Source organism: Gordonia sp. DT30, from assembly GCF_049844915.1.
Taxonomy (GTDB): domain Bacteria; phylum Actinomycetota; class Actinomycetes; order Mycobacteriales; family Mycobacteriaceae; genus Gordonia.
In genome coordinates, this window is the sequence record NZ_JBNCLY010000029.1 from 1 (window position 1) to 44,021 (window position 44,021).

At 68.1% G+C, this 44,021-nt stretch carries 39 protein-coding genes and 1 pseudogene; 12 read left to right on the forward strand and 28 right to left on the reverse strand.

What is annotated here, in order from left to right; translation table 11 throughout:
- Positions 1-99 (forward strand): HNH endonuclease (locus ACLQ3C_RS19590; RefSeq protein WP_425706804.1); only part of this gene is annotated, 99 nt, incomplete at its 5' end.
- A 189-nt stretch (positions 100-288) separates the two neighbouring features.
- On the opposite strand, the gene ACLQ3C_RS19595 is transcribed toward ACLQ3C_RS19590, so the two are convergent.
- From ACLQ3C_RS19595 to ACLQ3C_RS19635, 9 genes are all read right to left on the reverse strand, one after another.
- Complete coding sequence (locus tag ACLQ3C_RS19595) at positions 289-1,023, reverse strand: DNA alkylation repair protein (protein WP_425706768.1); 735 nt, start codon at positions 1,021-1,023, stop codon at positions 289-291.
- On the reverse strand, positions 1,020-2,243 hold the full coding sequence (locus tag ACLQ3C_RS19600) for an NAD(P)/FAD-dependent oxidoreductase (protein WP_425706769.1): 1,224 nt from the start codon (positions 2,241-2,243) through the stop codon (positions 1,020-1,022). Before ACLQ3C_RS19600 ends, ACLQ3C_RS19595 begins: the two co-directional genes overlap by 4 nt.
- Before the next feature lie 42 nt (positions 2,244-2,285).
- Positions 2,286-2,903: a hypothetical protein gene (locus tag ACLQ3C_RS19605; RefSeq protein WP_425706770.1), complete on the reverse strand. Its 618-nt coding sequence runs from the start codon at positions 2,901-2,903 to the stop codon at positions 2,286-2,288.
- Positions 2,900-3,562 carry a hypothetical protein gene (locus ACLQ3C_RS19610; protein WP_425706771.1) on the reverse strand — a complete coding sequence of 221 codons (663 nt, stop codon included), beginning with the start codon at positions 3,560-3,562 and terminating at the stop codon, positions 2,900-2,902. Before ACLQ3C_RS19610 ends, ACLQ3C_RS19605 begins: the two co-directional genes overlap by 4 nt.
- Entirely contained in the window at positions 3,559-4,062 is a 504-nt protein-coding gene (locus ACLQ3C_RS19615; protein WP_425706772.1) for a hypothetical protein, read from the reverse strand. The genes ACLQ3C_RS19610 and ACLQ3C_RS19615 overlap by 4 nt, the downstream gene beginning before the upstream one ends.
- Entirely contained in the window at positions 4,059-4,655 is a 597-nt protein-coding gene (locus ACLQ3C_RS19620) for a hypothetical protein (protein WP_425706773.1), read from the reverse strand. The genes ACLQ3C_RS19615 and ACLQ3C_RS19620 overlap by 4 nt, the downstream gene beginning before the upstream one ends.
- A complete protein-coding gene (locus tag ACLQ3C_RS19625; RefSeq protein WP_425706774.1) occupies positions 4,652-5,521 on the reverse strand; it encodes an SDR family oxidoreductase in 870 nt (289 codons plus the stop codon). Before ACLQ3C_RS19625 ends, ACLQ3C_RS19620 begins: the two co-directional genes overlap by 4 nt.
- A gap of 55 nt (positions 5,522-5,576) precedes the next feature.
- Positions 5,577-6,203, reverse strand: coding sequence for a TetR/AcrR family transcriptional regulator (locus ACLQ3C_RS19630; RefSeq protein WP_425706775.1), 627 nt, complete (start codon positions 6,201-6,203; stop codon positions 5,577-5,579).
- Between the two features lie 146 nt (positions 6,204-6,349).
- Positions 6,350-7,324, reverse strand: a complete 975-nt coding sequence (locus tag ACLQ3C_RS19635; RefSeq protein WP_425706805.1) for an o-succinylbenzoate synthase — start codon at positions 7,322-7,324, stop codon at positions 6,350-6,352.
- A gap of 96 nt (positions 7,325-7,420) precedes the next feature.
- Here ACLQ3C_RS19635 and ACLQ3C_RS19640 point away from each other — a divergent pair, with 96 nt between their 5' ends.
- Positions 7,421-8,368, forward strand: a complete 948-nt coding sequence (locus tag ACLQ3C_RS19640) for an oxygenase MpaB family protein (RefSeq protein ID WP_425706776.1) — start codon at positions 7,421-7,423, stop codon at positions 8,366-8,368.
- A gap of 14 nt (positions 8,369-8,382) precedes the next feature.
- On the opposite strand, the gene ACLQ3C_RS19645 is transcribed toward ACLQ3C_RS19640, so the two are convergent.
- Together ACLQ3C_RS19645 and ACLQ3C_RS19650 are read right to left on the reverse strand one after the other, a co-directional pair.
- Positions 8,383-9,147, reverse strand: coding sequence for an alpha/beta fold hydrolase (locus ACLQ3C_RS19645; protein ID WP_425706777.1), 765 nt, complete (start codon positions 9,145-9,147; stop codon positions 8,383-8,385).
- 44 nt (positions 9,148-9,191) lie between these two features.
- Positions 9,192-12,611 (reverse strand): hypothetical protein, encoded by a 3,420-nt coding sequence (locus ACLQ3C_RS19650; RefSeq protein ID WP_425706778.1) that lies wholly within the window; start codon positions 12,609-12,611, stop codon positions 9,192-9,194.
- 422 nt (positions 12,612-13,033) lie between these two features.
- On the opposite strand from ACLQ3C_RS19650, the gene ACLQ3C_RS19655 reads away from it, so the two are divergent.
- Positions 13,034-13,549, forward strand: a complete 516-nt coding sequence (locus ACLQ3C_RS19655) for a response regulator transcription factor (protein ID WP_425706779.1) — start codon at positions 13,034-13,036, stop codon at positions 13,547-13,549.
- A gap of 179 nt (positions 13,550-13,728) precedes the next feature.
- Here ACLQ3C_RS19655 and ACLQ3C_RS19660 read toward each other — a convergent pair whose 3' ends face one another.
- The 7 genes from ACLQ3C_RS19660 to ACLQ3C_RS19690 all read right to left on the reverse strand — a co-directional run bounded on the left by ACLQ3C_RS19660 (position 13,729) and on the right by ACLQ3C_RS19690 (position 21,334).
- Positions 13,729-14,700, reverse strand: coding sequence for an alpha/beta hydrolase (locus ACLQ3C_RS19660; protein WP_425706780.1), 972 nt, complete (start codon positions 14,698-14,700; stop codon positions 13,729-13,731).
- A 271-nt stretch (positions 14,701-14,971) separates the two neighbouring features.
- On the reverse strand, positions 14,972-16,162 hold the full coding sequence (tuf, locus tag ACLQ3C_RS19665) for an elongation factor Tu (protein WP_425706781.1): 1,191 nt from the start codon (positions 16,160-16,162) through the stop codon (positions 14,972-14,974).
- A gap of 132 nt (positions 16,163-16,294) precedes the next feature.
- On the reverse strand, positions 16,295-18,400 hold the full coding sequence (fusA, locus tag ACLQ3C_RS19670) for an elongation factor G (RefSeq protein ID WP_425706782.1): 2,106 nt from the start codon (positions 18,398-18,400) through the stop codon (positions 16,295-16,297).
- Between the two features lie 86 nt (positions 18,401-18,486).
- On the reverse strand, positions 18,487-18,957 hold the full coding sequence (rpsG, locus tag ACLQ3C_RS19675; RefSeq protein WP_425706783.1) for a 30S ribosomal protein S7: 471 nt from the start codon (positions 18,955-18,957) through the stop codon (positions 18,487-18,489).
- Positions 18,958-18,963: 6 nt separating this feature from the next.
- Positions 18,964-19,335, reverse strand: a complete 372-nt coding sequence (gene rpsL / locus ACLQ3C_RS19680) for a 30S ribosomal protein S12 (RefSeq protein WP_425706784.1) — start codon at positions 19,333-19,335, stop codon at positions 18,964-18,966.
- 509 nt (positions 19,336-19,844) lie between these two features.
- Positions 19,845-20,408, reverse strand: coding sequence for a hypothetical protein (locus ACLQ3C_RS19685; protein ID WP_425706785.1), 564 nt, complete (start codon positions 20,406-20,408; stop codon positions 19,845-19,847).
- A gap of 35 nt (positions 20,409-20,443) precedes the next feature.
- The gene (locus ACLQ3C_RS19690) at positions 20,444-21,334 is read right to left on the reverse strand and encodes an exodeoxyribonuclease III (RefSeq protein WP_425706786.1); all 891 of its coding nucleotides are present in this window, start codon (positions 21,332-21,334) and stop codon (positions 20,444-20,446) included.
- Positions 21,335-21,430: 96 nt separating this feature from the next.
- On the opposite strand from ACLQ3C_RS19690, the gene ACLQ3C_RS19695 reads away from it, so the two are divergent.
- The 6 genes from ACLQ3C_RS19695 (at position 21,431) to ACLQ3C_RS19720 (ending at position 28,726) form a co-directional block, all read left to right on the forward strand.
- Positions 21,431-21,976 (forward strand): hypothetical protein, encoded by a 546-nt coding sequence (locus tag ACLQ3C_RS19695; RefSeq protein WP_425706787.1) that lies wholly within the window; start codon positions 21,431-21,433, stop codon positions 21,974-21,976.
- A gap of 146 nt (positions 21,977-22,122) precedes the next feature.
- Positions 22,123-22,425, forward strand: coding sequence for a HigA family addiction module antitoxin (locus ACLQ3C_RS19700; protein ID WP_425706788.1), 303 nt, complete (start codon positions 22,123-22,125; stop codon positions 22,423-22,425).
- A 285-nt stretch (positions 22,426-22,710) separates the two neighbouring features.
- Positions 22,711-24,186, forward strand: a complete 1,476-nt coding sequence (locus tag ACLQ3C_RS19705; RefSeq protein ID WP_425706789.1) for a serine/threonine-protein kinase — start codon at positions 22,711-22,713, stop codon at positions 24,184-24,186.
- 63 nt (positions 24,187-24,249) lie between these two features.
- Positions 24,250-25,896 carry a sigma-54-dependent Fis family transcriptional regulator gene (locus tag ACLQ3C_RS19710; protein ID WP_425706790.1) on the forward strand — a complete coding sequence of 549 codons (1,647 nt, stop codon included), beginning with the start codon at positions 24,250-24,252 and terminating at the stop codon, positions 25,894-25,896.
- 165 nt (positions 25,897-26,061) lie between these two features.
- Positions 26,062-27,558 (forward strand): aldehyde dehydrogenase family protein, encoded by a 1,497-nt coding sequence (locus ACLQ3C_RS19715; RefSeq protein ID WP_425706791.1) that lies wholly within the window; start codon positions 26,062-26,064, stop codon positions 27,556-27,558.
- 49 nt (positions 27,559-27,607) lie between these two features.
- Positions 27,608-28,726: an NDMA-dependent alcohol dehydrogenase gene (locus ACLQ3C_RS19720; RefSeq protein ID WP_425706792.1), complete on the forward strand. Its 1,119-nt coding sequence runs from the start codon at positions 27,608-27,610 to the stop codon at positions 28,724-28,726.
- A 106-nt stretch (positions 28,727-28,832) separates the two neighbouring features.
- On the opposite strand, the gene ACLQ3C_RS19725 is transcribed toward ACLQ3C_RS19720, so the two are convergent.
- From ACLQ3C_RS19725 to ACLQ3C_RS19760, 8 genes are read right to left on the reverse strand one after another with little or no spacing between them, the layout of a single operon-like run.
- A complete protein-coding gene (locus ACLQ3C_RS19725; RefSeq protein WP_425706793.1) occupies positions 28,833-29,450 on the reverse strand; it encodes a TetR family transcriptional regulator in 618 nt (205 codons plus the stop codon).
- On the reverse strand, positions 29,447-30,259 hold the full coding sequence (locus tag ACLQ3C_RS19730) for an enoyl-CoA hydratase family protein (protein WP_425706794.1): 813 nt from the start codon (positions 30,257-30,259) through the stop codon (positions 29,447-29,449). The genes ACLQ3C_RS19725 and ACLQ3C_RS19730 overlap by 4 nt, the downstream gene beginning before the upstream one ends.
- A gap of 55 nt (positions 30,260-30,314) precedes the next feature.
- Positions 30,315-31,472 (reverse strand): acyl-CoA dehydrogenase family protein, encoded by a 1,158-nt coding sequence (locus ACLQ3C_RS19735; RefSeq protein WP_425706795.1) that lies wholly within the window; start codon positions 31,470-31,472, stop codon positions 30,315-30,317.
- The gene (locus ACLQ3C_RS19740; RefSeq protein WP_425706796.1) at positions 31,469-33,508 is read right to left on the reverse strand and encodes an acetyl/propionyl/methylcrotonyl-CoA carboxylase subunit alpha; all 2,040 of its coding nucleotides are present in this window, start codon (positions 33,506-33,508) and stop codon (positions 31,469-31,471) included. Before ACLQ3C_RS19740 ends, ACLQ3C_RS19735 begins: the two co-directional genes overlap by 4 nt.
- A 7-nt stretch (positions 33,509-33,515) precedes the next feature.
- The gene (locus ACLQ3C_RS19745) at positions 33,516-35,114 is read right to left on the reverse strand and encodes an acyl-CoA carboxylase subunit beta (protein WP_425706797.1); all 1,599 of its coding nucleotides are present in this window, start codon (positions 35,112-35,114) and stop codon (positions 33,516-33,518) included.
- A 13-nt stretch (positions 35,115-35,127) separates the two neighbouring features.
- A complete protein-coding gene (locus ACLQ3C_RS19750; protein WP_425706798.1) occupies positions 35,128-36,288 on the reverse strand; it encodes an acyl-CoA dehydrogenase family protein in 1,161 nt (386 codons plus the stop codon).
- A 4-nt stretch (positions 36,289-36,292) separates the two neighbouring features.
- On the reverse strand, positions 36,293-38,032 hold the full coding sequence (locus ACLQ3C_RS19755; RefSeq protein WP_425706799.1) for an acyclic terpene utilization AtuA family protein: 1,740 nt from the start codon (positions 38,030-38,032) through the stop codon (positions 36,293-36,295).
- Positions 38,029-38,868 (reverse strand): TIGR03084 family metal-binding protein, encoded by an 840-nt coding sequence (locus tag ACLQ3C_RS19760; RefSeq protein ID WP_425706800.1) that lies wholly within the window; start codon positions 38,866-38,868, stop codon positions 38,029-38,031. Before ACLQ3C_RS19760 ends, ACLQ3C_RS19755 begins: the two co-directional genes overlap by 4 nt.
- A 187-nt stretch (positions 38,869-39,055) precedes the next feature.
- Between ACLQ3C_RS19760 and ACLQ3C_RS19765 the strand changes: the two genes are divergently transcribed.
- The 3 genes from ACLQ3C_RS19765 to fadD1 all read left to right on the forward strand — a co-directional run bounded on the left by ACLQ3C_RS19765 (position 39,056) and on the right by fadD1 (position 42,259).
- A complete protein-coding gene (locus tag ACLQ3C_RS19765) occupies positions 39,056-39,994 on the forward strand; it encodes a PaaI family thioesterase (protein WP_425706806.1) in 939 nt (312 codons plus the stop codon).
- A gap of 60 nt (positions 39,995-40,054) precedes the next feature.
- Positions 40,055-40,564, forward strand: coding sequence for a hypothetical protein (locus ACLQ3C_RS19770; protein WP_425706801.1), 510 nt, complete (start codon positions 40,055-40,057; stop codon positions 40,562-40,564).
- Positions 40,565-40,663: 99 nt separating this feature from the next.
- Positions 40,664-42,259, forward strand: a complete 1,596-nt coding sequence (gene fadD1, locus ACLQ3C_RS19775; RefSeq protein WP_425706802.1) for a fatty-acid--CoA ligase FadD1 — start codon at positions 40,664-40,666, stop codon at positions 42,257-42,259.
- Positions 42,260-42,271: 12 nt separating this feature from the next.
- Here fadD1 and ACLQ3C_RS19780 read toward each other — a convergent pair whose 3' ends face one another.
- Both ACLQ3C_RS19780 and ACLQ3C_RS19785 read right to left on the reverse strand, forming a co-directional pair.
- A complete protein-coding gene (locus ACLQ3C_RS19780) occupies positions 42,272-43,495 on the reverse strand; it encodes an oxygenase MpaB family protein (protein WP_425706803.1) in 1,224 nt (407 codons plus the stop codon).
- 112 nt (positions 43,496-43,607) lie between these two features.
- Positions 43,608-44,021: pseudogene (locus ACLQ3C_RS19785) on the reverse strand (HNH endonuclease); the annotation flags it as partial.

Sequence of the window (44,021 nt, forward strand, 5' to 3'; positions counted from 1 at the left end):
CGGCATCCGTGGCTGATCCCACCCGCCACGGTCGATCCCCGACGACGACCGCTGCCGGCCTACAACCGGCGCACCCTCCACCTCGACAGCGCTGCCTGAAACCGGCCGCCTGACACCAGCCGCCTGAACTCAGCTGCTTGAAACCGCCCTACCCACAATGACTTTCTGACCCGCACCCGGCCTTCCGGGACCTCGACCGTTCGTTGAGAACTTCATAGGGCTCGGCCCCACGACTTCCGGGCCCACGACTGCCGGGCCGGCGCGACGTGGCGGAAGCCGCCGAACATGTCACCGCAGCGCGCGGTACTCGCTGCGTGCCGACGCGTCGAGGTGCTCGATCGCATAGCGCAGCGCGGTGCGTCCCATCTGCGCTGCGTTGACGTCGAGATATTCGGTGAGCGTGCGGGTTTCGACGCGCTTACCCATTTCGCGCAGCATCCACCCGAACGCCTTTTGGATGAGGTCGCGGCGGTCACCGATCACGATCGGCGCGACCGCCAGAGTGGCCGACGGGTCACCCGCCCGCAGGTGGGCGTGGGTGCCGACGATTCCGGTCCGTCGGTGCCACAGCCGCTCGTCGGCCACGAGCTCGAGCAGCAGCCCGAAGTCACCGCGGCGCAGGCACCACCGTCCGACGATCGGTGCGGCCGAGCAGTCGACGAGATCCCAATTGTTCACTCGCCCTTGATCGAGGGCAACTCGATAGTCGGCGACCCAGTCACCGGCCGCGGCGTCGTCGGCGCGTGCGCACTCGCCGTCCATCAGCAGCAGCGCCAGGAATCGGATTTCGTGGAATCGCGAGGTCAGCAGCTCGTTGACCGGTTCGCGGTCGATGCCGCGCCATCGTCGGGCGAGGGTCCGCAACTGTGGAACCGACACCCCGAGGAACTCATCACCCTCGCCGTAGCCGCCGGGTACGGCCTGCAGATAGCGGGCCACCCGGTCGGCCCGCACCGGATCGGCAAGGTCGGTGACCGACGCGACAACCTGTGCCGCAAGCGGATTCCGGGCCGGCCAGGTCACGACTGGTGGGGCGGGAGGACTTCGTCGATGGGCGTGGGGGTCTGCAGCTTGGCCCGGGACTTCATCACCGCGCCCGCCTTGCCCGCGCCGGCCACTGCGGTCAGGATTCCGTCCCGGGAGTAATAGGCCAGGAACCTGGCACCGTCGTCGCTGACGACGTGCACGTCGTCGTCGGGGCGGGGACGCCCGAGGACCTGGATCTTCACTCCGAACTGATCGCTCCAGAAGTACGGCACCGCGGCCTTGATGGGCGCGCGCGGTCCGCCGGCGATCGCGGCAGCGACCACTGCAGCCTGATCAACCGTGTGGTTCCAATGCTCGACGCGCCGGGCTGCGCCGCTCTCGTCCCGCCAGTTCGCGACGTCACCGAGCGCGTAGACATCGGCGGCACCGGTGCTTCCATCGGGGCCGCAGGCGATCCCGCCACCCGCCTCGCGTGCGGCGAGCTCGATTCCGGAGCCGGTCAGGTAGTCGGTGACCGGAATCGAACCGATGCCGACGACGACGATGTCGGCGGGTACGTCGGTGCCATCGGACAATCGCACCGCGCGCACCGCACCCGAGGGATCACCGACGATCTCGTCGACCCCGATAGCCGCACGGACGTCCACCCCGTTCGCGGTGTGCATACGGGTCACCAGGGCGCCGATCTGCGCGCCCAGCGCCAGGGCCAACGGGGTCGGCGCGGGCTCGACGAGCGTCACCTGCACGCCACGCGCGGTCAGGCTCGCCGCCACCTCACATCCGATGAAACCGGCGCCGATGACGACGGCCGTCCGCGCGGCGTCGATCTCGGCGCGCAAGACGACCGCGTCATCGAAGGTGCGCAGGGTGTGTACGCCGGTCAGTTTCTCGGCGCCGGGGAACTTGCGCGACGTGAGGCCCGTGGCCAGAACCAGCTGATCGTAGGCGATCTGCACGGCGTCGCCGCCACCGGTGCTCTGCACGGTGACGGCCTTGGCCTTCGGGTCGACCGCGGTGACCCGCCGGCCCAGACGCAGCGTGATCGACGAATCGCCGTAGAACTCGGCGGGTTTCAGATCGACGCGCTCGTCTTTGCCGAGCAGCACCGTCTTCGACAGCGGCGGCCGGTCGTAGGGTGCATACGGCTCGGCGCCGATCAACGTGATGGGCGACTCGTAGCCGTTGGCGCGCAGGTTCTCGGCGAGCCGGACGGCCCCGAGGCCGGCCCCGACCACAACCACTCCTGCTGCACTCATCGTCGTCCTACGCCCTCTCATGTCAGCGACTGATGACCCGCGTCAGCGAGTGACATCACCGACCTGTTGCATGTCGGCCAGAAGCCAGGTTCCGTTCACCTTACTCATGACCAACCACTTTTCATAAGGTGTATGTTCAGCGTTCCCCGATGCCGCGCCCGCACCGGCGGGGTCGGGTGCTGCGGGATCTGGCACGGTGACGGACTGGTCGCCGAAGGCCAGCACCCGCGCGCGGTCGGGATGGAACTCGCCGACCGCCACCCCGATCACGGTGACCGTCATCCGCGCCGATGCGGCGAGGGCTCCGGGCAGCACGACGTCGGCGCGGTCGGCGTCATAGCGCGCGAGCAGCGGGTCACTCAGATGTGTGCGGACCGTCGCGGGCGATGGCGCATGCTCGCCGCCGAAGGTCATCAGTGCGGTGATCGCGCTCGTCGCAGCCCGCTCGACGGCGGACCGCTCGGCGTCGGTGGGTCGTGGGGTCTGCCGATGTGCCTGGGTCCACGCGATGGCCGCGACCACGAGGGCCGCGACGATCAGCACGGCAGCACCGGCCATCGCCCGGCGGCCCCGCCGCGAGAACCGGCGTGACACCCGGTGTGGCCGGACGAGTGGGCGCACCCGGTTGCGCTGGGTCCAGGTGACTCCGAACCGCGTCATGCCGGCACCGCCGAGTCGACGAGCCAGCCACTGCCGGTGCGGGTCATACCGAACCGGAGGGTGAGGCGATCGGCTTGCGGATCCCCGCCCACGAGAACCGGATTCGATGCCTGCACCACCAGCAGCGCCTCGGCATGGGCGCCCGGGTCCGAGCCGCCTGGATCGCTGATGAGTCCGGCCGAGAGGACCCGGCCGGCGCTCGGTGCGGGTTGCGCGGCGATCGCCTCCGTCAGTGCGGGGCGCGCCCGTTCGAGCCGATCGTGCTGCGCGCCGGTGCTCCCGGCGAGCACCTTCTCGACGTAGGCGTCAGCGTGCGCCGGGTCGGAGGTGAGCATCGTGGTGGCCGCCGTCCGGGCGGCGGCGAGAACGTCGTCCTGGGTGTCGGTGCGCTCCTGTGCTCGGGCGCCGAGCACGGCGAGCACGATCGCGGCCGCCGCGAGCGCTACGGAGACGGCGGCACCGACGGCCAGACCCCCGCGTAGCCATCGCGAACGCGCGCGAGCGCGTGTGCGGAGGTCGGGGGCGGCGGCGATCCGGGCTGTCCGGGCCTCTCGAGTGGCCACTGCCACTCGCTCCTGGGCGCGTCGCAGCCGGGCCGAGGCACCAGAATCGGAGGTGCCGCGATCCTGTGCGGGAGTCCTCTTGTCACCGGCCGTCATTGCAGCACCTCGGCACTACGCAGTAACCAATGTCCTTCGGCCAGAACGAATCCGGCGCGCAACGTGAGATGGTCGGTGGTCTCCTGACCGCCGTCGGCGCGGGTCACCACGCTCGCGCGGACGAGGACGTCACCGTCGTCGGTGCCCGCGTCGATGACGGCCACCGAGTCGGGGCGCCAGCGGATGGCGGCGGTGCCGGTGGCGGGCGCGCGCCGCAGTTGCGCCGCGAACGAGCCCGCGAAGTCCGCGGCCACCAGCGATCGCGACCGCGCCCGGTCGGCCTGCCAGTCGGCTGCATCGACCGAGAAGACGGTGGCGACGATGCCGGCGGCCTGCGCCCGCAGCGTGTCCCGGTTGTCGGCGACGGTGCGATGATCGGCCAACGCCGACGCGGCCATCACCACCGCAGCGGTCAGTGCGGCCAGTACGAGCACCATCAGCGCCGACACGGCCAATGCCGCGCCGGGGGCGATGATACGTCTGGAAGTCCGGAATTTCATGGAAGGTATTGCACCGCCGCGACTTTGAGTACACCGGAGTCGTCGGTGACGGCCACCCGCAACCGGAATCTGCGGTCGGGAATCCGATGATCGGTCTGCTGATATCCGACGGTCGCGGCCACCAGAACGGTCGCCGACGTCGTGCTACGTGCGGTGACCCCGGTGCCGTCGACGGTTGCGGTGGCCGTGGTTCCGCTGCGGCGCACGAAAGCGGTGTAGGCGTCGGCAGATTGGGCGAACTCGTCATAGAAGGCGCCGGTCGCGTCGTCGAGAACCTGACGCACCCGATCCGGGGCGGTCGGGTTCGGACTCAGCAACAGCTCGACCACGTCGGTGGCCCGCGCCTCGAAGTCGGTGTCGGTGTAGGCATTCGCAGCGCGAACCCACATCACCACGCCCGTGGCGGCGGCGGCCACGGCGGCGACGAGCAGCAGCACCGGCATCGCCCACCACCAGCGGGGCACCGTCGGGAACGCGCCGGTGGCGCAGCGCACATCGTCGAGATCGTCGGCGGCGCGCCGCAATTCGCGGCGTGCCCGACGCTCATGCCGAACCGGGGGCGTTGCCCGCAGCGCAGGCCACCGCCCGGTCATCGCCGCATGCGCGCGTCGTAGTCGGCACGGGCGGCGCCGTCGTAGTCGAGGAAGATCCGGTCGAGGCCGGTCCGCCGGCGCGTCAGGCGCTTGAGTGCTTGCGGCAGCGCCGGATTGGTGTCGACCCACCGCATCGTGCGGGGCGCGGCGACGCGGGTACGCGGGGCGGCGATCACGCCGACCACGGCGGCGGCGACCACCTCCGGCTCGACCGTCTGGACGTAGCGGTTGGTCGTCAGTCCCGAGATCAGTCCGGTGCGGGTGAACGTCGGCATCACTGTGCTCACGCGCACCCCCTGCCCGGACAGCTCGGCGTCGAGCGCCTCGGAGAACTCGATGACCCCCGCCTTGACCGCGTTGTAGACCGCGAGGCCCGGCATCGGCAGCCGCCCGGCCACCGATGCAATGTTCACGATCTGCCCCGACCGGCGGGCCGTCATACGTTGTGCCGCAAGCTGACTGCCGGTGATCACGCCGAATAGGTCGATGTCGAGTGCGCGGCGGATCAGCGTCTCGTCGAACGAGAGAAAGGCACCGACCGGCATGATGCCTGCGTTGTTGACGAGGACGTCGATCGGCCCGACGCGCCGCTCGGTCTCGTCGAGGAACGACGCGAACACCGTCCGGTCGGTGACGTCGACCTCGACGCCCTCGACCCCGAGGTCGGCGGCGGACTTGGCGAGCACCTCGGCGTCGACGTCGCCGATCACGACGCGGGCACCGGCGGCGAGCAGTTGGCGTGCCGTCTCGAAGCCGATACCGCGTGCACCACCGGTGATCGCCACCACCTTGTCGCCCAAAACCTTGTCGCCCAAAACCCTGTTGCCCAAAACCCTGTTGCCCGTACCCCTGTTGCGAAGATTCATCTCATACTTCCCTCGGTGTGGTGCTGCGTGATGCTCGGCGCCGCGGTACCAGCAGTCACCAGATCATCGGCGCGAGGAACTTCTCGGCGAACTCGCGTACCCGCTCCGGCGCCTGCCGTGACTCGTCGGAACTCGGTGTCTCCAGGAAGGAGATGACCAGGCGCACATGGATTTCCACTGCCTCGAAAAGGTCCTGTTCGGGCATCTGCGCCCCGGCTGTGCGCAGTGTCGCGGCAACCCGGCCGGTGGCGACGTCGATGAAGAGTGCGGTGACCGACGCGGTGATCGGTGCCATGTCGTGGTCGGTGAGCACGAGCCGCCGCATCAGTGGTTCGTCGGCGATCATCACCGCGCCGGCGGCGAACGCCTCGACCACGGCGGCGCGCGGACCGAGACCGCGCACCGCCTCGTCGAGGCGGACCATGCCCCGCTCGTAGAGCTCCGCGGCAACACCGAGCAGCAAGGTCTCCTTGTTGGGGAAGCGGCGGTAGAGCGTCGAGCGCGACACCCCGGCCCGTCGGGCCACCTCGTCGACGTTGGCGCGTCGCACGCCGACCTCGGAGAACTCGGCTTCCGCAGCCGCGATGATCGCCGAATTCTGGTCGGCGGGGCTGTTGGTGTTGCGAACCTTGCGACTGCCTCGCCTGGTGATGCTGCCTGCGGGGTCGGCGCTGGCGGTCATGGCCCCTCCATTCGGTCGGTGCGATCTGGAACAGACCCTACGATATGTCTCTAGCGGCGTCGAGTTCCCGCTCAACGATTTCCTTCCCGCTCAACGAGATCGTCGAGCGGAAACGAAATGAGTGAGCGGCAATGCCGTGCACGCGGTCAGCCGATCCGATGACCGCGCTCGGCGAGGACGTGATGACAGCGTTCCAGCCGCTCGAACCACCATCGCCGACGCACCTCGTCGGCCAGGATCGCCGGGCCCTCGGGCGCAAGATCGTCGGGCGCGATCCAGCGCGGGGTGAGGTGGCCGTCGACGGGCCGGAACGGCTCGGTGACGTCACGCTCGAACAGCGTTCCGGTGCCGAGCCCGCAGGCGAGGTCGAGCTCGGGCAGCGCGGCGGCCGCAGCGACCCCCGCCGCGATGCCGACCGCAGAGTCGAGTGCACTCGAGACCACCACCGGCATACCGATTTCGGCGGCCAAGGCGAGCACCGCTCGCATACCACCGAGCGGCGCCACCTTGAGCACCGCGACGTCGGCGGCCCCGGCGGCGACCACCCGCATGGGGTCGGCGGCCTTGCGGATCGACTCGTCCGCGGCGATCGGGACGTCGACCGCCCGACGCACCTCCGCCAGTTCTTCGACCGTGGCGCAAGGCTGCTCGGCATATTCGAGGTCACCGATGGCCCGCAGCGCCGTGATCGCCTGTGGGACAGACCATTTGCCGTTGGCATCCACCCGCACCCGCCCGAGGACCGCGCGGGTGGCGGCAACCCGGGCGACGTCGTCGTCGAGCGTCTGTCCGGGTTCGGCCACCTTCACCTTGGCCGTCTGCGCGCCGGGATAGCGCGCCAGGATGCCTGCGACCTCCGACGCCGGCACCGCCGGGACCGTCGCGTTGACCGGCACCCGGTCACGAAGCGCAGGCGGTGGCCCGAGATAGGCGGCCTCGATACCGGCGGCCAGCCAGGGTGCCGACTCCTCGTCGTCGTATTCGACGAAGGGACCGAACTCGCCCCACCCAGCCGGCCCGCGGAAGACCATCAGCTCACGCGTCGTGATGCCCCGGAAGCGCGTACGCATCGGCAGGCTCAGCACCGCCGCGTTCTCGAGCAGATCCGCCGCCGACGGCATGTCCTCGCCTGCCACATCCATCCTCCGTCCCGACCGCCCGGGGTCGTCATTGGAACAATTATGGTCGATCGTTCCTTCATGCGCTAGAGTCTCGCCATGACAGTGAACCAGGGTTTCGATTCCGCGATCCGGGAGGCGGAGCCGGTCCTCGTGGAGGCCGTGACCGACGGGTCCGAACCCGACGACACGACGCCGCGCCCTCGCCTCGGCGCGGACTCACTCATCTGGAAGTTCTACGGCGACGTCCGCGGAGTTCTCGGCTTCCAGCGACTCGCAGGTACCGAGAACTGCATCGAACAGCTCGGCGAGGCCGTACTCGAGCACTCGGTGATCTTCGACGACTTCCTCGGACGCGCCCGCCGCACCGGCCCGCCGGTCATGCGGACCGTCTACAGCACCGAGCCGGCCAAGTGGGGCCGCACGGTCCGCGACTTCCACCGCGACATCAAGGGCACGATCAGCGACGGCTCCCGGTATCACGCACTCAATCCGGAGCTGTTCTATTGGGCGCACGCCACTTTCGTCGATCAGGTGCTCTACATCACCGACACTTTCATCCGCCGGTTGTCCGACGCCGAGAAGGAGCAGATCTTCGCCGAGAGCAAGATCTGGTACGAGCTCTACGGGGTCAGCCCCCGTAGCCAGCCCCAGACGTACGCCGAGTTCCGTGCGTACTGGGATGACATGCTCGAGCGGTTCGTGCCGCACCGAACCGTCGTCTACGCCACCGGCTACATCCGCAAGGGACTCCCGCGGCCCCCGCGCATTCCGGCGCCGGTGTGGCGTGTTGCGGCGGCACCGCTGAACGCCGCCATCGGCACCGTCGTCGTCGGAACGCTCCCGCCGCAGATGCGCGCGGTCTGCGGCCTACCCTGGGATACCAAGCACGAAAAGAACTTCCAGCGCTTTGCCGCACTCATGCGCGCACTCAACCCGGTGTTCAACCGGCTACCGCTGCGCCGGCTGTACCTGCCGTGGGCCGCCGAGGCCTGGGAGCAGGTCGGGGTCGACCCGCGCCGGCTGCACAACAGCCCAACGAAGTAGCACCGGGCCATGCGTCATCGACCGGCCAGGAAACTCCCTGCGGCGGCAGTGAATTCGCGGCGACGGTCCCGGTGCACCGAGTGTCCGGCATCGATCATCTGGAAGCGGGCATCGGGGACGTCGGCGGCCAGCGTCTGCAGATGCTCCGACGGCAGGAAGCTGCGGGGTCCGCCGGAGATGACCAGCGTGCGTGCCGACACGTCCGGCAACCGGTCCCACCACTGCGGTTCGGGACGTTCGAACGCCGCACCGACCTGCTCGCCGACCGCGCGATCGAACCGCACCACCGGCATCGGATTGAGCATCAGCCATCCCAGCCCGCGCAGTCGATCTCCGAAACCCGCTGAGGGAGCGATCTCTTCGTCGAGATCGGCCTGCCCGCGGGGCATCGGCGGCACCTCTTCGAGGACCAGCGAACGAACCCGTTCCGGATCATTCATCGCCAGCCGCAGCGCAGTGTGGGCGCCGAGTGAGTGGCCGACGACGTCGGCCCGGCCGATATCGAGGTCATCGAGCACGAAACGCAGATCGGCGGCAAAGGAATCCAGCGCATAATCGCCGGGTCGCCCGCTGCGCCCGTGTCCACGCAGATCCACCGCGAGCACCGAACGTCCGTCGCGGCGCAACGCCGAGGCGAACGACCGCCACGTGCTGTGATCACTTCCCATGCCATGCACCAGCAGCACCGGCGGCGCGGTATCGGCACCGTCTGGCGACGGGTCGACCCGGACCGCGAGTGCCAGGTCACCGACGTCGGTCGGTCGCTGCAACAACCGCATTCGCCCCAAGTTACCAGCGCCGGCGGCGGCGTCCGCGGTGGGCATCACCGTCGGCACGGTGGCCGATAGGCCATGCCGTGGACGTAGGTGTGCCATTCTTCGGTGGTGATCTGGTCGCCGGGCCGGTCGCATTGAGCGCCGATGATCGCATCGGGGCTCAGCTGCCAGGTCTCGATCGCCCCCGTCTCGCCGGCCGCGATGATCCGGTCACCCGGGGCGAACCGGACGTCGTACACGCGCCCCGGGAAGGAGCGCAACACCACCTCGGCATGCCCGCCGTCGGCCAGGTTCCACACCCACACCTCGGAGTTGCCACCGCCGGCGACGATGTGGGAGCCGTCCGCGGAGAAGCCGGCGCTGTAGAGCTGCCCCGCCGGCCCCGACAGCGACACCACCGTGTGCGGCGAATTCGGGTGCGACACATCGGCGACGACGACCCGACGTTCCTCCGACGTCGCCACGATCTGCTTGCCCGACGCGTCGAACCGCACGGCCAGAGCAGCGCCGTGGAAACGGATCGGATTCCGATATGCCTTCGGCGCAGCGGGATTGCTCACATCGATCAGCCGCACGGCCCCAGTGGACGTGGCCGCCGCGAGTGTGTGGCCGTCCGGACTCAACGACGTCCACCACACCCCACCGCCGGCATCGAAGGTCGACACCACCTTGGGTGCCGTCAGGTTCGCCGCGTCGATCACCGTGATCGTGTTGCTGTCGGTGGCGCCGGTCACCGCCACATGTGACCGTTCGCTGTAGTCGACGGTCTCGTTGAGGGTCCGCTGCGCATCCACCGAACCGACCAGATGCGGATTCGCCGGATCCGACATGTCGGCGAATTGCACCGCGCCGGTGACCGTTCCGATCGCCGCGGTACGCCCCGACGCGGTGAGCGTCACCGCTCCCGAGTAGACGATGCCGGCCGGCGGCACCAGATCCGGTCCGGCCCGGTGCAACCCGTCGGGCGCGACATTCCAGTCCGTGATCCGGCCATCGGTACTGGAGTCGGCCGCCAGCAGCCGCGTCGTCGTGCCGTTGGCCGGGATCTGATAGACATTGTTGGGGCCGACCACGGTCATATTCGACACCGGCGGCCAATCCTGTACGCGCCCATCGTCACTCGACGCGATCACATGATCTCCGGCGAACACCGCCGCTACCGGATTCGATGATCCCGTCAGCACCCGCGGTGACGCCGACGGGTTCGTCGTATCGAAGATGCGCAGGGTGTTGTCGGCGCCGGCACCGGCGATCTCGGTGCCGTCGGCATTGACGGCCACTGCGGTCACATAGCTCTCGAAACCGCCGAAACCAGCGGACTTTCGGGGCTGCGCGGGGTCGGTGACGTCGAAGACGTCGATGACCCGACTGCGCAGCGCCGCGACCAGCCGGGTGCCGTCGGGCGTGTACACCAGGCCCTGGGCCAGTTCGTTGTCGCGCCACGCGTCGAGCGGGATCTCGCCGGCCGGCACGATCGCGTCACCCTCGATATGCCATAGATCGATGCGGCGATTGGCGCTACTCGTCGCCAGCGAGCGGCCGTCCGGACTGAATGCGGCAGCGCCGGCGACTCCGGACACCTTGTCCGGCAAGGCAACCGGACGCCACGTTCCACCCGAGTCCACCCACGCCTGCACGCCGGTGTCTGGCACGTCGGCGACCACGAACCGTCCGTCGGGGCTGACCGCGATCGCGTTGACGTCACCGCGCACATCCGGGAAGTCGAAGGCACGGACCGGATGTGCCGGATCGGCGACGTTCCATGCGGTCAGCGTGTTTCGGCCACCGAGCAGAACCGTTCGGGTTCCGGGCAGGATTCCCACCCCACCGAGCCGGCCGCCACCACCGGGCGCCCAGAATGTCGCGATGAGCCGGTCGATCCCGTGGTCGGACACGTCGAACAACCGGACCTGCCCACCGCCGCCGGCGGCCACGAGCAGCCGGCCCGAGCGCGCCAGCAGCACCGAGCCACCCTCGCCGACATATCGGTCGGGCACGCCATGACCGGTCGCGTCGATCAGCCGGGACCGAGCCTCCAGCGTCGGTGAGGTCTGGAAGGCGACCATCGCCACCTGTGCGGCGAGGAAGGGATCGCGTGCCTCGAGTTCGGTCGACTGGATCGCCAACTGCCGGCTCAGTGCCGCGTTCTTGGCGTCCTCGGCCTCTTCCCGATCGGAGACGGCGTGTAGGCCGGTGATCACCGCGGCCACCGCGGCGATCACCGCGACGAGCCCGAAGATCCCGGCGACCAGGGCGATCCGGCGGAGTTGGCCGGTGCGCCGACGTTCCTGCTCGTCCTGCGCGCGGACCCGGGCCTCGCCGGCGGCCAGGAACTGCCGGCTCGCCGGATCCAGCGCGACATCGTCGGCGGCGACAAGGGGCCGGAACATCTCCAGTCGCGCCCGCATGGGCAGCAGATCGTCGGGACGCGCGTTGGCCTCCCACTGTTCGCACAGCGCTCGCAGCCGCCGTCGGAGCAGGAGTCGCTCGCGGTCGGCGTCGATCCACTGGTCCAGTCGCGGCCACGCCGTCAGCAACGCCTCGTGGGCGACCTGGGCGGCCGACGACGTCAGCGTGACCAATCGCGCCGCGGCGAAGGTGTCGAGCACCTGCCGGTTCATGCCCGACGGATCGTCGGCCGCCAGATCGGCCAGCCGGACGGTGCGCCGGGTCACGGTCTCCTCGTCGACGTTGACCATCTCCAGGAGGATGCGCCGGGCCGCCGCCTGGTGCGCGGGATCGAGCGAGCCGAAGACCGACTCGGCCGTCTGCTCGACCGCACCCGAGATCCGGCCGGTCGACACATAGTCACGCACCGTGAGGCGCCGGCCGTCGGACTTCTCCCACGTCGCCCGCAGCGCATGCGACAGCAGGGGCAGCACCCCGGCGCCGACGGTCGCGCGCGTGGACGGCGCCACGTCGTCGAGCAACATGGTGACGAGGTCGTCGTCGACGCTGAGTCCGGCGGCCTCCGCGGGTGCCACGATGACCTCGCGCAGTTGCTCCGGCGACATCGGGGCGACGAGTAGCTGCGAGTCGGCGAGCACCGACGCGAGCCCCGGACCGGCGGCCGCGCGCTCGTAGAAGTCGGCGCGCAGCACGCCGAGGACCACTGTGCGACGTCGCGACAGAAAGTCCGCCAACCCCGCCGACAGCTCGAGCCGGGCCGCCCGGTCGCCCTGCGTCCACAACTCCTCGAGTTGGTCGATCACCAGCAGCACCGGCTCGTCGGCCCGTGTCTCGTCCTGCGCCCCCGCCTTGTCCAGTTCCCCTGACTCGTCCAACTCCGCGACCGCCTCGGCGAGGGCGCCGGCCGGGTCGTCGCCGGGCACCATGACCGTCGCGTGCCACTGCGCGAACGGCTCCTGCGCACCGATGCGCGGTAGCAGGCCCGCCCGCACCAGTGAGGACTTGCCGGCTCCCGATGCCCCGACCACGGCCACTTGCGGAGTGCGCCCACGACTCACCGGCGATGCTCGCCTCGGTCCCCGGGGTTTCAGGAAGCCGGCGGTGCACCATCTGTGCCAGGCGATCGACCATCTCGTCGCGGCCGAAGAACCATGCGCCGTCGTCGGCGGAGAACGGGGCGAACCCTCGATACGGCGACACGGCCGCGGCCTTCTTGCGGGCCCGTCGGGACGACCGTTCGGCAGCCGCCCACCACCGGTCGACGTCCGTCGGATCGACGACGCCGCACGCGTGCAGCACCCGCTCGAACATCTCGCGACTAGCGCCGGTGGGAGCATGCTGCCCGGCGAACCAGCCGGCGACCGTGCCGAGCAATGCGTCGGCGTCGCCGGCGACCTCGCGGACGCTCAGCCCGGAGCGCTCCCGGAGGCCGGTCAGCGCCCGCCCCAGATCGTCGCGGCTGTGAACGGCATCGGGTCCCATGGCGAGAGCGGTCCTGTCGTCGGGCCAGGTTCGCCCTGGTCAGCGTATCGAGAAATGTATCGACTTCCGATTCTGGACCGATCAGACGCGCCTGCGCACGACAACCTATCCACTATTGGTCCACGCGGACGACACCGCGTGCATCTGCGCATCGCCGGATCGGGCCGCGGCGCGCCATCCCCAGGAGGTTGTCATCATCCCCGGTACGCAGGATCCGCCCTCGATGCGGCGGCCGGTCTCCGACCATCGCTTGTGTCAGCTACATCCGGCGAGTCGCCCGATGGTGCGGCACCCGCGACTGTCCCGCCGCGAGATCGAAGTTCTCGTCGCGTGGTTGCGGGCCGAGTCCAAGCAGGAAGCCGCCATGTCGTTGTTCATCAGCGTGTCGACGGTCAGTACCCACGTCGCCCGCATCCGCACGAAATACGAGTCCGTCGGTCGCGCCGCGACCACCAAGTCGGCGCTCTTCGCGCGCGCCATCCAGGACGGGTACGTCACGCTCGACGACTGGTGAACACCTGCCGCCCCGATCCGGTGGGCAGAGCTCCCGACACGGATACGAGCACCGTCGACGACGTGGTACCCGACGCCCTCGTGAGGGTCGGGGTGCCACGTCGTCGACGGTGATCGGCAACGCAACCGCCGATCAACACCGGCAAGACGCCGCATCCCCTGTCGGCGCCTGTCCGGTGATCAGCGGTCTCGGAACCATCCGGCGTTCTTCGCCCGCCAGACCATGTCCTGCCAATAGCCCCAGGTGTGCGTGCCCACGTTGGGGAAGTCGGTGGTGATCGGAATGCCCTCCAGTGATGCGGCGATCTGGAACGAGCGGCTCTGAGCCAACGCCACCGCCTCGAGCGGAGTGCCCTTGACCGCGTCGACGGCGTTGGTGTTGTAGCGTCCCCACGCGGCCGATCCGGCGGCAACCCGGATCTTCATGCCCCGCATGCGCGGCAACTGGACCAGGGCGTCGTTGGCCTGCCAGCGTGCGTTCCACGGTGGACCCCACATCGCGTCGGCGCTGAACGGCCCGAGCCCGGCCTCCACTCCCGCATCGATCAACGCGAGCCGGATCGCCTCGCGCATCGTCGGCGCGGACAGGTTCACATATCCCGACATCGAGAACACGTGCGAGATCCGGTTGCGGTGATAGGCGCCGTAGATCATCGCTGATCCGCCGCCCATGGAGATGCCCATCATGGCGTACTTGCCCCGCGGCCCGACCGCGAGCCCGCGGGCGTCGAGAGCCGCCACGATCCGGTCCAGCCGGCATGTCCACTGATAGCGGTACTTGATCTTGTTGCCCGGGCTGGCCGACTCCCAGTTGGTGTAGAAGCTGGCGATGCCACCCACGGGCTCCACGACGTTGACACCGGAATCGGCCAGCCGCGCGATGTTCGTCTCGTGCCGCCAGCCGCTCATGTCGTTCGTGGCGCGCATTCCGTCCAGGGCGATGACGGTCTTGTAGTTGCCCGACCGCGCCCAGATGTCGACCGGACTCGCCGGCATGCCGCACCCACCGACCGAGATCCGGTTCAGCGACGCCGCATCGGCATCACCCACCCCAGCCGACACCGACACCACCACGGCTGCCGACACGACCGCAACAGCCAGCACCCGCCGGCCCACGCGACGTTGGACCGACCGCCTCAGAATTGAACGCACCCAGGGACATTAAGTCGATGACGTCCCCTCGAGCCAGAGCTGTGACCACAGGGCTCCGACATTGAGACCAGTCGGTTACCCAAGTGGCAATTGGGGCAGGATGTTACTAATGTGACTGGCGAGGTGTACCGATCGGCGTTGGACACGCCTTGTGCCGTAGATCGGTGTCAGCATGTGGCACCGATCTACGGCACAAAGGTTATGGGTACGAAAAAGGCGCCCCACCCGCTTACGCGGCTGGAGCGCCTTTTTGCGACTCAGTGGGTCAGAGTCACTTGTTGATCTTCGTGACCCGACCCGCACCGACGGTGCGGCCACCCTCGCGGATGGCGAAGCGCAGGCCTTCGTCCATGGCGACCGGCTGGATGAGCTTGACGCTCATCTCGGTGTTGTCGCCCGGCATGACCATTTCGGTGCCCTCGGGGAGGGTCACGACGCCGGTCACGTCGGTGGTACGGAAGTAGAACTGCGGACGGTAGTTGTTGAAGAACGGGGTGTGACGGCCGCCCTCGTCCTTGGACAGGATGTAGGCCTGGCCCTCGAACTCGGTGTGCGGGGTCGTGGTACCCGGCTTCACGACGACCTGGCCACGCTCGACGTCCTCACGCTTGAGGCCGCGGAGCAGCAGTCCGGCGTTGTCGCCTGCCTGCGCGGAATCGAGGAGCTTGTGGAACATCTCGATGCCGGTGACGGTGGTCTTGGTCGACTTCTCGCGGATGCCGACGATCTCGACCTCCTCGTTCACGTTGACCTCGCCGCGCTCCACACGACCGGTGACCACGGTGCCGCGGCCGGTGATGGTGAAGACGTCCTCGACGGGCATCAGGAACGGCTTGTCGGTCTCGCGAACCGGATCCGGGATCGACTCGTCGACCGCATCCATCAGGTCCTCGACGGACTTGACCCACTGCGGGTCGCCCTCGAGAGCCTTGAGCGCCGACACCTTGACGACGGGGGCATCCTCGTCGAATTCCTGGGCGGCCAGCAGTTCGCGGACCTCCAGCTCGACGAGCTCGATGATCTCGTCGTCGTCGACCATGTCGGCCTTGTTCAGGGCGACCAGGATGTAGGGCACACCGACCTGACGGGCCAGCAGCACGTGCTCACGGGTCTGCGGCATCGGACCGTCGGTGGCGGCGACCACGAGGATCGCGCCGTCCATCTGGGCCGCACCGGTGATCATGTTCTTGATGTAGTCGGCGTGACCGGGTGCATCGACGTGCGCGTAGTGACGCTTGACGGTCTCGTACTCCACATGCGAGATGTTGATCGTGATGCCACGAGCCTTCTCTTCGGGAGCCTTGTCGATCTGATCGAACGCGAAGCTCTTGTTGAGCTCCGGGAACTTATCGTGCAGGACCTTGGTGATGGCCGCGGTCAGGGTGGTCTTGCCGTGGTCGACGTGACCGATGGTGCCGATGTTCACGTGCGGCTTGGTCCGCTCGAACTTCGCCTTCGCCACTTGATTGTCCTCCTGGACTTGTTGCTCTGCTGGGCGGATCCCAGCAAGGGTTTCTTCTTACGTTGTTCGCGCCGTGTCACCACGACTCATGCGTCGTGGGCGCTTCGCCAAAACCATTGGCCGAGTACGGATTTACTCGCCAGTGGCCTTCGCGATGATTTCCTTCGACACGTTCGCCGGAACTTCGGCGTACGAGTCGAACACCATGGAGTAGTTCGCCCGGCCCTGAGTCCGCGACCGCAGGTCGCCGATGTAGCCGAACATCTCCGACAGCGGAACCTGCGCCTTGACGACACGTGCACCACTGCGCTCCTCCATGGCCTGGATCTGGCCACGGCGGGAGTTCAGGTCGCCGATCACGTCACCCATGTAATCCTCCGGGGTCGTGACCTCGACGGCCATGATCGGCTCCAGGATCACCGGGCTCGCCATCCTCGCAGCTTCCTTGAGAGCCTGCGAACCAGCGATCTTGAAGGCCATCTCCGAGGAGTCGACGTCGTGGTACTGACCGTCGAGCAGTGAGACCTTCAGGTTGACCAGCGGATAACCGGCGAGCACACCGTACTGCATCGCGTCCTGCGCACCGGCATCCACCGACGGGATGTATTCGCGCGGCACGCGGCCACCGGTCACAGCGTTCTGGAATTCGTAGGTCGCACCGTCCTCGGCGTCCACGAGGGGCTCGAGTTTGATGATGACCTTGGCGAACTGGCCGGAACCACCGGTCTGCTTCTTGTGCGTGTACTCGTGCTTCTCGACGGTCTTGCGGATCGTCTCGCGGTAAGCCACCTGCGGCTTGCCGACGTTCGCCTCGACCTTGAACTCGCGACGCATGCGGTCGACGAGGATGTCGAGGTGGAGCTCGCCCATACCGCCGATGACGGTCTGGCCGGTCTCGTCGTCGAGCCGGACCGAGAAGGTCGGGTCCTCTTCGGCGAGCTTCTGGATCGCGGTGCCGAGCTTCTCCTGGTCGGACTTGGTCTTCGGCTCGATCGAGACGTTGATGACCGGGTCCGGGAAGCTCATCGACTCGAGCACGATCGGTGCGCTCGAATCACACAGGGTGTCACCGGTGGTGGTGTCCTTGAGCCCGATCATCGCGTAGATGTGTCCGGCCCAGGCCTCGTCGACCGGGTTCTCCTTGTTGGCATGCATCTGGAACAGCTTGCCGATGCGCTCCTTCTTGCCCTTGGTGGCATTGAGCACCTGGGTGCCGGCCGAGATGTGGCCGGAGTACACGCGCACGAAGGTGAGCTTGCCGAAGAACGGGTGCGAGGCGATCTTGAACGCCAGAGCCGAGAACGGCTCGTCGGCGCTGGGCTTACGAGAGAGGATCTCCTCCTCGTTGCCCACCGCGTGGCCCTCGACGCTCGGCACGTCCAGCGGGGACGGCAGATAGTCGATGACCGCGTCCAGCATCGGCTGCACGCCCTTGTTCTTGAAGGCCGAGCCACAGATCACCGGGTAGTACTCACGCGCGATGGTGAGCTTGCGGATGGCGCCCTTGATCTCGTCGACCGAGAGCTCCTCGCCACCGAAGTACTTCTCCAGCAACGCCTCATCGCTCTCGGCGACGGTCTCGAGCAGCTTCTCGCGGTACTCGGCGGCCTTGTCGACGAGGTCGGCGGGGATCTCCTCAATGGTCGGCTCCGCGCCGATCTCGACGGTGCCACGCCAGGTGATCGCCTTCTGCTCGATCAGGTCGACGACGCCGTCGAAGTTGTCCTCGGCACCGATCGGCAGCTGGAGAACCAGCGGCTGGGCACCGAGACGCTCTTCGATGGTGCGCACCGTGAAGTAGAAGTCCGCGCCGAGCTTGTCCATCTTGTTGACGAAACAGATACGGGGCACGTCGTACTTCTCGGCCTGCCGCCAGACCTGCTCGGACTGCGGCTCGACGCCTTCTTTGCCGTCGAACACGGCGACGGCGCCGTCGAGCACGCGCAGACTGCGCTCCACCTCGACGGTGAAGTCGACGTGGCCCGGGGTGTCGATGATGTTGATCTGGTTCTTGTTCCAGAAACAGGTCACCGCAGCGGAGGTGATGGTGATCCCCCGCTCCTTCTCCTGCTCCATCCAGTCGGTGGTCGATGCACCGTCGTGGGTCTCACCGATCTTGTAATTGACACCGGTGTAGAAGAGGATTCGCTCGGTGGTGGTGGTCTTGCCGGCATCGATGTGCGCCATGATGCCGATGTTGCGAACCTTTTTCAGGTCGCTGAGCACTTCCTGTGCCATCTAATTCCCTCCGGGAATTGTCATAGGACTAAAGACTGTTTTTTCGAGGCCGCGGCTCCGCCGCCCACCCTCGCAAGCTCGGGTGGTCACCAGCGGTAGTGTGCGAACGCCCGGTTGGCCTCGGCCATCTTGTGGGTGTCCTCACGGCGCTTCACGGAGGCGCCGAGACCGTTGGATGCGTCGAGCAGCTCGTTGGCCAGTCGCTCGACCATCGTCTTCTCACGACGCTGCCGGCTGAAGGTCACCAGCCAGCGCAGTGCAAGGGTGTTGGCGCGGCCGGGCTTGACCTCGATCGGCACCTGGTAGGTGGCACCGCCGACGCGGCGGCTCTTGACCTCGAGGGTCGGCTTGACGTTGTCGAGAGCACGCTTGAGGGTGACGACCGGATCGGTACCGGTCTTCTCGCGCGCCTGCTCGAGCGCGCCGTAGACGATGCGCTCGGCGGTCGACTTCTTGCCGTCCAGCAGGATCTTGTTGACCAGCTGGGTGACCACGGGCGAGCCGTAGACCGGGTCGTTGATCAGGGGACGCTTGGGTGCGGGTCCTTTACGTGGCATCGCTGATCAGTTCCCCTTCTTGGTGCCGTAACGGCTACGGGCCTGCTTGCGGTCCTTGACACCCTGGGTGTCGAGCGAACCGCGGATGATGCGGTAACGCACACCCGGCAGGTCCTTCACACGACCACCGCGCACCAGGACCATCGAGTGTTCCTGCAGGTTGTGGCCCTCACCCGGGATGTAAGCGGTGACCTCGACGGCACTGGTCAGGCGCACACGGGCGACCTTGCGCAGCGCGGAGTTCGGCTTCTTGGGGGTGGTGGTGTAGACGCGGGTGCACACGCCGCGACGCTGCGGGCTCCCCTTGAGGGCTGCGGTCTTCTTCTTCGCAGCCTTGTCATGACGGCCCTTGCGGACCAGCTGATTGATCGTTGGCACTTAAGTGTTTTCTTCCTTTGTCGGCACGTCCGTCCGCACACCGGGTGCGACGGTTCGATGTTGTTGTCGTCGTGGTTTGTGCTCCGGGCAGGCCGCCCGATCGCGAAGAACGTGATCCGGCGGCTTCCACAACTCGCCCCACCAGAGCGTCAGCCCTGGTCAGTACAGTTATCGCTACCCCGAGGTCGGGCGTGTCAGACGCTCGACTGCGGATTCGCTTGTCAGTCCGCATCCCCATCGCATGGGCAGGAGTACCCAGACGATTCACTACCGTCGACACCTCTCGGCTGCGTCGGCAGGGCACGCGAACTGGCCCAGCTGTTGCCAGGCACCGACGATCCACTCTACCGATGGGGTTCACCCAGGTCAAAAATCGGATCCAGAAGATCAACGTGGCGGCAACACCGGATGATCGGCAGGTGATCGACTGCCGCTTGTCAACGCCATGACCTGGCCGGACATTCCCACGACAGCCCGCAGGCCGTCGTCACCGGTGTTCTGTTCGGCGGTCAATAACCGAGGAAGGTCTTCAGGACAACGATCACACCGGCGAGGCCGGCGGCGACCAGGCCGGCGATCACCATGCCGAGATCGAGCCGGTTGCCGCGCACCCGTTCGGTGACGATCTGGATCGACGCGATCCGCAGCACGATGATCCCGCCCGCGATCAGTTGTGCGGCGTCGGTCGGGATGAGGCCGTGATACCCGAGGACCAGGACGATGGCGGGCCAGATCGCCGACGACGCGATCGGGACCGCATCGCGCAGCTCCTCGAACACCTCGCGGCGGGCGGCCTGCCGGTGCGCATCATCGCCGGCGTGACGCCCATGGTGGTCATCGGCCCGATGCGCCTCGGGGATGTTCGCGCGGGCGAGCAGATCGGCGAAGACGTGCGCGATATAAGTGGTCACACCGGTTCCGACGACGATCAGCCCGGCATGGCCGTCGTAGATGGACTCGCCGGAGGCCACCACCACGGCGGCGAGCACGAGGATGTTGCCGTACACGTAGGCCGACAACCGGGATGCGGCGCGGTGCGCGGGCAACGGCCCGCCGCGACGCTCGGTGAGCATCCCGTACCACCGGGCCGGGCGCCGTCGCGCCGCGCTCACTGCGCGGGCGGAGCGGACTGGGGCAGCGTCGCGCGTGTGCCGCCGCGCCGGGCGGGATTCGACGGCGGCGGGACCATCGGGCCGATGTCGCCGTCGGGGGCGTCGTCGAGGTCGACGACGACGGGCGCGTGATCGCTGGGTTTGGTGCCCTTGCGGGCAGCCCGGTCCACCCAGGCGGCGGCCACCCGGCCGGCGGTGTCGGCGCCGGCCAGGACGAGGTCGATGCGCATGCCGAGGTCCTTGTGGAACATTCCGGCACGGTAGTCCCAGTAGCTGTAGACACATTCGGACGGCCACCGCGCGCGCACCACGTCGGTCAGTCCCAGACCTTCGAGACCGCGCAGCGCCGACCGCTCGGGTTCGGTGACGTGGGTATGACCGACATAGGCCCCGGGGTCGAACACGTCCGCGTCGGCGGGCGCGATGTTGATGTCGCCGCACAGCATCGTCTGTGCGGCCTCCGGCGCGACCGCCTCCCGCAGCCGCTCGAGCCACGCCAGTTTGTAGTGGTAGTGATCGGAGTCGGGGGTGCGGCCGTTGGGGACGTAGAGCGAATACACGCGCACGCCCCCGCAGATCGCCGACACCGCCCGCGCCTCGGGCGCCGACTCTGGCTCGGGATAGCCTGGGGCGCCGTCGAATCCGCGGCGGACCTCATCGAGTCCGACCCGCGACAGGATCGCCACCCCGTTCCACTGCCCTTGGCCCACATGGGCGAACTCGTAACCGCGGTCGGCGAATTCGGGTCCGAGGACGGTGTCGAAGACGTCGTCGGACAGTTTGGTCTCCTGCAGGCACACCACGTCCGGACGCCGCTCGTCGAGCCAGGGCAGAAGTCGCGGAATCCGCTGTTTGACGGAGTTCACGTTCCAGGTCGCCACGCGCATGCCGACAACGGTAGTCGGCGCTCCACCCCGATGGGCGCGGCGGGACTTCGGCGCAAACCGCGATGGTCAGCGGTGGCCGGGTGTGTAATACAGGCCATGGTCCCTCGTTCCCGCGGCGTGCTCGCCACAGTCGTCTTACTGGTGGCCCTCGCGTCGACGGCGTGGGGCGTGGGGACCGCGGACGCCGCCACCGCGGCCTGGGACGGTCAATGGTCCCTGACCCGCTACGCCGCCTCGAAGTTCGGCACGAGCCTCGCCGCCCGGCAGCACGAACCCGACTTCGCCGACACCTACACCTTCGACACCGCGTGCACCCACGGCAGGTGCGTCGCCACCGTCGTCGCCGGCCCACCGGCGGCGAACACCACCATTCCGCGGCCGCCGCACTACACCTGGAACGGCACGAGCTGGGTCGAACACTTCGCTTGGCAATGGGATTGCTACATGGGGCCCGGCGTGCCCAAGGTGTACGCACCCGCGCATTCCGACGCCTTCTACACCCCCATGCCCGACGGCACCAAGCGCGGGATCTGGACCACCACCATCGACAGCGGGCCGTGCCGCGGCACCGTCACGATGGCCGTGATGGCCACCCGCGTCGGCGGCGGTGGTGGTTTCGGCACCGGTTCCCTCGCGGGATGATCGACGCCGCGCCTTCTTGCAGCGCAGCCTGAGAATTTAACGCCGGGCGTTATTGACGGGATACGTTATAAGGTGGTTGTGTGATCAGGTCGTTCGGCAACAAGGACACCGAACGGCTGCCGCCGGCCCGGAGGAGGTGGAGATCGTTGACTACCACTGACAAGCTTGCGCCGATTCACCCCGGCGAGGTCCTCTTGGAGGACTTTATCGAGGGGCTCGGCATCACGCAGCACAAACTCGCGGTGTCGATCGGTGTTCCGCCGCGGCGGATCAACGAGATCGTGCATGGCAAGCGGTCGATCACCGCCGACACCGCCCTGCGGCTCGGGAAGTACTTTGGGACGTCTGCGCAGTTCTGGCTCACCTTGCAGACGCATTACGACCTGGATCTCGCCGAGGATCGTGTGGCAGATCAGATTGCGGCGATCACGCCGCTCGAGGTCGCGTGACTCGTATCTTCACCCCGACACCGCCGGGGCCCCGGGTGGCGCCCCGGCCCGGGGCAGCCTGGGGCACCGTCGAATCCGCGACACGTCTGATCAGGTCCGCCCCGTTGGCCACGCGCATGCCGACACCGGTGGCCCGCCGGATTGCGCGCCCCTTCGCGGCGCGTGTGCCCCCGGGACACCGCAACGGGATTGATCCCCCGAACGGATGAATCGGGCATGGTCGTGCCTGCCCGAATGTGCCAAGGTTTTCCGTACAGGTCGCCATCGCTGATCAGAGGCACACCCATGGCACTACGAGCCGGTTCCACCTTCGCCGGGTACACCGTCGTCGCGCCACTGGGCGCGGGCGGTATGGGCGAGGTCTACCTCGTCGAGCACCCCCATCTGTTGCGCCGTCAAGCGTTGAAGGTGATCTCCCGGGTCGGTGCGGGCAATGACGAATTCGCGCGGCGTTTCCTCCATGAGGCCCGTACCGCTGCCTCCCTCGATCATCCCGGCATCATCACCGTGCACGACTTCGGGTTCGTCGACGGGACACCGTGGTTCACGATGGGCTACATCGACGGCGAGGATCTGAGCATCGCCCGACTCACCCGCGACGAGGCCATCGCCGTCCTCGAGCGCGTCGCCGATGCCCTCGACCACGCCCATGCGCAAGGCGTGGTCCACCGCGACATCAAGCCCGCGAACATCGTCCTCACCCGTTCGACGACGACCGGGGCCATCGATCGTGTCGTCGTGCTCGACTTCGGCATCGCCAAACTCGCGGGCGACGACGCAACCCCCTTGACGGCGACCAATGCGATCATCGGGACACTGGCCTACTGCGCCCCCGAGGTCATCGAGGGCGGGGCGGCCACTCCGCGCTCGGATCAGTACTCGCTTGCCTGCACCGGATACCAATTGCTCACCGGCACCACGCCTTTCAGCGCGTCGGCGCCGGCCGCGCTGATGCGGGCCCACCTCGATCGGCCGGCGCCGCGCCTCGGTGTCGGCCATCCCGACCTCGCCGGTCTCGACCCGGTCTTCGCCACCGCGCTGGCCAAACATCCCGAGGATCGCCACCCCGACTGCCGGAGCTTCGCCGCGGCCCTGACAGCGACGCCACCGGGGGAGGCGACGACGGAGTCGGCGACGGAGTCGACAAGGGCCGCGACGACGGCCCTCACCCAGCGGATCCGATCCGCACCGCCGATCGGTCCGACCGGCCGGACCACCCGCCGGCAGCGCACCCGCAGCCGCAACACCGCGGCGATGGTCTGCGCGGCGCTCGTCGCACTCGCGGGTATCGCGATGACGGTCGGCAGCATGCTGGCATGGGTGACGGTCGGCCTGACCGACGCCGCCGGAATACATCGCACCTACGTGGTCACCGGCCTCGGATCCGTGCGTACCGGCGGCGGTGCCGGGCCCTTCGACCCGCTGTCGGTCGCGCAGTACGACAACCCGGGCCTGCCGACGTTGGTCTGTGGTCTGCTGCTCGTCGCCGCCGCGCTTCTCTTCGCCCTCCGACGGCTCGCACTCGTGGGGGTGCTCGCCGCGGTCCTCGTCGGCGCCTGGGCCGCGTTCCTCGCCGCTCGTGCTCTCGGCGATCCCTGGCAGTCCGTCGCCGGCGCCGATCCCGCACTCGCACCGTTCACCTCCTGGCTCGACTCGTCGACCGCGGGTGCGGGGATGTGGATGGTCACCGGCGCCGCCGGGGTCGGTGTGGTCGCCGCGATCGTGGCCGGAACAGCCCGGACGGTGCGCGCTCCGCGTTGACGCCGCCCGCACGGCAGACTCCGACGACGGCACCTTTCGCCGGGCGTCGAGTTGTGCCATCGTGTGACCATCGACACATCGGCGGATTCGACGAGGACTCCCGGCCGGCAGGTCATCGCAGCGTCCTGGCGGCGCTCGGCGCTGTCCGGACTGCGGCCCGATCGGGACGTGCTACCCGGCCCGGTCGACATCTCTGCCGCCGATCCCCTGCTCGACGCCGCGCGCCCGGTGCTCGACGAGGCTGCGGGCCGCCTCGCCGGTAGTGAGATGTCACTTCTACTGGTCGACCACGAGTGCCGCATGGTGTCCCGAATCATCGGCGGGTCCGCCATCGAGCGTGTTCTCGACGGCGCCGGCGCGGCCAGCGGCGTGCCGTTCGCGGAGTCCTCGGTCGGTACCACCGGACTCGGCACCCCGGCCGAGATCCGGCGGCCGGTGATGATCAACGGCTCGGAGCACTACCTGGAGAAGTTCAAGCAGCTGAGCTGTTTCGGCCAGCCGATCATCCACCCGGCGACGCGGCGCCTGGTCGGCAGCCTCTGTATGACCGAGGTGTCCGAGCGCGTGAACCCGCTCGCGGTGCCCTTCGTCACCGGCATCGTCGCCGACATCGCCGACCGCTTGCTGAACCGCTCGCGCTCACACCAACGCTGCGTCCTCGACGCCTTCCAGCGTGCCGCGCCGCGCCGCGACACCGCGGTCGCAGCCATCGGCGACGATATCCAGCTCACCAATACCCTTGCCGCAGAGCTTCTTTGCTCGTCGGACATCGGCACGTTCCGTGCCGTGGTGGCCGACCCGGCGCTGCGTGCCACCACGATACGTTTGACGCTGGCGGCCGGGACCGCGGTGGAGATCGTCGTCGAGCCGGTGTCGGGCACCCGCGGCGCGGCGCTGTTTCATCTGCGCCCGCTGCTCGCGGTGAGCACAGAGGCTTCGGCACCGCACCGTCCGGTGCCGGTCGTCGCCGGGGTCGCGATCACCGGTGAGCCCGGAACCGGCCGCAGCACGCGGGCCCGGGCGCTGGCCGCCGACCTGTGCGAGGGTTCGGCCCCGCCGATCGTCATCGACGTCGCCGACCGGCTCATCGACGGACGCCCGCCGGATATCGCCGTCGCGCTCGCACAGGCCCGTGAGCAGTCCACGGCACTCGTCGTCGACGGCGCCGAGTTGCTCGACGACAAGTCGCTCACCCTGTTACGCCACGCCGCGGCCCGGGCAACGCCGCTCGCTCCGGTGATCGTCGTGACCGGTCCCGCCGCACTCGTCGGCGCCGGCGCCGCCGCACTCATCGGCCACTGTCCGAGGCGCGTGGATGTGCCGCCACTGCGCCAGCGCACCACCGAACTCGCCGCGCTCGCCGCGCGCATCGTCGCCGATCTCGCACCGGACACCACCCTGTCGGGCGGGGCCACCGACTGTCTGCTGTCTCAGGAATGGCTGGGCAACCTCACCGAGTTGGCGATGGTGCTCGATCAGGCGGTGGCGTCATGCCAGGCCCGCGCGGCCCGCACCATCGAAACCGCCGATCTACCCGAGCGGTACCGAACCACCAGTCGCACATCGCATCTGGCCGGCCGCGAACAGGCCGAGCGCCAGGCCATCATCGATGCCCTCGAACACAGCGGCCACAACAAGGTGCGGGCGGCGAGGCAACTCGGGATCAGTCGCACCACGCTGTACGCGCGGATGCGCGCGCTCGGGATCTGATCGACCAACCGTTCGCGGCGGGCGCGAACGCCGACGCGCGTTCGGTGTGTGCGCGTGGTGTTCAGTTTCTGTACATCTCACGCGTCCCAGGCGATGGCATAAATAGAAGCAGGTCCGCATCTATGACCTGAATCACTGTTCGCCCATATCGCAGTAGGAGGCCACATGACCGCCGTCGCCACCGAACTCCTTCCCCGGGTTCGAGACTTCATCTCCACCGATCGTCGAATGCTGATCGGCGGGCAGTGGGTGTGGGCCGAGTCGGGCCAGACATTCGACACGATCGATCCGGCCACCGGCCGCCCCATCACGTCGGTCGCGCACGGCGGGGCCGCCGACATCGACCGCGCGGTCCGCGCGGCGCGCACGGCCTTCGACGACGGCCCGTGGACGCGGATGAAACCCAATGAGCGCGAACGGTTGCTGTGGCGGGTCGGTGACATCCTCAGCGAACGCGCCGACGAGTTCGGTCAGCTCGAGGCCCTCGACAACGGCAAGGCCGCCACCATCGCCACCGCCGTGGACACCGCGTGGTCGGCCGACATCTTCCGCTACAACGCCGGACTGGTCACCAAGATCACCGGCTCGACCGTCGACGTGTCGATGCCGTTCGTTCCCGGTGGCGAGTTCCATGCGTACACGCTGCGCGAGCCGGTCGGCGTGTGCGGCCTCATCGTGCCGTGGAACTTCCCGCTGCTGATGGCGGCATTCAAGCTCGGACCCGCGCTGGCCGCGGGCAACACCGTCATTCTCAAACCCGCCGAGCAGACCCCGCTGACCGCACTGCTGCTCGGGGAGGTGTTCACCGAGGCGGGCTTCCCGCCCGGTGTGGTCAACATCGTCACCGGCTTCGGCGATGCCGGTGCCGCACTGTCGGCGCATGACGACGTGGACAAGATCGCGTTCACCGGCTCCACCGAGGTCGGCAAGAAGATCGTCGACGCCGCCAAGGGCAACCTGAAGAAGGTGTCGCTGGAACTCGGCGGCAAGAGCCCCAACATCGTCTTTGCCGACGCCGACTTCGAGAAGGCGGTGGCCGGTTCGGTCGCGGCCTGGATGTTCAACCACGGCCAGTGCTGTGTGGCCGGTACCCGGCTGTTCGTCGAGCGTCCCATCTTCGACGACTTCACCGCCGCGGTCGCCGAGGCCGCGTCGCAGGCCAAGATCGGGCCCGGCCTCGACCCCACGACCGAGCTCGGCCCGCTGGTCAGTCAGGAGCAGTTCGATCGCGTATCAGGGTACCTGGCGGCCGGTCTGGCCGACGGCGCCCGGGCGCTGACCGGTGGAAAGCGTTGGGGCGATGAGGGGTTCTTCATCGAACCGACCGTTTTCGTCGACGTCGAACCCGACTTCTCCATCGTGACCGAAGAGATCTTCGGCCCCGTCGTCGTCGCCATGCCCTTCGACGCCGACACCGGTGTCGCCGCGGCCGCCAACGACTCCATCTACGGTCTGGCCGCGGGCATCTGGACCCAGGACCTGTCCAAGGCGCACAAGACGGCCCGGCAGATCAAGGCCGGCTCGGTCTGGGTGAACCAGTACAACGGCTTCGACACCGCCATGCCGTTCGGCGGCTACAAGCAGTCCGGCTGGGGCCGCGAGCTCGGTCAGTCCGCCATCGAGCTCTACACCCAGACCAAGGCCGTCAACATCGCCCTCTGACAACGTTTTTCACCACTCTTACCGTTCATCATCCACAAAGGAGTAGTCGATGACCATCACCACCAAGGCCGCCGTCCTCACCGCACCGGGCAAGCCGTTCGAGCTCGTCGAACTCGACCTCGAGGAGCCGCGCGCGGGCGAGGTACTCATCAAGTACGTCGCTGCGGGACTGTGCCATTCCGATCTCCATCTCACCGACGGCGACCTGCCCCCGCGTTATCCGATCGTCGGCGGCCATGAGGGTGCGGGCATCATCGAGGCCGTCGGGCCCGGTGTCACCAAGGTCGCGGTGGGCGATCACGTCGTCTGTAGCTTCATCCCCAATTGCGGCACCTGCCGCTACTGTTCGACGGGCCGGCAGAACCTCTGCGACATGGGCGCCACCATCCTGGAAGGGACCATGCCCGACGGTTCATTCCGATTCCATTCGGGCAAGGACGATTTCGGTGCGATGTGCATGCTCGGCACCTTCTCCGAACGCGCCACCATCAGCCAGCATTCGGTGGTGAAGGTCGATGAGTGGCTACCGCTGGAGAAGGCCGTATTGGTCGGATGCGGTGTCCCGTCGGGCTGGGGCACGTCGGTCTATGCGGGCGGCGTGCGGGCCGGCGACACCGTGGTGATCTACGGCATCGGCGGCCTCGGCATCAATGCGGTGCAGGGCGCGGTGTCCTCCGGCGCCAAGTACATCGTCGTCGTCGATCCCGTTGCTCTCAAACGGGATACGGCCATCAAGTTCGGGGCGACGCACGCCTTTGCCGATGCCGCCGAGGCGGCCGCGAAGGTCAACGAACTGACCTGGGGCCAGGGCGCCGATCAGGCCCTGATCCTCGTCGGTACGGTCGACGAGGAGGTCGTGCAGAACGCCACCGCCGTCATCGGCAAGGGCGGCACCGTCGTCATCACCGGCCTCGCCGACCCGACCAAACTCACCGTGCATGTGTCCGGAACAGATCTCACCCTCAATCAGAAGACGATCAAGGGCTCGCTGTTCGGCTCGGCCAATCCGCAGTACGACATCGTCAAACTGCTGCGCCTCTACGACGCCGGCCAACTCAAGCTCGACGAGCTGATCACCCAGACCTATACCCTCGACCAGGTCAACGAGGGCTACCAGGATCTCCGCGACGGCAAGAACATTCGCGGCGTGATCATCCACGACAGCTGACCGACGGGCTGTCCCTCGACCCGGCCCGGACGCAACACGCCACCCCGCTGTTGCGTCCGGGCCGCTCCACGTCCCACCGAGCCGTTCGGGTATACGAGCACCGGATTCACTGACGCAGCGCGTCCGACGCCATCTCCGTCCAGGCGGCGACGACCTGCGCGCGGCGCGCCGAATCGTCGGAGAGCGTGTCGGCGAGCCCGAGTCCGCGGGCGAGGTCGAGGGTGACCTGCGCGATCCGGTGGACTCGCGGATCGGTGCCGTCGGGGTCGAGCATCGCGACGGTCATCCGGTGCGCGGCGTGGGCGAATTTGTTCTCCATGGGCAGGATCAATTCGCGCAGTGCGGAATCCGAGGCCGCGGCCGCCCATACCTGCAAGGCGGCCTTGAATGCGGTCCCGGTGTAGATATCGACGGCGCGGTTGATCCCGGCGGCCACCCGCGCATCACCTTTCGGCAGCCGGGCCACCGCCGCCGACGCCACGGCGGTCATGTCGTCGAAGATCTTCTCCAGCGCCGCGGTGATCAGGGCCTCGCGCGTCGGGAAATGATGTTGCGCCGCACCACGCGACACCCCGGCCCTCTCGGCCACTGCCGCCACCGTGGCCGCCGCCCATCCATCGCGTGCGAGGGCGTCGATCGTGGCATCCAGCAGGCGTTCTCGTGTCAGCCGCGAACGTTCCTGTTGCGGCTCACGCGGTACGACGGCACGCGCGTGGGAGGTCATGGGGCCGGACGTTCCGAAAGATCCCACGACGGACGCCGCTTCGACAAGAACGCCGTCATCCCCTCGCGCGCCTCGTCGCTGCCGAACAGGGCCGCCGACTCGGTGGCGCGGCGTTTCGCATCCCGGTCGAACGCGGCGCGGATCGGTGCGGTGGTCAATTCCTTCGATGCGGACAGCCCCTGCGGTGCGGCTCTACGGATACCGCCGAGTGCCACCGCCAGCGTGTCGTCGAGCTCCTCGCTGCTGCCGTGTGCCTGCGTGATGAGGCCGATCCGTTCGGCGGTGACGGCATCGAAGGTCTCGCCCGTGAGGTAGTACCGGCCCGAGGATCGTGCGGTCATCTTTCCCAGCAGCACCACCGAGATCACCGACGGCGCCAGTCCCAACCGCGACTCGGTGAACGCGAACGTGGACGACGGACCCGCAAAGACCATGTCGCAGGAGCCGATCAGCCCGAGTCCGCCCGCACGCACGTGCCCGTCGATGCGCGCGATCACCGGCTTGGGCAGTTCGAGAATCGTCCGGAGCACCATCAGCATCGCCTCGGTGCCCGCGGCCGATGCCTCCTCGACGCTCGCGCCGCGCGCGAGTGCCTCGCCGAGATCGGCTCCCGCACAGAACGTCGTGCCGGTATGCGCGAGCACGACGGCTCGCACGTCCGGATTCTCCTGTGCGGCACGCAGAGCCGTCATGAGCTGCTGGACGAGCGTGGCGCTGAGGGCATTCCGGTTCGGCGGGGAGTCCAGGGTGAGGGTCGCGACCCCCTCGGCGACCGCGGTCGCGACGAGGTGGTCGTTCTGCTCGGTCACGTCGGCATCCTCTCGAGTTCGACTGTCGTGCATACGATCGGGCATGTCCGCGTACTCAGTACGACTTCGGCAGACCGAGACTGGTCTGGGCGACGAAGTTGAGGATCATCTCCCGGCTCACCGGTGCGATCCGCGCGATCCGGGCCAGCGCCAGCATCGGTGCCAGCCCGTACTCGGTGGTGAGTCCGTTGCCGCCCAGCGAATGCACGGCCTGGTCGACGATCTTCACGCACGCCTCGGCGGCCGCATATTTTGCCATATTCGCCGGCTCCGCCGCGCCCCAATCGTCACCCGCGTCATAGAGGGTGGCGGCCTTCTGCATCATCAGTTTGGCCATCTCGAGTTCGATCTTGCCCTGCGCCAACGGATGTGCGATCGCCTGATGCGCACCGATCGGGGTCTTCCACACCGTGCGGTCGTTGACGTATTCGACCGCCTTGCCCAGCGCGAACCGCCCCATGCCGATCGCCGACGCCGCACCCATGATGCGCTCGGGGTTCAGCCCCGCGAACAGTTGACTCAGCGCGGCGTCCTCGGAACCGACGAGCGCATCCGAGGGCACCCGGACGTCGTCGAGGTAGAGCAGGAACTGCTTCTCCGGGTTCTGCAGTTCCATGTCGATCATCGTGTACTCGAAGTTCGGGGTGTCGGTCGGCACGATGAACAGCGACGGTTTGAGGTGGCCGGTCTTGGCGTCGGCGGTGCGGCCGACGATCAGCACCGCCTGCGCCTGGTCGACCCCGGAGATGTAGATCTTGCGGCCGTTGAGGATCCAGTCCGAGCCGTCGCGGCGGGCGGTCGTCGTGATGTGGTGCGAATTCGATCCGGCGTCGGGTTCGGTGATACCGAAGGCCATGGTGATCGACCCGTCGGCCAGGCCCGGCAGCCACCGCTTCTTCTGCTCCTCGGTGCCGAACCGGGCGATGACGTTGCCGCAGATGGCCGGCGAGACCACCAGCATCAGCAGACCGGTGCCGGCGGCCGCGATCTCCTCCATCACGATCGACAGTTCGTACATCCCCGCGCCGCCCCCGCCGTACTCCTCGGGCAGGTTGACGCCGATGAATCCGAGTTCACCTGCCTCACGCCACAATTCCTCGGTCTTGCGGCCCTCGCGAGCGCATTCGCGGAAGTACTCCTGACCGTACTTGCCTGCCAATCCGGCGACGGCGGCGCGCAGTTGCGCCCGCTCCGGGCTCTCGACGAATGTCATGCGGTCTTCTCCTCAGCTGATCCTGAATCCTCGTTGTCGATTGCGGGGCCGATCACGGCGAGGACGTCCCCGACGGAGAGTTGGCGGCCGGGTTCGACCGCGAGTGTGGTGACCACGCCGTCGGCCGGCGCGGCGATCGTGTGTTCCATCTTCATCGCCTCCAGCCAGATCAGCGGCTGCCCCGCCACCACCTGGTCGCCTTGCGCCACCGCCACCCGGATCACCGAACCGGGCATGGGCGCCAGCAGGGAACCGGGCCGCGCCACCGCGGCCGGGTCGACGAAGCGCGGCGTGCGCCGCAGACGCACCGACCATCCCGGGCCGTCGGCGTACACGCCGTCGCCGTCGTCGTATCGGGCGACCCGCACCACCCGCCGCAGACCCTGTTCATCGGCGAGGACCACTTCGTGCGGGTCCACCGAGAGTACCGAGCGCCCAGGGGTATCCGGCAGGACGATCCCGTCGCGAGTGTTGCGGTAGCGCACCGTGATCTCGGTGTCGTCGGGCAGTCGGTAGGACTTGTGTGCGGGTCCCGACGCCATGTTGCGCCACCCGGCGGGCAGCGTCGACAGCACGGTCGCCGCAGCCCGGTTGGCGGCCGCATCCGACAGCGCCGCCGCGATGGCCGCGAGCTGCACCGCATCGGCGTCGGCCACCGGCGCGGCCAGCGTGTCGAGCCCCCCGGTGTCCGGGTTCTCGGGATCGAGGTATCCGGTGTCGGTCTTGCCGTCGAGAAAGGTGGTGTCGCGCAGGATGTTCACCAGCAGGTCGCGGTTGGTGACCGGACCGTGGATGGTGGCACCGGCCAGCGTCCGCGCCAGCATCGCAGCGGCACGTCGGCGGGTGGGGGCCCACGAGATGACCTTCGCCAGCATCGGATCGTAGAAGGTGGAGATGTCGCAGCCACCGGCGATCGACGAGTCCAGCCGCACCCCGGGCCCCGACAGCGGCCCGAAACTCGTTGCGGCATCAAGATCGAACGCATAGACGTGCCCGGACTGCGGTTGCCAGTCGGCGGCCGGATCCTCGGCGTAGAGCCGCACCTCGATGGCGGCGCCGTGTGTGCGGGGCTGTTCGATGTCGAGGTGTTCGCCCATCGCGATCCGCAACTGCCATTCGACGAGGTCGGTGCCGGTGGTCAGCTCGGTCACCGGATGTTCCACCTGAAGCCGGGTGTTGGTCTCGAGAAAGTAGAACCGGCCGGTCTCGTCGGCGAGGAATTCGACGGTGCCGGCACCCGTGTAGCCGATCGCCTCCACAGCGGTGCGTGCGGCCGCATACAGCTCCTCGCGCATGTGCTCGCCGACCCGCTCCACGAGCGGTGCGGGCGCCTCCTCGACGACCTTCTGGTGGCGGCGCTGGATCGAGCATTCACGCTCACCGACCGTCCACACCGCGCCGTGCTCGTCGGCGAGCACCTGCACCTCGATGTGATGTCCGCGTTCGACATACGGCTCACAGAACACCGTCGGATCACCGAATGCCGATTCCGCCTCCCGGCGTGCCGCCGCCACCTGGTCGGTCAGATCGCCGACGCGGCGGACGATGCGCATGCCGCGCCCACCACCACCGGCGGAGGCCTTGATGAGCAGCGGCAGATCGGAGTCACCGACCGTGGCCGGATCGATGTCCCCCAGGATCGGCACCCCGGCATCGGACATCAGCTTCTTGGCGTTCACCTTGGAGCCCATCGCCGCGATGGCCACCGGCGGCGGGCCGATCCAGACCAGTCCGGCGTCGAGCACGGCCTGGGCGAATTCGGCGTTCTCCGAGAGGAATCCGTATCCGGGATGGATGGCGTCGGCGTCTGCGGCACGGGCGGCGGCGATGATCGTGTCGGCCCGCAGATAGGTATCGACTGAGGTGGAGCCGGGTAGCCGCACCGCGAGGTCGGCGGCGCGTACGTGCGGCGAGCCGGCGTCGGGGTCGGAGTAGACGGCAACCGTGCCGATCCCCATGGCCCGGCAGGTGGTGAACACGCGGGTGGCGATCTCGCCGCGGTTGGCGACGAGGACGCGGGTGATGATGCTGCTCATGTCGTCCTCACATCCGGAAGACGCCGAAGTTCGACGTCCCCTCGACCGGTGCACCGTGGATCGCCGACAGCGTCAGCCCGAGAATCGTCCGGGTGTCGCGTGGGTCGATGACCCCGTCGTCGTAGAGCATCCCGGACAGGAACGCCGGCACCGACTCTGCTTCGATCTGTGCCTCGATCATCTGCCGCATCGCCGCGTCGGCAGCCTCGTCGACCACCCCGCCCCGCGCTTCGGTCGCCGCGCGCGACACGATCGAGATGACGCCGGCGAGCTGCGCGGCCCCCATGACGGCGGATTTGGCGCTGGGCCAGGCGAACAGGAATCGCGGGTCGTAGGCGCGTCCGCACATGCCGTAGTGACCGGCCCCGTAACTCGCGCCCATCAGGACCGACAGATGCGGCACCGTCGAGTTGGACACCGCGTTGATCATCATCGAGCCGTGCTTGATGATGCCGCCGCGCTCGTACTCCTTGCCGACCATGTAACCGGTCGTGTTGTGCAGGAACAGCAATGGCGTGTCGGACCGATTGGCGAGCTGGATGAACTGCGCCGCCTTCTGCGATTCCTGACTGAACAGCACGCCCTGCGCGTTGGCGAGAACGCCGATGGGATAGCCGTGGATACGCGCCCACCCGGTGCACAGCGAATTGCCGTATTCGGTTTTGAACTCGTCGAAGTCGCTGTCGTCGACGAGGCGGGCGATCACCTCGCGCGGGTCGAACGGAATCTTCAGATCGCCAGGCACGATGCCCAGCAGTTCTTCACTGTCGTAACGTGGTTCACGCACCTGCGTCGCCGGGCTCGGCCCCTGCTTGCGCCAGTTGAGGCGGGCGACGATGCGCCGGCCTATGCGAATCGCATCCTGTTCGTCGGCGGCGTAGTAGTCGGCCAGACCCGACTGCCGGGCATGCAGTTGTGCACCGCCGAGGGATTCGTCGTCGCTGTCCTCGCCGGTGGCCATCTTCACCAGCGGCGGCCCACCGAGGAACACCTTCGACGCGTTCTCGATCATCACGACGTGATCGCTCATCCCGGGCACATAGGCGCCACCGGCGGTCGAGTTGCCGAACACCAGTGCCACGGTGGGGATGCCGGCGGCCGAGAGCCGAGTGAGGTCGCGGAACATCTGCCCGCCGGGGATGAAGACCTCCTTCTGCGTGGGCAGGTCGGCGCCACCGGACTCGACCAGCGAGATCACCGGCAGCCGATTCGCCAGCGCGATGTCGTTGGTACGCAGGATCTTCCGCAGCGTCCACGGATTGGAGGTACCGCCCTTGACGGTGGGGTCGTTGGCGACGATCAGGCACTCCTCACCCTCGACGACGCCGATCCCGGCCACCACCGACGCGCCGACGGTGAAGTCGGAGCCGTAGGCGGCCAGCGGGCACAACTCGAGGAACGCGGAGTCCTCGTCGATGAGCAGCTCGATTCGTTCCCGCGCGAGCATCTTGCCGCGCTTGCGATGTCGGTCGACGTACTTCTCGCCGCCACCGGCCAGCGCCTTGTCGAGCTCGGCCTGCAACTCGTCGAGCTTCGCGCGCATCACGTCGCGGTTTTCCCGATACGCTGCGTCGGCCACGTCGAGGGTCGAACGGATCGCTGTCACCGGATGATTCCTCTCACTGCTGATACCCCAATCGTTTCGCCGCCAGGCCGGTCAGGATCTCGGTGGTGCCACCGCCGATCCCGAGGATCCGCATGTCGCGATACTGCCGCTCGACCTCGGTGCCGGTCATGTATCCGAGCCCACCGAAGAGCTGAACGGCCTTGTCGGCCACCCATTGTCCGGTCTCGACGGCGGTGTTCTTGGCGAAGCAGACCTCGGCGATGAGATCGTCGGACGAGGTCACCTTGCGCTCGACGACGGCGCGGGTGTAGGTGCGGGCGACGTCGATGCGGCGCGCCATCTCGGTCAGCGTGTCCTGCACCGACTGTCGCGCGATGATCGGCTTGCCGAAGGTCTCCCGTTGCCGCGCCCACTCGAGCGTGAGGTCCAGGCATCGTTGCGCACTGGCGTAGGCCTGCACCGCCAACGCCGACCGTTCGGTGACGAACGCCGCGGCGATCTGCGCGAATCCGGAGTTCTCCACGCCCACCAGGTTTTCCGCGGGCACGCGAACGTCGACGAACGACAGTTCCGCGGTGTCCGAGCATCGCCAGCCCATCTTGTCGAGTGCGCGGGTGACGGTGAAACCCGGTGTGCCCTTCTCGATCACCAGCAGCGACACGCCCGATGCACCCGGGCCGCCGGTACGGACCGCGGTGACGACGAAGTCGGCGCGCACGCCGGAGGTGATGTATGTCTTGGCGCCGTTGACGATGTACGCGTCGCCGTCGCGGTCCGCGCGCGTCGTCAGGTGGCCCACGTCGCTGCCGCCACCCGGTTCGGTGATGGCGAGACTGCCGATCATCTCGCCGGCCAGGGTCGGCCGCACCCACCGGTCGAGCTGAACGGCATCGCCCGCGGCGATCAGGTGCGGCAGCGCGATCCCATGCGTGAACAGCGAGGCGAAGACACCACCGGCGGCCCCGGCGTAGTGCAGTTGCTCGCCGAGAATCGACGCGTCGACGAGGTCGCCGCCGGAGCCGCCCACCTCCTCGGGGATGCCGAGTCCGAACAGGCCGGGTTTCGCCGCCTCACGGTGTATCTCTCGTGGGATCTCGCCGGTCTTTTCCCATTCGTCCTGGTTCGGCAGAATATGCCGGGACACGAAGCCGTGCACGGTTTCCCGCAGCGCACGGCGATCCACACCATCCCAGATGTCGCTGGTGATCGGCACCGGCTCAGCCCCTTCCGCCGGTGTCGGTGAAGCGGATCGGGATCGGGACCGGCCGCGAACGCAGCCACTCCCCCAGCCCCTTGGCCTGCGGGTCGAAGCGCACGTTGTCGGCGACCCCGCGGCCGAGGATGCCCTCGATGACGAAGTTCACCGCCAGGAGATTGGGCAGCCGGTGACGGTGCACCCTCAGATCCGCCACCTCGGGCAGGAGCTTCGCGAGCAGATCGGTGTCGAGGGTGGCGTCGAGCCACTCGAAGTGCTCGGGATCACGCACCCACACCCCGATATTCGCGCTTCCGCCCTTGTCGCCACTGCGCGCGCCGGCAATGGTTCCCAGCGGCAGTATCGCCGCGGGTTCGGAGTCCCGGGAGACTCCGCCCGGGACCCGGTTCTGCGGTTCGTCGGGTTGCACGCGGGTGCGTAGCGGGCTCGGGTCGATCCGTTCGACGACCCCGTCGGGCAGCGCCACGCGATGCTCGACGGCGACCGCATCGACATATCCGGCCTCGAAAAACCCGTAGGGCGAACCCCTTCCGGGTGGTGCGGTCATGCTGAATCCGGGATAGCTGGCCAGAGCGAGCTTGACAGCGGCCGACGAGAATGCGCGGCCCACCTTGGCGGCGTCCGAATCGCGTGCGACGCACCGCAACAGCGCCGACGCCTGCTCCTCGGTCGCCGCATCGGACCGGTCGAGACGCGACAACTCCCAGGTGAGCTGCTCGGGCGGGTCGGACAGGGATGCGAGGAACTGGTGCCGGAACAGCTCGGCCTTTTCCTCGATGTCCAGCCCGGTCACGATCATGGTGATCTCGTTGCGCACTCCCGCAAGATGATTGAGCGACACCTTGGTGGTGTCCGGCGGGACCTCACCGCGCACCCCGCTGATCGCGACGCGGTCGGTTCCCTGCTGGGTCAGGGAGATGGTGTCGAGGCGCGTGGTGACATCGGGGCCGAGATAGCGGGGTCCACCGACCTCATAGAGCAACTGTGCGGTCACCGTTCCCACGGTCACCGCCCCGCCGGTGCCCGGATGTTTGGTGATGACCGACGACCCGTCGGCGGCGACCTCGGCGATCGGGAACCCGAGATGTCCGGCGCCCGGCGAGCCGGTGAAGTCGAGTTCGGTGAAGAAGGAGTAGTTGCCGCCGGTGGCCTGGGCCCCGCATTCGATGACGTGCCCGGCGACCACCGCGCCGGCGAGTGCGTCGAGATCGGCATAGCCCCAGTCGAACGCGCTCGCGGCCGGCCCCACGGTCAGCGAGGCGTCGGTGATCCGCCCGGTGACGACGATGTCGGCGCCGGCGTCGAGCGCCGTCTTGATGCCGAAGGCCCCCAGATAAGCGTTGGCGGTCAACGGCTTTCCGAGTCCGAGATCCTCGGCACGGTGCAGCAGGTCGTCACCGTCGACGAACGCCACACTCACCGTGACGCCGACCTTTTCGGCGAGTTCACGCAACGCCACCGCCAACCCGTGCGGATTGAGACCGCCTGCATTGGACACGATGCGCACGCCCTTGTCGACGGCCAGCCCCAGGCAGTCCTCCATCTGACGCAGAAAGGTCTTGGCGTACCCGGTTTTCGGGTCATTGAGCCGATCGCGCCCGAGGATGAGCATGGTGAGTTCGGCGAGGTAATCGCCGGTCAGGTAGTCGAGTTCGCCGCCCTCGAGCATTTCGCGCATCGCAGTGAAGCGATCGCCGTAGAAGCCGGATGCGTTGCCGATGCGGACGGGGGTGGGTGTCATCTGTCGTCCTTTCCGGGTTTTACGGGGGCTTCGCCGGGTGATACGGGGGCTACGCCGGACGGTTTACGTCCCGTACCCGGCGGTCCCGCGAAACACTGTGCGATCGTGGACCATTCGCGTGCGGCGTCGCCGGTGATCTCCAGATCGAGGTCGGCCGGGGCGCGGCGCTGGGTGACCAGCAGACAGAAGTCGAGTGCGGGCCCGCGCACCACATCGGCGGCGTCGGGCGGACCCCACGTCCACAACGCGCCCGACGGCGCGGTGATCTCGAATCGGAACGGGGCCGGCGGTGGGGTCCGGCCGTTGACCACGTAGGCGAAGTCGCGAGTACGTACCCCGATGTGGACGACCGCCTTGATCCGGTCGGTGGCCGGCCGCGACACCCCGAGGGCGTCGGCGACGTCGAGCCCGTGCGCCCACGTCTCCATCAGCCGGGCGGTGGCCATCGACGTCGCCGACATCGGCGGACCGAACCACCGGATCTTGACGCCGTCGGGCACCGCCGACAGGGCCTGCCCCAGCGCGGTTCGCGCCGAGCGCCACCGCGCGAGGAGCTCCGCCGGGGCGAGGTCGGCGCCCCGCTCGGCCGCCGCGTCGACGTAGCCGCCCGGATCGTTCATCGCCTCGCCGAGGACCTCGGCAAAACCGTCCGGGTCGGTCGCGGCAAGGGCTGACACCTTGTCGGTCCAGCTCAGATGCGCGATCTGGTGGCTGATTGTCCATCCCGGAGCCGGGGTCGGCGCGGCCCACGCCGCGTCATCCAGGCCGGCGACGAGGTCGTCGAGTTCGCCGGACTCGGCCGCGAGGTCGGCGACCACCTCTTGCACGAGCGTCATGGAGATCAGCGTCACATCGCACGCGCAAAAAAGCAAGCACGCCTGATTGTTTTCTCCCACGTTCGGCTCGCGACCTGGGTCACAGTCGACGAATGCCGTACGGACGCCGACCGGTCCCCGGTGATAGGACTGAGCGATGACCGAGCTGGCGACCGATCCGAGCGCGACCGAGATGTCGAGGACCGAGATGTCGAGGACCGAGATGTCGAGGACCGAGACGGCTGCCGAAGACCCGTTGTCGGTGTTCCACGTCGGTGGCCTGACGGTGTCGGGTACGACTGCCCGCGCACAGCAGCAGCTGTGTACGCGGTCGGCCGACCATCGTGGACGGATCGATCTTCCGGCGCTCGGGGTGCTCTTCGACCACATCGGTGGCGCCGCCTTCTATCAGGTGGGCCTCGAGGCCGGGGCGATGAGCATGCAGGCGCGTCTGCAGATGTCGACGCTGGGCCACGCGAGCGTCGACGATCGCCTCATCTGCGACACCGAGCTCGCCATGCACGACGAGCGCACCGGTGTGACGACCGTGGCGATCCGCACCGAATCCGGCCGCGTGTGCTGCGTCGGGACCGCCCGCAACATCCGGGTCGGACGCGGCACCGCCGACACAACCCGGCCGGCTCGCCTCGCCGACGCCCCCGATTGCGCTGACGTCCCCAATTGCACTGATGCGCACGGCATTCGGCTTCCAGATCCGTTGCCGTCGAACCTGGACGGCCGCGAGATCATCGCGCAGATCGCCGCCGGGACACGCGACCCCGGACCGCTGGCCACCTTGCTCAACGGAGTCGTCGAACTCCGCGCCGAGGGCGGAATCCGCCTCACCGTCACCACCGAACCCTGGATGGGCAACATCTTCGGCACCATGCACGGCGGCGTCATCGTCACCATCGTCGGCCAGGCGTTCTCCTTTGCGGGCCAGGCGCAGGCCGGCGCCGGTCGCGACTATCACGTCGCCGACATGTCCATCGGCTTCTTCCGGTCCCCTACCGTGCAGGGCGGTCCGGTGACCGTCGAGGTCACCCCGACCAAGGCGGGCCGCCGAATCTCCGCCTTCGCGGCCCGGATGACCGCGCACGACGGAACCCTGCTCAGCGACGGAACCGCTGACATCCACTTCCGCTGACGTCGCCCCACGTACGTCGCCTCTGGTACCGTCGTGTGACGAAAGGGGCTGATGTTACCAATGTTGCACAAGATTCTGACGGGCCGACGCGCCCTCACGGCCGGCTGCGTAGCCGCGGGAACGCTCGGCGCCGCCGTGCTGACCGCCGGTACCGCCGCGGCCGCACCGCAGACGACCGAGCCGAGCGCCGCGGCTGTCCGGACCCTCGACATCGCACAGCAGACGCCGACCGTCGGGGTCAGTCACTCCGGGGCGCTCCCGACCGGCGGCTTCGTGGCTCCCCTGGCCGCGGCGGCCACCGGACCCGACACCACGGTGTTCTGGTTGGAACCGATGCCCGCCAACGCGTGCGGCACCTCGTTGCGCGACGCCAAGGTGTCGATCACCTGGAAGAACACCTCGACACACACCACCGACGACACCACCTTCCCGGCGTGCGCGGACGGTAAGCCGGCCCTGAGTCCGCGGCTGGCGACCGGGTCGGGCAACCTCGAGCTGACCGTGACCGTTCTCGGCAGCGGCGGCAACACCTTCACCCTCACGCCGGGCACCGCCACCCTCACCCGCTGAGCACGCAGCCCGACGTCCCCACCGAGACAGGCGGATCACGACTAGACAATTCTGGGAATCTGTCAACACAAACGTGGAACAGGTTCTAGATTTGGGGCCATGGCCGAGACCGTGACCCAACTGCTCCTCGAACGCGCCGACGACGACAACGTCGCGATCACCTACAACGGCGCGCAACGAAGCTGGCGCGAACACCTCGCCGACGCCCGCGCGCTGGCGGCGACGGTCATCGCGGCAGCAGATCCACAGCGTCCCATGCACATCGGCACGCTGCTCGGCAACACCCCCACGATGCTCACCGCACTCGCCGCGGGCGCGCTCGGCGGTTACGTCACCGCCGGAATCAACAACACCCGTCGTGGCGAGGCCCTCGCCGGTGACATCCGGCGCGCCGACTGCCAGATCCTGCTGACCGACGCGGACCATCGCGGCCTCCTCGACGGCCTCGCCCTGACCGGTGTCACCGTATTCGACACCTCCGCGCCGGAGTGGGAGCCGCGGTTGGCGGACGCCGGTGAGCTCGTCCCGTACTCCACGCCCGGCGCCATGGACCCGTTCATGCTCATCTTCACCTCCGGAACCAGCGGTGATCCCAAGCCGGTCCAGTTGGCGCACATGCTGATTCCGTTCGCCGGTCCGCCGCTCGTGGAGAAGTTCGGCATCACCGCCGAGGATGTCTGCTACCTCTCGATGCCGCTGTTCCACTCGGCGGCACTGCTCGGCGGCTACTGCGTGGCCGCCGCGGCCGGCGCGTCCATCGTCCCCGCCCGTTTCTCCGCGTCGACCTTCCTCGACGACATCCGGCGGCACGGCGCGACGTACATGAACTATGTCGGCAAGCCGCTCGCCTACATCCTGGCCACCCCGGAAAAGGCCGACGACGCCGACAATCCACTGCGCGCCGCGTTCGGCAACGAGGCCTCCGACCATGACATCACCGAATTCGCGCGGCGTTTCGGCTGCAGTGTCTGGGATGGCTATGGTTCCAGCGAACTGGCGATCATCGTCACCCGTGAGCCCGGCACGCCCGCCGGATCGATCGGCAAGGGCTTTCCCGGTGTGGCCGTGTACGACCCGGCCACCGGCACCGAATGCGCCCGGGCCCGCTTCGACGAGAACGGCGCGCTCATCAACGCCGACAAGGCGGTCGGGGAACTCGTCAACACCTCCGGCGCCGGAATGTTCACCGGCTATTACAACGACGCGGCCACCACCGGCGAACGTCTGCGGGACGGGATGTACTGGTCGGGCGATCTCGCGTACAAGGACGACGACGACTGGATCTATCTCGCCGGCCGCACCGGCGACTGGATGCGCATCGACGGCGAGAACATGACAGCGGGCCCCATCGAACGTATCCTGCAACGGGTTTCGGGAGTCAATCAGGTCGCCGTCTACGGGGTGCCCGACGAGCAGGTCGGCGATGCGGTGATGGCCGCGATGGTTCTCGACGATGACGCCACGCTCGGACCGGACGAGTTCGCCGCTGCCCTCGACGCGCAACCGGACCTCTCGCCCATGGCGTGGCCGCGGTATGTGCGCATCGCGGCAACCCTGCCCACCACCGCCACCAACAAGATCGTCAAACGGCACCTCAAGCAAGAGGGGGCGACGCCCGGCGACGGGGTGCTGTGGGTCCGCGAACCACGCACTCGCACCTACCGCGTGGCCGCGCGGCCCCTCGCCCCGATCTGAGGTCCGGGCAGGTCAGATCGGCAGCGCACCGACCTCGGCGTCGGCGGCCCCGAAGTGCCGGTATGTGGCGAGTTCGCGGGCGCGTCGTCCGCGCCATTCGAGATACCGCCCACCGAAGGGTGACTTCCCGATCACCCGATAGCTGATGGTGTTGCGGACCCACGCCATCGGGAAGAACCATGGAACACGTTGCGCCAACCCGAGATCGCGCATACCATGCGGCCCGAGGAAGCCTTCGAGCACACTCAGCAACCGTTCCCGGGTGTACGTCGCGGCGAGATGCGGGAGCCATCGGTAGTTCAGTTCGGACTGTGCGTCGACGAGCGCGCGCGACAGTTCGCCGCCCGCGTCGGTGACGCCGGTCTGCGCCAACAGGATTGCGTAGCTGAGCTGGTGCTGGTCGCGTTCCTCGTCGAACAGCCAGTCCGCGTCGACGCCGATCAGCCAGCCCACGTATTTCCACAGGTGCATGATCGCGCGTGACTCGTCGGCGCCGACCGGTACGCCGAGCGCGCGCACTCCCATCATCAGCGCGCCACTGAAGAGATTCAGCGTGGAGGCGAGGTCGGTCTGGTTGATCGGCAGGCCCCACTCGTCGCTGTCCCACCGGCCGTTGTTCTCGAACGTGTCGTTGACGAGTGCGTGCATCAGACGCACATGCACGGTGAGTTTCCAGCCGTCTCCCCCGCGTCGCATCCCGCCTGCCCCGCCGACAGCGATTGCCCAGGTCTGTGTTTCACCGAGACGCCGATTGGCCTTGCTGCGCGACAGCCCGCCGGTTTCGGCAAGCAGGTCGACGGGCCCGCCGAAGCGGTACCCGCCGATCAGTGACAACGCCAGCAGCACGTCGGTGGCATTGCGGCCGAAGCGTCGAAAAACCTGCGCGCCGTATTCCACCAGCTCTGGATCGACCCACTCGGGAGTCGCCTCGACGAGGGCGAAGAAGTCGCGCAGGGCGGGCGCGCTGGTCTCGGTGACGCCGTGTGCGATGGCGTGGTGGACATCGCGCATCGATACCCGGTCCGGATGATCCTTGGGGAGTCGCATCGCCGCGACGACGGCGGCGGCGGGTTCGTCACGCATCATCAATCGCCATCCGAGAGTGGCGAATTCGTCCTCGGTGGGCTCGCGTAACCGCCAGTAGACGCGCAACGGCCGACCGATACGCCGCCCCCGATCCGGTGCTGCCCGAAATCGATGCGGTGGTGATACGCCCGGCGGCATCAGCGCTGTCATGAGACGAATCTACCAATTGGTCTCATTCGCGGGCAAGGGCAATGCCGCGTCGGGAATCTGCAGCCTTTGGTCGCGGAAACCGCGATCAAAGGCTGCAAATTCTTGCGAGTGGTCAGAGTCCGCGGGTGGTGAGCAGGTAGCGAAGGCGCGATTCGCTCGGTGAGCGTTCAGCAGGCACGTCGGTGTTGGCGTCGTCGGGGGTGATGATGTCGACGACGTCGTAGCCACCGGTACTGCTGTCCGGCAACGGATTACCCGTGTCGGGTGGTTGCCGGTGGATTTTGGCACGCACCTTCGCGAGCCCGGCGGTGAAGTCGGGCCCGACATCAGGCAGCTTGTTGACCCGTTTCGGGTGCGGTGGGGCACCGGGGGCGGCGTTACGCCGCCACCAGCACCGCCCGGCGAGGGGGCCGTCCCGGTAGATGCCGGTGGTGTACTGGCCGAGTTTCTCGCCGACCATCCGATTGTGTTTCGGACACGCCGGGGCGAGGTCGTCGATGTTGGTCAACCCGCCCTTCGCGTAATC

Excerpts from the sequence above, each read along its gene's own strand:
- ACLQ3C_RS19755 (WP_425706799.1), bottom strand. The coding sequence starts at position 38,032 with ATGACACCCACCCCCGTCCGCATCGGCAACGCATCCGGCTTCTACGGC.
- ACLQ3C_RS19735 (WP_425706795.1), bottom strand. The coding sequence starts at position 31,472 with ATGACATTCGTCGAGAGCCCGGAGCGGGCGCAACTGCGCGCCGCCGTC.
- ACLQ3C_RS19720 (WP_425706792.1), top strand. The coding sequence starts at position 27,608 with ATGACCATCACCACCAAGGCCGCCGTCCTCACCGCACCGGGCAAGCCG.
- ACLQ3C_RS19630 (WP_425706775.1), bottom strand. The coding sequence starts at position 6,203 with ATGACCGCCAGCGCCGACCCCGCAGGCAGCATCACCAGGCGAGGCAGT.
- ACLQ3C_RS19655 (WP_425706779.1), top strand. The coding sequence starts at position 13,034 with ATGGCGAGAGCGGTCCTGTCGTCGGGCCAGGTTCGCCCTGGTCAGCGT.
- ACLQ3C_RS19740 (WP_425706796.1), bottom strand. The coding sequence starts at position 33,508 with ATGAGCAGCATCATCACCCGCGTCCTCGTCGCCAACCGCGGCGAGATC.
- ACLQ3C_RS19760 (WP_425706800.1), bottom strand. The coding sequence starts at position 38,868 with ATGACGCTCGTGCAAGAGGTGGTCGCCGACCTCGCGGCCGAGTCCGGC.
- ACLQ3C_RS19620 (WP_425706773.1), bottom strand. The coding sequence starts at position 4,655 with ATGACCGGGCGGTGGCCTGCGCTGCGGGCAACGCCCCCGGTTCGGCAT.
- ACLQ3C_RS19780 (WP_425706803.1), bottom strand. The coding sequence starts at position 43,495 with ATGACAGCGCTGATGCCGCCGGGCGTATCACCACCGCATCGATTTCGG.
- ACLQ3C_RS19725 (WP_425706793.1), bottom strand. The coding sequence starts at position 29,450 with ATGACCTCCCACGCGCGTGCCGTCGTACCGCGTGAGCCGCAACAGGAA.
- ACLQ3C_RS19715 (WP_425706791.1), top strand. The coding sequence starts at position 26,062 with ATGACCGCCGTCGCCACCGAACTCCTTCCCCGGGTTCGAGACTTCATC.
- ACLQ3C_RS19765 (WP_425706806.1), top strand. The coding sequence starts at position 39,056 with ATGTCGAGGACCGAGATGTCGAGGACCGAGACGGCTGCCGAAGACCCG.
- rpsG (WP_425706783.1), bottom strand. The coding sequence starts at position 18,957 with ATGCCACGTAAAGGACCCGCACCCAAGCGTCCCCTGATCAACGACCCG.
- ACLQ3C_RS19605 (WP_425706770.1), bottom strand. The coding sequence starts at position 2,903 with ATGACGCGGTTCGGAGTCACCTGGACCCAGCGCAACCGGGTGCGCCCA.
- ACLQ3C_RS19705 (WP_425706789.1), top strand. The coding sequence starts at position 22,711 with ATGGCACTACGAGCCGGTTCCACCTTCGCCGGGTACACCGTCGTCGCG.
- ACLQ3C_RS19635 (WP_425706805.1), bottom strand. The coding sequence starts at position 7,324 with ATGCCGTCGGCGGCGGATCTGCTCGAGAACGCGGCGGTGCTGAGCCTG.
- ACLQ3C_RS19615 (WP_425706772.1), bottom strand. The coding sequence starts at position 4,062 with ATGAAATTCCGGACTTCCAGACGTATCATCGCCCCCGGCGCGGCATTG.
- ACLQ3C_RS19600 (WP_425706769.1), bottom strand. The coding sequence starts at position 2,243 with ATGAGTGCAGCAGGAGTGGTTGTGGTCGGGGCCGGCCTCGGGGCCGTC.
- fusA (WP_425706782.1), bottom strand. The coding sequence starts at position 18,400 with ATGGCACAGGAAGTGCTCAGCGACCTGAAAAAGGTTCGCAACATCGGC.
- ACLQ3C_RS19640 (WP_425706776.1), top strand. The coding sequence starts at position 7,421 with ATGACAGTGAACCAGGGTTTCGATTCCGCGATCCGGGAGGCGGAGCCG.
- fadD1 (WP_425706802.1), top strand. The coding sequence starts at position 40,664 with ATGGCCGAGACCGTGACCCAACTGCTCCTCGAACGCGCCGACGACGAC.
- ACLQ3C_RS19690 (WP_425706786.1), bottom strand. The coding sequence starts at position 21,334 with ATGCGCGTGGCGACCTGGAACGTGAACTCCGTCAAACAGCGGATTCCG.
- ACLQ3C_RS19645 (WP_425706777.1), bottom strand. The coding sequence starts at position 9,147 with ATGCGGTTGTTGCAGCGACCGACCGACGTCGGTGACCTGGCACTCGCG.
- ACLQ3C_RS19610 (WP_425706771.1), bottom strand. The coding sequence starts at position 3,562 with ATGACGGCCGGTGACAAGAGGACTCCCGCACAGGATCGCGGCACCTCC.
- ACLQ3C_RS19685 (WP_425706785.1), bottom strand. The coding sequence starts at position 20,408 with ATGCTCACCGAGCGTCGCGGCGGGCCGTTGCCCGCGCACCGCGCCGCA.
- ACLQ3C_RS19625 (WP_425706774.1), bottom strand. The coding sequence starts at position 5,521 with ATGAATCTTCGCAACAGGGGTACGGGCAACAGGGTTTTGGGCAACAGG.
- ACLQ3C_RS19770 (WP_425706801.1), top strand. The coding sequence starts at position 40,055 with ATGTTGCACAAGATTCTGACGGGCCGACGCGCCCTCACGGCCGGCTGC.
- ACLQ3C_RS19695 (WP_425706787.1), top strand. The coding sequence starts at position 21,431 with ATGGTCCCTCGTTCCCGCGGCGTGCTCGCCACAGTCGTCTTACTGGTG.